Genomic DNA, 53206 nt, shown 5'->3' on the forward strand with positions numbered 1-53206 from the left:
CGGCATTGCCCCGTACGGGGCTTTTTTGTTATTGTCGATCCGAAAATGAAAACTCACTTCCGGATTTTTACTTATTGGCTAAACCTGGATTTCAAAGGGGAACTTCATTCCCCATTCTTTACGCATATTATCCATAATTTTTAATACGGCGATTGTGTCTTTCGGTTTCATTATGTCACTTGCCGTTTTCCCCTGACGAATACAATCGTTGGAATGCCTTAATTGATACTCAAAGCCATCAAAATCAAACGGGAAGTTATACTCTTTTTTATTTTCATTCTGGTAAACAGTAAAACCATTTGCAGCATGCGGCGTATCTATAACAATGTAGCCATTTTTACATTGAATAACCGCTTGCTGGCGTGATAATGCTTCTACTGATGAGCTTAGCAAAGCAACTTGCTCACTTTCATACTGCATATAATAGAAACTTGACAGATCAACTCCACCGTCAGATAACACGGCGTTAGAGACTACTTTTTGAGGTTCATAGCCCAACAACATGCAGGTAATACCAATAACGTAAATCCCCACATCATAAAGTGCACCACCCGCAAGCGCAGGGTTTATTTTACGATCACTCCTGCTACCTGGCGGATTGATACCAAAATCTGCGGCTATATTAACCACATCACCCAGTTGACCGCCGTTTAAAATTTTAAGTATTTCAGTATATGCCGGTAAGAATTTCGTCCAGAACGCTTCCATAATAAACAAGCCATTATCAGATGCTTGTTTAAATAGATGCTCAGCCTGCTTTACATCGATAGTGAAGCTTTTTTCACATAAAACGTGTTTGTTATTTTTTAAGCACAGTAAGCTATTTTCGTAATGTGAATTGTGTGGCGTTGCGATATACACTGCATCTATATCAGCACTCTGCGCCAGTTCCTGATAACTGCCAAATGCCTTCTTCGCACCATATTGCGTAGCAAAATCTTCTGCTTTTTCAATGGAGCGTGATGCCACACCAACAAATTCACACTCATCTGACAAATATCCCAACGTGCCTGCGAATTTTTTAGCGATCGTTCCCGTACCAATGATGCCCCAACGAATTTTTTTCATATTAATTACCATTCACTATTTTAATTTGATAAATAACCCTACATTCCAAACTAACGCTGAAACACCTTAATTTCAATGAGTTATTCTCAAATAGAAACCACCAGGTCCGATCAGAGTTCATATCTACTACACGCTAACGGTTCATATTCTTATTCAGTCATGCGCTTGAAATATCAGTCAATGGGGCCAGATTCGCCAGTCGATTTAAAATTCGTTATTATCCGCTCCCACTCACCCTCCAGGCAGCCTGATGTCTACGATTATCGATACCTTTATTGCTCCGCCCTGCCATGACAAGGTAGAGATACTCTATCAGGATGAGCACCTGGTGCTTATCAACAAACCCTCCGGGCTGCTCAGCCTCTCAGGGAAAAACCCGCAAAATCTCGATTCGGTGCATCATCGATTAGTTAAGACATTTCCCGGCTGCACTTTGGTCCACCGCCTGGATTTCGGTACTTCCGGGCTGATGGTGATTGCCCGTAATAAGGCTATTAATGCAGCCCTTTGCCAGCAATTCAGCCAGCGCGCGGTGACCAAAGTATACAGCGCACTGCTCTGCGGGCACCTGGACAACAACGAAGGGGTGATAGATGCACCGATTGCCAAAGACCCGGCGCTTTTCCCGCTGATGTCGATTTGCGCAATCAACGGCAAACCTGCACGCTCTGGCTATCGTGTTATTGAACGCTTTTATCACGAACTGGAGAACGGGACGTTACTGCCATTAACACGAGTTGAACTAACCCCGGAAACAGGACGTACTCATCAACTGCGCATCCATTGCCAGCAGTTAGGCAACCCTATTTTGGGCTGTGACCTATATGGCGGTTTACTGCTGCCGGGCACCGAACAAACTCCCCGTCTGATGCTGCATGCCAGCGAGCTGCATTTTGTTCATCCGGCTAGTGGGGAGTGGATTAGAGCGCGCAATGAGAGTTTATTTTGAGGAGAGGTTGATGCTACTCAAGTTGGATTAGTGTCTGCTGTGAGCGAGGAGCGGGTACAGTGACATGCGAAGGCTCGCATTGAAATCATTGCCAATAACTCTGTATGGTAATTGAGGGTGAGGTAATTAACATCAGTGTTGTGAATTTGCTTTTTACTAACTATAAAAAAGCAATATAACTAACTTAATGAACTCCTTATTCAGGAAATTGTTTTGCAACTACAATCCTCCAGACTGAATCTTCGTCCCGTAACTGCATCAGACTTAGATGACCTTTTCAGAATTTATGGCGACCCGGCTACGAACACGTTTAATCCCACAGGGCCATACCCTGACATACGGCATGCACAAACTGTTTTAGCTCGCTGGATCAGCCACTGGGAAACTCACCGCTTTGGAAACTGGGCAATCTCTTTGCAGGATAGTCCTGAAAGAATCATTGGTTTTGGGGGGCTGAGCATCAGCAGTTATGCAGATATCTTAATCTATAACTTAGGATATCGTTTCGCCACAGAAGCATGGGGAAAAGGCCTGGCGACAGAGTTTTCGAAGAACTCTGTCAGATATGGATTTGTTGAGTTAAAGCTGACTGAGATATCTGCCGTAGTAAGAGGAAACCACCTGGCATCGCAGAAAGTTCTTCGAAAAGCCGGGTTACAATACTTAAGAGAGATTCATGATGTGAAAGACGCTCCGCCTAGCCTGCTCTTTTCTCTCACACACAGCGAATGGCTTAGAAAGTCAATATGAGCATATATAATCTAACTCACAGATAGCTGAAATGAAGTAAATGAAACGCTTACGGCACTATGGAAAATTAGTTGTTCTGATACAAATCCCAGCGATTTCCGTAGAGATCCTCAAATACAACCACCGTTCCGTACTCTTCCTCACGTGGCTCCTCGCAAAATTTAACGCCTGCGGCCTTCATAGCTTCATAATCGCGCCAAAAATCGTCGGTCTGAAGGAAAAGGAATACCCGCCCGCCACACTGATTACCGATAAAGGTTTTCTGCGTATCGTTTGAGGCGCAAGCCAGAAGAAGATTACAATCACTTTCCGGGTTAGGCGTCAAAACCACCCAGCGCTTGCCAGGTTGAGGCGTGTCTTCAACAAGCGTAAACCCGAGGTTGCTTGTGTAATATTGAATCGCTCGATCATAGTCGTCGACGACAATAGCCACATACCCCATGCATCTTTTCTGCGTTCTCAAAATCAACACCATCCGTTTTGGGAGCTGCAATTCACTCGTATCACCATATCATTCGCTAGTAATGTCCGCTACTGGCACTAACCAACCCACAGGTTGAGCTCTGTCTGAAATGAGCTTTGCCACACTGTTTCGTTATAGTATTCCACTGCCAGCACCACTTTTAACGCTGTTTTCGTTCGTGATCAATAAGCCATTCTTTGCGCGCAATGCCACCGCCGTAGCCAGTCATTGCACCATCTTTACTGATAACTCTGTGGCATGGAATGACAATGGCTATTCGGTTTGCTCCATTTGCTGCGGCCACCGCGCGTGCTGCATTGGTATTTCCAATCTGCTCAGCAAGCGCTTGGTAGTGCGATGTTTGACCATAAGAAACCGCACGTAGCTCTTGCCAGACAGAACGTTGAAAATCACTACCGGGGGCATCGAGGAGTAGATCAAATTGTTGGCGAGTTCCAGAAAAATACTCACTAATCTCTTTTTCTGCCTGACGCGTATGACTATTTTCCCCTGATATTATTCGCGCTTTAAGCAAACGTTGAAGATCGCTAAATTCAGTCTCCAGCATCCGACGGTCAGTAAATTCCAGCAGGCAAACTCCACGTTCAGTGGCACAGACAAACATGGGACCGAGCGGTGTGGTAAAACGGTGGATCATAATAACCTGACCCTGTTGAGTTGGAGCAACACCCGTGACCCGTTTATAGGTATAACCAAAACCGCTCAATGATTCGTAGCCGTTATCCAAAGCAACATCAGTGGCCGTTCGCCCACCTTGTAGCTCCTGAAGCGCGATATTTACTCGTTGCATTCTTTGAAATGCATGGAAGGTAATTCCGTGATTTTGTAGAAACCAGCGCCGTACCCGCTCCGGGCTGATACCATGTTTCCGTAATTCTGCATCATTTATTCTTGTTTTAGGATTAGCGCGCACCAGTTCAAGCGCTTTTTCGATTAACAACGGTGCGCTGTGCGCATTTTCCGTGGGTCGGCACACTTTGCAAGGGCGAAATCCTGCATTCAGAGCAGTTTTAAAATCTTTGTAAAACTCGACATTTTCACGTTTCGGTTTCCGTGCCCGACATACCGATATACAAAATACTCCTGTTGTTTTGACACCAACAAAAAACACCCCTGTATACTCTGAAGCGCGCTCAAGTAATGCCTGATACCAGACATCGCACTGTTCATTATCGAGAACTTTCATCAACAAAAACTCCTGCAAAGGACTGTTGTGAATGGATAATTTGCATTAAATCTTTAAGCTTCGATTGAATGGCTGAGTGAACGAAATTACCCATAGAAATGCGACTTACACCTAGTGTTTCCAGCATCTCGAACGTGGGGAGATTTGGCATACACATTACGTTTAATGGCAGATTGAGCTCTTTGGTAATGGTTTCAATATCTTTTTCTGACGTGAGGCATGGAACAAAAAGCCCGTCTGCACCCGCAGCTTCATAAAGTCGGCCGCGTAACAGCGTTTCTTGCAAAGCCTGCTCATGATTAAGCAGGTATGTATCAGTACGGATATTAAGAAATAATTGATAATGCTCTACATTCAACATCTTGCGAATCTTTTTTAGTTTACTGGCAAATGCTGGGGCATCATCAAGTTGCCTGACACCGTTAACAACTCTGCTGTCCTCAAGGTTTATACCAACCACGCCAAGTTGTACGAGGCGTTTAAGATGAGTCGTAATCTCTTCAGCTGTATAACCAAATCCTGCTTCTACATCAACACTTAATGGCAGGTTACTGACGGATTTGATGCGAGTGACGAAATAGAGCAATTCGTCAAAAGACATGGCTTCTCCGTCTTCGTAACCTAACGTAGCGGCAATCGCTGCACTGGAAGTACCAAGGGCCTGATAACCCGCCTGCTGCGCCGCAATCGCACTTCCAGCATCCCAGACATTCGCGATCAGTAGCGGTTTGTTTTGATTATGAAGCTCAATGAAGTTCATGATTATCTCCTTTTAGAATGAAGATAAATCTAGAACATCCGACGAAACCCTCACAACCGAAAATCGGACGACCATTTTTTGTTGACCATATATGGACGCCCCGGGTGCTGCAAGTCCTGATTCGATACGGTTTGTGACCATATATCCGGCGTCGTTAGTAGGTTCAATGACCTGCGCCATGATGTTATCCGAGCCCTGTTTCCTTATCACTACACCGGTATTTGATTACACAGGTCAACTTCAGGCTGTTACAGGGACGGTAGCCGTTTTCTCATCAGTGCCTGCAAACTCAGAGAGACATATTTTCTTCAACACTCCATTACGTTAACTCACAGCAAAAGCCTTATTCATATTAAAATCAACACTATCGGTCAGTAAGCTCCAGATTATCCTTGTCAGTTTATTCGCCAACGCTACGGTGGTTTTCAGAAACCCACGCCGGGCCTCAAGTTTTTTCTGCAACTGAATAAAGTTTTCAATTTTCTGGCCGTTACTTATTCTATAGGCAGGAGGTTTCAGGAGGAGGGACAATGGCATTTACCGTTGGTGAAAACTATGCATTCAGGGACATACAGAAGCGTTATAAATCGCTGAAACCAGGCGAAAAGGGACTGTCGCAGGGCGGTTTTTTGAATCCCTCGCGTGGCAATTCCTCTACGTCAATTCGCGCCATCTTTGCGCGCAGAGAGGTCAATGGCCCCCTTGATAATCTGTTGTTCATTTCTGGCGATAATGCGTACCGAAACTACTTTAACCGTCTTGGGAAAGTGCAAAAGGAATGGAGTCCATTCCTCTATTTTAAAGAAAAGAATGGCGAGTGGTCTTATATGGGACACAGTAAGGTGGATCGTTTACTGGAGCCCGGATCAGAAGAATTAACCCTCTTGCTTGACGAAATGGGCTGCACGCTGGAAAAGGTTGGCGAGGCGGATGGCAAACCATTGTGGCAGCTTTCCGCATTTGGATGGCAAGGTTTTAACAGGCCACGTAAACTGGAATTTATTGCGGTCTTACAGCAGGATGTGTAGCTAAAAAATAGTTGATGGTCTGTCTTTGTCATCAGATGTGGTTGGGGGACGTTCAGTGCGGACATTCCCGGCATGCGATATCAAGAAGATACATCACCGTTGTTCGTCGCTTGACGCAACGTCGCTATAACGAGAGGGAGCATGTTCAGTCGTAATATCGGTAATCTGATTTCAGGGATATTTGCAACGGATCAACCTAATGGACAATCTTTGGCCTCAAAAAAAGAGGTTCCGATGCAGAAAAAACCTACGGCCCCTAAAATCCACAGACGTGCCGGTAATGTGTCCGACAGCACACCGTTTTCCCAGGACAGGCCTGCGGCAAGCAGCAAACCGTTGCGGCTGAAATCACTCAGCTCCTCGAGGCTACTTGCGCAGGCCTGACCGGTCACCGCACCTGCATCCCGCAGTGTTTCAAAAGCCGCAAGCTCAATAGCACGTAGCATGCCTAAGTGTTCAGGCTGTGCGGGGCCGATAGTGAAATCCATGACTTAATTCTCCATGTTTCTGACGAGACTACCCGCTGCATGTCCGGCAACGATTTTAAGCATTATCAGCGTCCAAAAGAGACGTGCCGTAAGAATTGTCGATGGTGCAAAGCCAGCGACCATCGCGTTCCTGCCGAAATACATAAGTTGCGCGACGTGTGGTTTCAACTGTTCCGCTATGACCATCGGGGAAACGAAGCACCGTTTCCATAATAACGAGAGCGTTGTCGCCACCTTCTATGACCTGCATCTCCCCCTGTTCCACCATTAGCTGCCCCTGAAAATAATCAGAGATGGCAATAAAGGCTTTGCGGATATTATCTTTACCTTTGACGATCATTCCTGGCTTAACCACCAGAGCAGCGTCTTCGGAATAGTTTTCCATCAGAGCGTCATAATCTTTAGCGGTGATAGCTCTATCGCAGGATTCAATGATCTGACGTAGCGGATGTGAGTGCATAAATATTACCTTTATTAAGCGGCCAACCCGTTGTCGCCAACGAATATACGAATCTAGAACAGCACCATTTTTTCATAAGGATGCTTCATACAGGCACTGAGTCGGCTATCCAAATCGCCATCATGAATTTCCAGCTTATGCCCATCAGGATCCAGGAAATAGATAGATTTGCCTTCGCTCTTATTTGTTTTCCACTCTGTCACGCCCGATGATTTCAGGTGAGCAGCAAACGCATCAAAGTCTTCGCTGCGGATGCTGAAGGCGTAGTGAGTGTAATCTTCATGCGAAGCAATAACGTCAGCAGAAAGACACAGCCACAGATTCCCAAGGTAAAGGTAAGCCCCAGTGGCCCATCTGGCCTTAGGTGTAAAGCCAAGCGTGTGGACGTAAAAATCAAAACTTCTTGAAATATCACTGACTGCTATGGTTATGTGATTCAATCCACTTAGCATGCGAAGCCTTTTCTGCAAGATGTGGGCGGTTATGAGCAAAAAGCATACACGTTTAAACAGGAGAAAAGCGATGATTTCAAAGGATAATGCAGAGCATTATATCTGGGGTGACAATTGTGACGGTTGGTATCTGTTAAACCGAACGGACATGTTGATTATTCATGAAAAGATGCCTTCCGGCACTTGCGAAAAACGACATTTTCACTCCGTTTCCAGACAGTTTTTCTTTGTTCTTCAGGGTGTCCTGACGATGGAACTTGAAGGTAATAAACATGAAATCAAGGCCCACCAGGGATTAGAAATTCCGCCGGGGATAAAGCATCAAGCCAGAAACGACGGACAATCTTCCGTAGAATTTATTGTAATCTCTCACCCGACAACACGAGGCGATCGTTCAGATATTCCATCCTCATGACGACAGTTCCGCTTCTGGCACGGAGTCGCCAGCGAACGATCTTAGAGCAGATCTGAGCGAAAGTCAGATATTCCATGACATTTTATTGATAGGAAAATACTTGTTGATTGCACAATCTACTTTTATTATCTGATATATTAAATATTATACCCCCTTCCCTCCTGTATAAGGATGCGCTACTCTCGAAATGAGTTCGCTACTATAACGGTTGTGGCCATATATTTTTTCAATTCATAAAAACTTAGGCTAGCATCTGATATATAATTTATAAACAAAGGTTAAAAATGAAAAAAACAACTCTGGAATATACATCTGTTGACTTATCTCGTTGGGCAAGGAAAGAGCATTTTGAAGTATTTCAGTCTTTTGCTCAATGCACATTTAACCAAACTGTCCTGTTAGATATTACCGCGCTGCTAAAACATATAAAAGAAGTTGGCTGGAAATTTTACCCTACCATTATTTCCCTCCTTTCTAAAGCCGTAAACAATCATGCGGAGTTCCGTATGGCTATAAAGAATAATGAGCTTGTCATATGGAATGAAATTCATCCAAGCTATACCATTTTCCATAATGAAACGGAGACCTTTTCATCATTATGGAGTCACTTCGATGGCAATATTCATCACTTCCAGAGCGTTTATTCAGAAGACGTTGCACGCTATGGTAATAACCTTTCTTATTGGCCTAAGGAGGAGTCTCGGGAAAATGTATTTTTCGTATCGGCTATTCCTTGGGTAAGTTTTACCAGTTTTAATATGAACATTGCTAACATGCAGAATTTTTTTGCCCCCATGTTCACTCTTGGAAAATATTACAAACAAGATGGAAAAGTATTGTTGCCTCTGTCCGTTCTGGTACATCATTCCGTGTGCGATGGTTTCCATGTGGCGAGACTTATCAATGAGTTACAAGATATGAGTGATAGCATCAAGCACCTTTCATAGGAATTCAATGCCTGATGCGCCAGAAGCCCTGAACTCACAGGCAGAAAGAACATTCCCTCTTTAACCGTTTCTGATTTTCCCATCGATATAAGGCTGAGGCTTACCAAACAGATAGCCTTGTATGAAATCACAGCCCAGCACCTGGAGGCTTTCCAGCTGCTCCTGTGTTTCAACACCTTCCGCAATGGACTTCATATTGAGGGATTTCGCCATGCCGGTGATGAGCCTGATGATATTAAGGGCGTCTTCGTGTGTCGATATCGAATGCACAAAGGACTTGTCTATTTTGATTTTATCGAAGGCAAGCCTGCTCAGGCGCGAAAGAGAAGAATAACCGGTACCAAAATCATCGATGGAGATTTTAACCCCCAGAGCCCGCAACCTGTTAAGGGTGTTTATTGGCGTATGGCTCTCACTAAAGAGAGAGGATTCAGTCACTTCCAGTTCAAGACGCTCAGCGGGAAGTCCCGTTTCGTTCAGAATAGACTGCACGATTGTGGCAAAGGCTTTGTTGCTTAGCTGGACAGGAGAGACATTGACTGAAATTTTAGCCGGAATCACCCAGGAAGCGGCCTCCCGGCAGGCCATTTCAAGCACCGATTTCCCCATCTCGTTAATCATTCCTGTTTTTTCAGCCACAGGAATAAAGCTGTCTGGCGACAGGAGGCCCTTCAGAGGATGTATCCAACGAATAAGGGCTTCATAGCTGTAAATTTCCTGGCTGAAAGAATCGACAATAGGCTGATAATAAACCACGAATTCTTTATTCACTATCGCCAGTGCCATATCATGCTCAAGAGTTCGACTTTCTTGCAGTTTTTCTAACATCCATTGCCGGAAGACTTTTATCTTACCCGCGCCTTCTTTCTTAGCTTCATAAAGGGCCAGATCGGCAAATTTATAGAGATAGTCGGAGCGGCGTTCAGTGTCTGAGATGACGATGCCAACACTGGTAGTTATATTGATAATCGTATTATAAATAGTGTAGGGCTGGCTGATAACATCGCATATATTTTGGGCTCGTGAAACGGCACTGCTCTCCGTCATGCCACTCGAGAGAAATGCAAATTCATCACCGCCTAAACGATAAAGCGTATCGGAAGTCAGGCCCATCGAAATCAGACGCTGTGATATCTGGCGTAATAACATATCACCGACATCATGACCATATGTATCATTCACTTCCTTGAATCGATCTAAATCAAACAGCATCACATTCACAGTATTATTGCTTTTTACTGCGTTCTCGATGGTTTCATTTAAATTCCCCCAGAAAAAATGGCGGTTATTCATCTCTGTCAGAGAGTCATGGTAGACGTCATACTCCAGCTTTGCATTCTGAACTTGCAGTTTTTCTTTAGATTCCTGTAGAGCTTCAGCAAGACTCTTTACCTGAAGATGTGCTTTCAGAATATTTCTGTTTTGATAAAATATCAGCAGACCAAGTATCGCACTCATTATTATCAGCAATACAGACGTCGCTGAGTAAATATAGTACAGGATTTTAATTTTGAGGTTGGCGTCATTAATCGAGTTGATATCTTTATCTAAAGCCCCCGACGACAGACGACCCAGTTGCGGGTCAAGTGTCTGCATTTTTTTCAGGTATGCCTGGAGTTCTGAGCGGCTCATTTTCTCAAGATGAGAATCCAGATACTCAAGTGTATTTTCAAGCTGTATAGCCAGTGCATGATGAGTTTTATTACTTTCTATGTAACTCCTCAGGTCACCTTCTTTCATTAAATCACTCTGGCTGAGCATAATGTCGAGACGCATGCGTACATCATCCAGTGTCATCGTCTCATCGATAGTGTAAAGACCAAGCAACGATTCGAACCGGTAATATTCTGAAACCATCTGTGCAGCAGACCACGAAGCGGTGTAGTGAGTCAGTTTCTGTAACTCTTGTTGCCTTTCATGCACAAGGAAAGAGATATATCCGGTAGATATAAAAAGGAAAAAAATGATGCCAGCCAGAATTCTGTTCATGTTGGTCTTCTGACCCCTTACTCAATATTCATTCTGCTGACCTGCCATGCTGACCTTGAATAATAAATCTGATTATTCAACTCAGGCATGCTGTCATAGGGGTAAACAACAAACAACGGGCCTTTATCACGGATACGCATATATTCTCCGTTAATTTTTAAAGCAAGGATAACGTTGTATTTCTTAAAATCACTGAGGGGGATTTCGGTGGTGTAGTCATTGAGTGCTGTGATCTTAACAACAGAACCTTTCGCTCCGACATAATCCATAAGCTTTTGCAGTGGAATACCCGTAAAGGTAGTGCGTCCATCATACCAGGGAGACGTAGTCTGAAAGCTGACCATACCCAGTTTCTCAAGGCTGGCGAGATCAAAAACGGCTTTCCCACCTTCATTTGTATTTTCGATATGACCAGACATCGTTAAAAGGACTTTACCGGCAGGTCTGGAAAATTCACCCGCCCAGACCTGGGTGGAGAGCGCAAAGCTTAACAGCATGACAATTAATCGCATTTTGACCTCGTATATCAACCGGATGTTAAAGAATTATAATTTAGTTATTGTGCTATTTATATATGCTCCCGGACTATTGTTGACGCAATCATTTTACCAACATTTTAACTCTTTAAAATCAAATGGTTAAGAATGATTTTCTTTTTATATTGATTAAGCAAGGTCGATGCCGTTATTTGATATACACAAAATAATGTTGCACCTGCACAAATAAAAGCCACCTGTTTACTCAGCGTAAATAAACACACAGCAATATAAAGGTTTATTTATTTGTAAGGCAGGAGGGGTTTCACGCAAGCAATTTTCCGTTCCTGGCACAATGAAGACATTAAAAAATGATTTCCCCTACAGACACAGGACTGGTGAGCGGATGACGGTCTACATCGTACTAACGTTTCGGCCAAATAGTTTCAGCGGGGATTCCCCTCCCAAATACCCCTACTCTCTGTAAAGTTTTGCATATCATTTTGACCCTCCCCTTACGGGAAGGTTTAGAGTCGGCGTCAATCTCACTCTCTTTTCAGCAAGGAATGATTAATGAAACGAAGCATACTTTTCGCATTACTGGCACTTGGCATCAGCGGTTCAGCATTGGCTCAGAACGATGCCGACTTCCTCGCAGCACACGGTTTAGCGGGTAAAACTACCGAGCAAATGGTTGAGGCGATTGATGGCTCACCGCAGGCGCGACCATTACCGTATAACGCAGGCATCACCAGCACAGAATTGAAGTTGTCTGACGGCACACAGCAGTTCAGCTATCCGCTCGGCGATAAGTTCTATTTGTCTTTCGCACCTTATCTGACGCAAACCCATCCGTGTTTTAACCACAGCCTTTCTGGCTGCCGTGGAGAGCTTGCGAATACGCCGTTTGATGTGAAAGTGACGGACAAAAGTGGCAAAGTGTTGATGCAGAAAAAGATGAGCAGTCACGCGAATGGCTTTGTTGGCATCTGGTTGCCACGTGATATGGAAGGCACAATTGAAGTGAGTTACCAGGGTAAAACGGCCAGCGCGCCGATTGCGACACATAAAGACAGCCAGACCTGTTTAACCACGCTGCCATTGCAGGGTTAACCGTTTAAATATCGAATGAATGTCGGGTGACGCGAACGCTTACCCGACCTATCCCTCTACCGAGTCGACCAAAACGCCTGCTGCATCGCCTTTGTCTCTTCGATGATTTCCGGCACCGGGCCAATCAACTCCACCGGTTTCTGGCAATGCTCAAAGACGTATTTCGACGACACGCTCATGGTCGGGTTTTCTTCGTGGTTGCCGGTCGCTTCCAACAGCTGGCTTTCATACATGCCAAAAACAACTCGCCCGATATTCGCCCAATACGCCGTTCCCGCGCACATGCAGCAGGGTTCAACTGCAGTATATAGCGTGCATTGCCATAAATATTCGGCGGTGTAATTGGTGGCTGCAATTCGCGCAAGTGTTGATTCCGCGTGGTTAACCGTGTCGATATTGCACTGCTCAAGCAATACTGTTTCGTTATCGGGTGCGACTAACAGCGCGCCAAATGGATGATGTCCGAGCGCTATTGCCCTGTGTGCTACCGCATTGGAACGGCGCAAGTGGCGAACAATCTGTTCTTTACTCGGTGCTGGCCCACGTTTTACTGACATATTTTCTCCTTCATTATTTCGCGTCGATGCTCCACGGGAACAGTCGTTTTTGCAGCCAGCTCACCAGCCCATACAACATCAGGCTGCACACCACCAGCAAGAACAAACTGGCAAAAGCCAATGGGATTTTGAACGATGAAGTGCTGAATAAAATCAGATATCCCAGGCCTTGATCTGCTGCGACAAACTCTGCCACCACCGCGCCGATAATCGACAGCGTAATCGCCACCTTTAGCGCACTGAAGATATACGGCACCGCATACGGCATACGAATCTGCCAATATTCGCGGTTGCGTGGTGCACGTAATGTTTTAGACAGCTCAAGCAATTCGGACGGCACTGAATTCATTCCGGTCGCCGTGGAAATCACCAGCGGGAAAAAGGAGATAAGCGTAGTGATCACCACACGCGGCAGCATGCCGGAACCGAGTGTGACGACAATAATCGGCGCAATCGCCACTACCGGCGTGGACTGGATAACAATCAGCCAGGGCAACACCAGGCGGGCAAGCAACTTAGAGCTGACAATAGCAATAGCCAGCGGCAGCGCAATGACAATTGCCAGCAGGAAACCGCTTAACGCCACGCTCAATGTCGCCAGGATATGAGTCGCCCAGCGCCCGGCATCCAACGTAGTCACAGAAGCAAAAATGGCCGTTGGCGACGGCAGGATAAACACCGGAATGGCGAATAATTTACACGCCGCCTCCCAAAGCAAAACTGCCACCACCAGCGCCAGCAGCGCGATGTACTTTTCCAGAAACGCTTTCATGCTGGCTCCTTGCGGCGGCTAAAGACTTTGTGGCGGATATCGGCGGTTAACTCATGGAACAGCGGATGATTAAGGGTTTCCTCATCCCGTGGGCGAGCCAGCGGGACATCAATAATTTCACTTACTCGCCCAGGGCGTGCGCTCATTACCACGATGCGGTCGGAAAGCAGCAACGCTTCCTGAATTGAGTGGGTGACAAACAACACCGTTTTTGGGCGTTCGTTCCAGATACGCATCAACTCAAAACTCATTTCATCGCGTGTCAGTGAATCAAGAGCGGAAAACGGTTCATCCATCAGCAAAATATCCGGGTCATGCAGCAAAGAGCGAGCAATAGAAACACGCTGCTGCATGCCGCCTGACAATTCCGCCGGTCGCTTATTAGCAAACTGCGTCAGCCCTGTCATTTCCAGCAATTCATGCCCACGCGCGGTATCTTTAGCATCCACGCGGCCATACTTGTGTTTCATCGGAAATGTGATGTTATCGAGCACAGTTAGCCACGGCAGCAACGTCGGTTTCTGGAACACAAACCCCATTTCATCACGAGGTTCGGTCACCGGCTTGCCATATACAGAAATCATGCCGCTGCTCGGTTTGAGCAACCCGGCAATCAAACGCAAAATGGTCGATTTTCCGCAGCCTGACGGGCCAATAAATGAGACGAATTCGTGGCGGCGTAGCGTCAGATTCACCTCATCAAGTGCCGTAACCCTGGTACCATCAGCAGATTTAAACGTTTGATTGACATGACGAAGCTCTATAACAGGCTGCATATCATTCCCTTATTGTGCGAGAAAACTACGGTCGACCAGAGTTTCCGGGTTCACTTTATCGCTCGGATATTTCATTGATTTCGCCACCCATTCCCACGTGTGTTTCAGGAGCGTTGAGTCAAATTGCCCCAGGCCATCGCGCTGGCTAATTTCATTGTTAATCAGCGGTTTTGTGACATTGAAATCGGCTTCCAGCATTGCAACATCAGCTTCAGGCACCATCGCTTTTTGGTCAGCGGCGGCTTTATCCGGATGCGCGAGGCTAAATTCGATAGACTTTTTGGAAGCCCGGACGAAACGCGCTACAACATCCGGCTTTTCTTTGATGAGCTTATCGGATGCAAAGAACGACAAGCCGTAACCATCGAGGCCGTAATCGGTCCAGGCCAGTTCAAGCGGTTTTTTACTCACCTGAGCCAGCGTCGCTTCAATATTCGGGCGGTTAGTTGACCACACCACAACACCATCAACACGTCCCTGCGCAAGCATTGGCACCAACGTGCCCGGGTCGGCTTTGATCTGTTTTACGCTATCGGGGTCAACACCATTGTTTTGCAACATGATCGGCAACAAGGCGTTAGACGCAGAGAACGTTGGAATGCCAAGCGTTTTGCCTTTCAGGCTTTTCATATCGGTTACACCGCTGCCCTGCCACGAGTAAATCGCATCCGGCTGTTTTGAATAGATGCTCATGATGGCTTTCACCGGAATACCGCCTTCGGCCTGCGCCATCATTAAAGAAGCAATCCCGCCAGTTCCCACATCAGCCGCACCTGAAGCAATTTTCGTCAGCGTGTCGCTACTGCCACGGCCCGGTAATATGGCGACATCCAGCCCTTCGGCTGCGTAAAAACCTTCCTGGACACCAACAAAAACGAATGCTTTATCACCGCCATTTGGCATCCAGTCGAGTTGCAGTTTTAGTTTATCCAGCGCGCTCGCATGCGCACTTGCCAGTACCAGGGCTACAGCGGTTGTAAGTCGAATGACGCGCATGCTTATCTCCTCAGAAGGTGCTGAAACTGCCCCATGGGCATATGTGAAACTTTTGTCACAACGGTTAGAAACTTTTGTTTCAAACATACGAGTGACAGGGCCAAAAGTTAAAATATGAAAATCTTATAACCTGCTAAAAAGCAGCCATTTACACAGGAATATTGTTGGTATTCTTTATTCTCAGGTGCTTCGGGTATACCGTGTTGGGCATCAGAAACAATTAGGCTGGAATACCCGGCCCAACGAATGAGGAATCACCATGAAAGCAGTCGTACTTGAGCAAGTTGAAGGCAAGACTCTGGCCGAGGTAAAACAAATCTCTGAGCCAGCAATCGAACTGGGAAATGTGCTGGTTGATGTTGAGTGGTCAAGCCTGAACTATAAAGATGCGCTGGCGATCACCGGCACAGGCAAAATCATCCGTAACTTCCCGATGGTTCCGGGGATTGATTTCGCAGGCCGCGTGGCGAGTAGTGATGATGCTAATTTCAGCGCAGGTCAGGAAGTGGTGTTGACCGGCTGGGGTGTGGGCGAAAATCATTGGGGCGGTCTTGCTGAACTAGCGCGTGTGAAATCCGAATGGCTGGTTCCCCTGCCTGCTGGCCTTAGCGCACGTAAAGCGATGATCGTTGGTACCGCTGGATTTACTGCCATGCTGTGCGTGATGGCGCTGGAAGATGCAGGTATTACGCCAGAAAGCGGTGAAGTGGTTGTAACCGGTGCCAGCGGCGGCGTAGGCAGTACTGCAATCGCTCTGCTGCATGCTTTGGGCTACCAGGTTGCCGCTGTTTCTGGCCGGGAATCCACACACGACTATCTGCGCCAGTTAGGTGCCAGCCGCATTCTGCCACGCAGTGAATTCGCTGAAACTCGTCCGCTGGAAAAACAAGTGTGGGCTGGCGCGGTAGATACCGTAGGTGGCAATGTGCTCGCCAAACTGCTGGCACAGATGAACTACTCAGGTTGTGTCGCGGCCTGTGGCCTCGCGGGAGGGTTCTCACTGCCAACAACGGTGATGCCATTCATTCTGCGTAACGTGCGCCTGCAAGGTGTAGATTCGGTGAGTGCCCCGCAAGTTCGCCGCATCGCTGCATGGAAACGCCTTGCTGAGTTATTGCCAGAAAGCTTCTATGAAGCTGCGACAACAGAAATTAGCCTGGAGCAGGCGCCACAAGTTGCAGAAAGCTTTATGAGCAATGAGATTCAGGGCCGCACGTTGGTGAAGGTTAGTTAATTTTTTAAGGATCGAAGGTTTCCGTTCATCCTGGTGTGCAGTTCCTATGAAGAAACGGTGATTTTCCGTTCACCTGAACGTAATTCGATCCCACATCTTTCGGTGAACGGTGAACGTGCCAGGAGGATAACGACATCCCCTGGCAACCCCGGCTCCCGGTGATTAAATTGCCGCTGCGCGGTAAACCCCAGCTTATCCCCAACGTTCAGGGTCGTTCGCTATTCGTTCCTGACGATCGCTCTCTTTCACGGCGGACGGCAGCTCAACCCTGACTTATGGGTAACGCTGGAGCAATTTATACCGGGAACAAGGTCAAAACTGGCTCGGCTTTTGACTTTGACCTTCGAGTCCGGCATAAATCGCCTCCGTTTTGACTGTAAGGCCGGGTCGAGCCGTCGGGAACGGCGAGAGGTAGTGATCGCCGGGAGCGCGTCACAACCGACCCAGGGACTGAAAGGAAAAACGGAGGTTTACTGCGAAGCAGCGATTTAATCGCCGGGAGCCGGGATTGCCAAGGGTGCTGCGGTAGCACCCTTGGCACGTTCACCGTTTCGGTAGCTTCTGGGAACACTGAACGCTCAGTGAACGGAAAAAAGCAATCTCACAAAGCATTCCCACATAATCAGGAACTCACCCCGGCAACACAATATTGCTGTCTGCAAGCGATCCCATATTGTTGTGCATTGCGCATGCCGCATCCACCAGATGCATTGCCAGTGCCGCACCACTGCCTTCACCTAAACGCATACCCATTTGCAAATACGGCTCCAACCCTAATTTATTCATCGCGATAACCGCACCTTTTTCCGCAGATAAATGCGACGGGATTAGGTAATCACGCACACCTGGCGCAATCTGGCAGGCCGCGAGTGCTGAGGCATACGACAAGAAACCGTCGAGAACGACCGGCAGGCCAGCTGCCGCTGCACCCAACATCACCCCTGTCATCCCTACCAGGTCGAAACCACCCACTTTGACCAGCACATCAATACCATCAGCTGCATCAGGTTGATTGGTTTCAATCGCTTTACGTACTACGGAAATTTTGTGATGCATCTGGTCGACTGGGAAGTTAGCGCCCATACCAACAACGTCATCCGGTGAGCTATCGGTGAACACGCTGACCATCGCTGCCGCAGGCGTGGTATTGGCCATACCCAGTTCACCCACACCAAACAGCGTTACACCTTCAGCGGCTTTCTGAATGGTGAGTTGCATGGTTGCCAGCAGCAGATTTTCTGCTTGCTCACGGCTCATCGCCGGACCTTGCGCAATGTTGCCACTGCCGCGCGCCACTTTCATATCCAGTACACCTGGCAGAACATCGCTGTCGATACCAACATCGACCACATGAATATCCGCACCGACAGTCGCGCCCAGGACACACACGCCAGTGTTGTGACGCGTCATGTTCATTGCCTGAATAGCGGTGACAATTTGCGGTGAAATAGCCACACCTTCGGCATACACTCCGTGGTCGGCACACATCACGAAGATTGATTTGCGTTTAGTGTTCAGGCCATTTTTCATACCTGGCATTCCTGCCAGCTGCACCGCTAATGCTTCCAGACGCCCAAGGCTGCCGAACGGTTTAAGCAGGCCGTCGATATGTTGTTGTGCGCGTGACATTGCTTCGCTATCAAGCGGAGAAATCATTGCCAAAAGGGAGTTCAGTGTTTGCATTTTTTTCTCTTTAGAATCGGGATAAATAATGGTGGATGACGCTGCGCTTATCCACCCGACCTCAGCTCATTCGTAGGTCGGATAAGCGCAGCGTCATCCGACAATCAACGCAGTAGTGCCAACAAAAACACCAGCTCGCCTAATTCGATAGCCGCGCCCAACGTGTCACCTGTTTGCCCGCCGAGCGTGCGCTTTAACATCAGGCCAAGGCCATACATCGCCAGTATTGTGATTACCAGCGCCAGCAGCCCGGATGTGGGCAGCAGAACCGTACACAGCACCGCGCCGCCAATCAGCGTCAGCAGCGCTTGTGTGCCCGTCACTTTGCCAATAAACAAATTGCCCAGACCTTGTTCACGCGCATACTTGTGGTTGTACATCAGCAGCACACAAGCACTCCGCCCGGCAATGGACGCGGCGGCCAGCACCATCAGCATATTATTACCACGCAGGGCCAGCTCGCTCACCACCAGCACTTTGGTCACAATCAAAAAGATCAGTGCCAGCCCGCCGTGCGTTCCAAGGCGGCTATCGCGCATGATTTCCAACATGCGGTCACGTGTACGCGCAGAGAAAATGCCATCGCAAGTGTCAGCCAGCCCATCGAGATGGAAACCACCGGTCAATAATGCGAGTGCCAGAACATAACCCATGGCTGCTAAAGGTAAGCCTGCCCACGGTTGCAGCAGCGTAAATACAGCCCCTGCCAAAGCACCCAGTACCAGGCCAACAAACGGAAAGGTCACAATGCCGCGCACATACTGGTGAGTTTCGATACCATCCGCCCAGCGAGCGCGCACCGGGATGCGGCTCATAAACTGCAACGTGGCGAAGAACAAACGGAAGATCATTTAATTTTTACCCCAATCCCTGAAACGACAAGCCATACCTCGTCGGCACGCTGTGCCAGGCGCTGATTTACTCGCCCGGCGATATCGCGGAAATGCCGCGCCAGGCGGTTTTCCGGCACAATGCCCATCCCCACTTCATTGGTCACCAGAATGACTTCCGCCGGGCTTGATTCACAGGCCGCCAGCAAAATGTCGATTTGCTGATTCACCACCTGTTCCATCGAGTCAAAATCCCAGTCGTCTTCCGGTTTATCACCGGCGGCGTCATACATCACGTTAGTAATCAAAGTTGTGATGCACTCCAGTAGCACAGCTTCGTGGGCATCATTGTGCTCATTAATAACGCTATTTAACTCACGATATTGCTCAATGGTTTGCCAGTGCGAGGGGCGGCTGTCGCGGTGGTGCGCAATTCGCTGCTCCATTTCACTGTCGAAAATTTTCGACGTGGCGATATACAGCACTCGTTCAAAATTTGCCGCCAGTTGTTCGGCATGACGGCTTTTACCGCTGCGAGCCCCACCCGTGACTAATTTCATATTGGTTGTTCCTGATGCTCTTCCATAATCTGGTAAATACGTGAGATATCAATATTCTCGCGCATCGCGTCAGCCAGGATATTGAACTGCTGCTCTTTATGATTTTGATAGTCGAATACCTTACCTTCCCAGGCATTCAGCCCTTTGCGCAGACGCAAGCTATTCAACAGACTGCGGGTAAAGTCACCACTATCAAACAGGCCATGCAGGTAAGTGCCCAGCACACGACCATCCTCGCTGATTGCACCATCAACATTATGATAAGGCTGAGTATTACACTCGTTGAAAGTAGCGAAAGGCACGGTATTTTCCCCACGCTGAGTTTCGCCCATATGAATTTCATAACCTTGTAGTGCTGTACCTGAGCTTGCGGCAAAAACTCCTGGCAGCTGTGCCTGAACCTGACCTGCGACACGGGTCGTGGTTTTTTCACTGGCAAAACGGGTGACAACATCAAGCAGGCCAATACCTGGCATTTCGCCAAGCCCGGATTCCACTTCGTCGTAAATATGCTGCCCGAGCATCTGATAGCCGCCACAAATCCCCAGCACCGCGCCGTCATGGCGATGGTGTGTTAGCAGCGCCTGTTCAAGGCCATTTTCGCGCAACCAGCGCAGATCGCCGAGTGTGTTTTTGCTGCCCGGCACAATCACCAGGTCACACTTTTGCAGCTCATCAGGCTTACTGACATAACGCAGGCGCACATCAGGCTGGGCGGCCAGCGCATTAAAATCGGTGAAGTTCGACATATACGGCAGTTTTAACACCGCAATATCCAGCTCTTTCGCTGTAACTTCGTCGTATTTCCCACGTTGCAGAACAACGCTGTCTTCATCCTCGAGATCGACATCCAGCCACGGCATGACGCCTAATACCGGCACTCCCGTTAACGCTTCAATCTGTTCGATACCGGAATAAAGTAGTGCCACATCGCCACGGAACTTGTTAATGATGACGCCTTTTACACGCCATTTTTCATGTTCCAGCAGTAGCGCGATAGTGCCATAAATCGATGCAAACACGCCGCCACGGTCAATATCCGCCACCAGAATCACCGGACACTGCGCCAGTTCTGCCATGCCCATATTGACGATATCGCGGTCGCGTAAGTTGATTTCCGCCGGGCTGCCAGCGCCTTCGAGCACCATCACGTCGTGCTCTGACGCAAGGCTTTGGTAAACCTCGCGGATTTGCGTTTTCAACTGGGGTTTGTAGTTGTGGTAAGTGACGGCATCCATGTTGGTGGCAACTTTGCCCATCAACACCACCTGGGCTTTGCGGTCGCTGGTTGGTTTAAGCAGGACCGGATTCATACGCACATCTGGCGCAATCCCTGCCGCTTCGGCCTGGAAAATTTGCGCCCTGCCCATCTCTTTACCATCTGGGGTAATGCCCGAATTTAACGCCATATTCTGCGATTTAAACGGCGCGGTACGCTGGCCATCCTGGGAAAAAATACGACACAGACCTGCCACCAGCATGCTTTTACCCACATCTGAGGCGGTACCCTGAACCATTATTGCAAGGCTCATCCTGCTTCCTTTGAAACGCGCAAAGCGTTAAACAATTGAGTTTCAGTTTTGCATAGCGGAAAACCGAGTTCGCTGTGCAGTTTGACCAGCCACGGCTGCACCAGCCCAGCATCTTGCAGCATCTGCGCCTGGCTAAAGACTTCACCGGGTTCACCTTCTGCGACGATTTTGCCGCCTTTCATCACGTACACACCGCCGCAAACTTCATAAATCAGATCAATATCGTGGCTGGATATGACAACGTGCTTACCCTGCGCGGCAATCCGGGCGATGATTTCAATCATCTGTTGGCGGCCCGATGGGTCAAGACCGGCGGTCGGTTCATCGAGCAATAAATAGTCGGCTTCCATTACCAGTGCGCCGGCAATGGCCACGCGTTTCTTCTGCCCATGGCTTAAATATTGAATAGGTTTGTGGCGAAAAGATTGCGCGTCTACCAGTTGAATGGCTTGTTCAACCCGGCGGGAAATTTCGGCTTCATCCACACCCAGATTGCGCAAACTAAACGCGATATCGCTGTCGATATCGGTATAAAAGATCTGTTGTTCCGGGTCCTGAAATACGGTGGTGACGCGCTGGCGGTGCTCGATCATCCCAGCCTTACTGTAATTTAACGGTTTACCCTGCCACAACACGGCACCCTGCTGGGGGCGCAACACACCGTTGAGGTTCATAAACAGCGTCGATTTCCCGCAGCCATTTTTACCGACAATTCCCGTCACCGGATACGCGCCAAAATCGAAGGTTAAGTCATGCAGAACCGTATCGTCCTGATAGCGAAAAGATAAATTTTGGGTTGTCAGCATTGGTGCAGTTCTCACAGGTGGAAATCACCCTGGTAAAGTTTGATATCCAGCGTCGTGACCATTTGCTGGTAACGCAGCAGCACGCGTGAAAAAAGCATACTGACTAACATAGCAAGCGATCGGTAGCCGCCGGGCAGCGTACGATAACCGAAACGCAGTGACTGAGCACGGTGAATGGCCTGCGCTTCATCCAGAAGGATGAAAATAAAACGCCAGGTGAGCAGAATTTGCTCAATCAATAAACGCGGCACACGGCATCTTTGCAGCAAAATAATTAACTGCGGAAAAGGCAGATTCAATACCAGCCAATAAGTGGCAGCAAGTGCGGCAAGGCTACGCCAGAAAGTCTGGTTTGCCATCACCATGCCCTGCGCATCAATACCCAGATAAAACGAGCCGAGTGGCACACTCCACAATAAGGATTCGGCGTGATGTGCCGCACTGAATATAATCGTCACCACTCCCACTAGCAAAAAGCCCAATGGCACCATCAGCCAGCGTAAATAGCGCACTGGCCCTACCCGCAGTAGCCAACAGGTAAATGCGCCAATCACCAGCAGCAAAACCGCCTGTCCAACGGGTGGCAGCGCAAACGCCAGCACCATCATCAGCAGATACAGCGCAAATTTACGCAGCGGTGAGACACGGCACCAGCGGCTTTGGTAGCTGAGTTTATCAATCCCCAGCATGGTCTTCGCGGCGGCCCCGGTAATAACCCAGAATGTAGAAAATCACCGCCGTACCGATAGAGCCTTGCAGGGTAAACAGCAGGCTTTCGATTTCGCTACTGGCGGGTTCATAAAGCGGCTGGAACCAAGGTTTATAATGCGGAGCAACAACGAGTATCTGGCCTTCAGCCTGGTCGTCAGAGCCGCCGTATTCGCCACCATGTGAGATAAAGAACGGCACAATCATTAGCCCCACAACCAGGGCGAGTAAAATCAGGGTCTTTTTCATCTTATTGGCTCCGGGCAGGAAGCAGTTGTCGTTTGGTTAGCTGATCGTAAATCATCACGGTGAGCAAGCCTTCGGCGATGGCAATTGGGATTTGCGTCAGGCAGAAAATCCCCATGAATTTCATCGAAGAACCGGTAACGCCAAAGTGCGGATCGGGGAACGCTACACCGAGTTGAATCGAGGTGACAAAGTAAGTGGTTAAATCAGCAATCATCGCACACAGGAATACGGCCACATCGCGGCGAAAGCCTGCTTTACAGGCCAGTTTCCACACCAGATAGCCAACAACCGGTCCAATCACCGCCATCGACATACCGTTTGCGCCAAGCGTGGTCAGGCCGCCATGCGCCAACAGTAATGCCTGGAACAGCAGCACGATGGCGCCTAAAATCGCCACCACGCCAGGGCCAAATAGAATGACTGCAAGGCCAACGCCAGTTGGGTGCGAGCAGCTTCCGGTAACAGACGGAATTTTTAGCGCCGAAAGCACAAAGATAAACGCACCGCACAGCGCCAACAGCACTTTCTGATTGCTGTCGTGCGCCACGATTTGGCGCAAACGCACCAGCCCGACGTACAAGCACGGCAGGAACAGAATCCACCATGCCAGTGCCCACATTGGTGGCAGAAAACCTTCCATAATGTGCATCGCGAAGGCTTCTTGCGGCACGATGAGCAACAACATCCCCATGCCCAGCCCGCTTAGCGAGAGTTTTTTTAGTAACGATTCCATGGTTTTTCCTTTGAGACGTTAATGTCGGATGGCACTTACGCTTATCCGACCTACGAATGCGTATCAGAATTACAACGTCTGGTTACGCCACTGCTTATTCACAAGAATGGTCGAAAAATACGGTAGCTTCTGGTCATCCGGCACCTCGTCCAGGTTTCTCCAGCATTGCTCGCCAGGTAACGTCGCTTCCGCCATTAACACCGCGTGTTGGATAATTTCCAGGTGTTGCAGCAACGCTTTGATTTGCGCAAAACGGCCATAGACTTTCATCAACACGACACAGTCGTGAGCGCGCAATGCTTCAGTAAGAGCCTGATGTGAAGCCGTGCAGGACATCACCGCCAACGACTGTTGTTCCATCGCCAATGGCAGCTGCGCACGTGAAGCGATAGCAGCAAAAGAGGTCACACCCGGAACGATTTCCAGCCACTCAGGGTTGCCAATGCGTGCCAGCAAAAACACCCAGGTGCTAAATAACATCGAATCACCGAGCGTGATAAACCCGACCTGTTTTCCCTGCGCCACATCGTGTTGCAGCGCCGCTGCGGTTTCATCCCACACCACCGCTTTTTCATCGTTATCAGCACTCATCGGGAAGTGACAGGTGCGTACTTCGGTCGTCTCACTGAGATATTCGCGCACAATTGAAAGCGCCAGGCTGTCGCCGCCCTTGCGCCCTGCTGGCGCGTATAGCACATCGAGTTTGCCGATGATGCGTGCCGCACGAACGGTGATCAGATCACTGGCGCCAGGGCCGGTGCCGAGGGCATATAAACGTCCGGTCACGCTGGCACCTCCGCTGATTTCTCCAGAGCACGCTGCAAATGGTTCACGAACATGGCGCGAATTTGTGGGTTTTCACCCAGGCCTTGCAGCCAGGGTTGCGCTTCAATGCCTGCTTCCTGTAGTTGGGTTTTCCAGGAGTCTTCTTCATCAGACGCCATATCGTTAATCGCGTGGTCGCCCGCCACCAGCATTAATGGCATCAGGTGCACTTTGCGTACCTTTTCTTGCAGTAAACCGCGCAAGATGAGGTCGATTTCCGGGTAGCTTTCTACCGCGCCAACGCGTGCCGGGATTTGGCGTGCTGCCATTAAATGGTCGAGACAGGCATAAGCAGAAAACGCATGGTGGCTGGCACCGTGGCCCATAAACACGACACGTTCGTCGGCTTCGAGCGGTGGCATCTGGCTTTGTAGTGCATCAAGCAGCAGCTCGTAATCATTAAAATCGCTGAGCAATGCGGTGCCTAATGCCAGGCGCTGGAACAAATGGCTATACGCGTTAACTTCACGGGAGATTTTTTCGTACTCATCACCGTTAATAACATGCAGTGATTGCACCGCCACATCCTGATAGCCCAGTTCTGCAAGACGCAGCAGCGCTTGCGCAGGGGTATCAATATCCAGGTTATCGCGCTTTTTTAATTTGCGGATAATCATGCCGGAGGTGAAGGCGCGGAACAGGTCACGCCCCGCAAAAGTACGAGCAAGCTCTTCTTCACAGGCAACAATATTTTTGGCACAGGTTTCGTGGTAACTGGTGCCAAAACTGATCACTAACAGGGCTTTTTTCATTATTTTCTCTCTTGCAGCCAGCGCGTTACACGGCGGCTCACATCTTCACGGCTTTCAAGTAATTCAGGGCCAAAAACCTGCGGTTGCGGGCGCGTCACCACTACGCAAGGAATGCCTCGTTCCAGCGCAGGATTGACCTTATCGAGATAGCCACCTTCTGCCCCGGACTCTTTGGTAATCACCACATCAGGCGAACAGAACTCATAGGTTGCGGCGTTGAACTGGGCAGTGAACGGGCCGCGCATGGCAATAATGTTGTCCACCCCCAGGCCCAGCGCTTCACATTCCGCGATCACTTCGCTGGTCGGTAATACCCGCGCCAGCAACGTTTTACCGGGTAAGCCTTGTTGATACGCTGCCAGCTCTTTGCTACCGGTTGTCAGTAATACGCGCGGGCCGAACTGGCTTGCCACCGCGCATGCTTCTTGCAGGCTTGCGACCTTATGCAGCAACGGGTGTTCCAGATCATTGAGTTCACTGCGGCGCTGATACCGGCTGAGTGTTACACCCACAGTTTCGCAGGCGCGGGTGATATTTTGGCTAAGCAATTCGGCATACGGGTGTGAGGCGTCAATCACCCAGTTCACGCCATGGCTCACCAGCCAGTCAGCGATTCCGTCAGTATCAATTCGCCCAACACGAATTTTCCCTCTGATATCACCAGCCAGAGCCTCACCAACCGCCGTCGCCACCGACAAGGTGTACGAAATGCGTTGATCATCGAGGATCTGGCAGATAAACCGGGCATCGCTGGTTCCGCCAAACACCAGCACCGATGACTCTGCAGAGGTCATCATGTCGGATGGTGCTTCGCTTATCCGACCTACGTCACTCACAGCTCATAACCTCGTGGAGTAATCATTAAGCCATTGCGTACAAAGGTCGTTTTGTTGCCGACAATCACCAGGCTCGTCATGTCCACCGGCTCGAAATCCATCTCACCAAAGGTGGTCAGCCATTTTTGTTCTTTCTTCCGACCGGCCGCTTTCACCACGCCCACTGGCGTTTGCGGGCTGGTAAACTCACTCATCAATTCGAACGCACGCGCCAGATGCCCTTCGCGACCACGGCTGCGCGGGTTATAGAAGCAAATAACAAAATCAGCACAAGCCGCTGCAATAATGCGTTTTTCAATAACCGGCCACGGCGTCAGTAAATCGCTCAGGCTGATATGACAGAAATCATGCATTAATGGCGCGCCGAGCAATGATGCCGCGGCAATACTGGCGGTGATGCCTGCCACCAGGCGCACTTCAATGTCCAGGTTCTGTGATGTCACCAGTTCCAGCACCAACCCGGCCATGCCGTAAATCCCGGCATCACCGCTGCTGATTAACGCGACCTTATGCCCAGCTTGCGCCAGTTCGATGGCGGTCTGGCAGCGTTCAATCTCTTTGCACATGCCGGTTTTGATCACCTGTTTGTCGCCAGTCAATGGCTTTACCAGGTGGGTATAGGTTTTATATCCGACAACAATTTCCGCTTCTTGCAAAGCTGCAATAGCTTCCTGCGTCATCATGGCTTCGCTGCCAGGGCCTATGCCGATTACCGTTAACATCTGTCTGAAACTCCTAAAGTTATAGTGACGCCCTGCTGTTTAAGGGTGCGCCCCACTAGTTTGCCGTTGCTCATCAGCCACGCAGCAGGCTGCGAGACGCTGCCAACACCCACGGTCAGGCGTACAAATTCCGATGCCGGAAATCGATGCTCGTGTTCACTCAGTTGGTCAACGCTAAAAATGTCGAAAGGGATTTGATGATTCTTTGCCAGCTCAAGCAGTGCGGGCTCATGTTGTTTGAGCGTCACACTGCCGATTGCGCGAAGCGCCAGCGGGTCAAAATGGTTTTCTGCCAGTTGCTGATTTAACAGCAGGGCCACGGTTTGTGGCTGCGTGTCACGGCGGCAGCCGATACCCGCGACAACACGCTTTGGCACCAGTTTATAAAGCGGGATTTTTTGTGGCGGCAACGCGTCGCGCAGCGTGACGCAAACCAGCGCATCGAGTGCGGGTAGAGAATCGAGATGATCAACGGGGATAAAACCGCGGGTATCGTACTGCTGTGCACTGCCCGCAAAATCATCGTCCCACCACAGGCCAACACGTTGCTGACTTACCAACATCTGGTTGATGGTTTTCACCACCTGACGGAAATCTTGCATCGTTGCGTCAAGTTTTGCCGCAAGCGTATCGAGCGCGGCCATCTGGTTCACATCAGTGGCGGTTGTGATGACCGGATCTGCGTTTAACAGCGTAGCCAGTTGACGAGTTAACTCATTAGCACCGCCCATATGTCCAGACAGCAGGCTTATCACATGCTCTGCGCGCTCATCCATTACCACGATAGCCGGGTCTTGCAGTTTGTCGCACAGCATTGGCGCAATGACGCGCACCACAATTCCGGTGGCAGCAATAAATACCAGCGCCGAATACTGGCTAAATGCCTGCTGTACCGTTTGAGCAAAACTGCCGCCAAACGGGATAAAACCCGGTTGTAACAACTTTTCACTGGTGAAGCAGGTTAGCGGCAAGGCTTCGCGCAGGCGTTGTGCCAGCGCCACGCCGCCGGGTGTCAGACAAAACAAGGCGATAGACTCAGGCCTTACGGTATTCATGGCTGAACCCTGCGTCGTACAGTTTTGAGTAGTGATACTCCTCGCCAAGAAATGCCCCGACCATGATCAAAGCAGTTTTACGAATCCCGGCTTCGCGTACTTTTTCAGCAATATCGGTAAGGGTGCCGCGTAACTCCTGGCAATCAGGCCAGGTGGCTTTATAGACTACGGCGACTGGCGTATCCGCTGGATAACCGCCTTCAATCAGGCGCTCTGCCACACGGTTAATCCGTTGTACCGAGAGGAAAATGGCCATTGAGGTTTGGTGTTTGGCGAAGGATTCAAGCTGCTCAAGCGGCGGCATCGGCGTGCGGCCTTCAATGCGCGTAATGATCAAGCTCTGGGAAACTTCCGGTACGGTGTATTCCACGCCAAGTTGCGCAGCAGCCCCCAAAAACGCGCTGACACCCGGCACAGAAACGTAGCCGATGCCGAGTTTGGTGAGCATTTCGCCCTGTTCGCGAATTGAGCCATACAGCGAGAGATCGCCGGTTTGCAGGCGCACCACCAGCTTGCCTGCTTTCACGCCGTTTTCCATCAGCTCAATAATCTCTTCGAGATTGAGCCCTGCGCTGTCATGGCATTCGGTGCCCGCCTGGCAGTAATCCAGCAGTTCAGGATTGATGAGTGAGCCGGCATAAATCACCACTTCGGCCTTCTGTAAGATGCGATAGCCTTTCAGGGTAATCAGCTCTTTGTCGCCAGGACCTGCGCCAACGAACCAGACTTTGCGGGTATCAAATAACTCAGTCATTGCTTCCTTCCTTGCGACAAGAGATCAGATAAGTGGGATTGTTGGGTTTGAAGTAGTGCCCACTGCCAAGGGTTGCGAGGTTTGCGACTTGCAATTGCAGGCAGTCAAAATCGCTCACCGCACACTGTTTAAGATGGGTTAACGCGCAAGTTAAGTTTTCCAATAGGATAAAGGTCAACACCAGGCGCCCGCCTGGGTGCATATGTGCCAGCGACCAGTCGATCAATTCCGTGAGCTGACCGCCGCTGCCGCCGATAAACACCGCATCGGCCATGACATTCAGCTCTATTGGCGCGTAACCGCTGATGATTTCAACGTTCGGGCAGGCGAAAAGTTCACGGTTTTCCGCCATTAACGCCAGCGCGTCGGGGTTGCGTTCAATTGCCGTCACCTGCAATTGTGGATAACGCATCGCCGCTTCAAGCGATACGCTGCCGGTTCCAGCACCGATATCAATAAAGCGTTCAGCATCCTGAAGTTGTAAACGGTCCAGCGCCTGAGTACGTACCACTTCTTTGGTCATCGGCACGCGTGCACCGCGTAAAAAGAGATCATCTTTCATTGAGGATTATCACCACATTCATCGCGTAAGACTGCGCCACATCGGCAGCACGTAAGCGATGGATTCGTTCATCTGCTGACGAAAGATTCTCGCCAATAATTAGGGTGGGATTGAGGCCACGTTTCAGCAACTCTTGGGCAATGACATGCGGCCCGATGATGGTGTCGGTGACCATTGCCACTTTTTGGTGCGCCGCAATCGCTTTGAAATCTGGCTCGCGCCCATGGCTGCTGGTTATCCATAAGTCGTTCATATCAACGGCCGCTTTGGCGCACAGATATTGAACTGAGCTAATGCCGGGAATAATGCGCAGTTGTTCAGGCGGGAATTTTGCGGCCAGACGTTTACCAATGCCGTAAATCAACGGGTCACCCGAGGCCAGCACTACAATGCGCTTAGCCATGTTCTCGCTAAGCCAGACAACCAAACCATCAAGATCGCTATCCAGCAGTCGCGTTTCGCCCCTAAACTCAGCAAAAAGCGCCAGTTGGCGCTTGCCGCCGACCAAAATCTCAGCGTCATTAATGGCGCGATGTGCCTGGAAAGTCAGATACTCCGCAGCGCCAGGTCCAATACCTACGACGGTCAGCATCGCAACTCCTGAGCTATTTCAGCTACCGGGCGGCTACTGCCTAATACGTTGTTATCAAACGAGAATAAAATGGCATCGCACTTAGGTGGGGATTGGGTGAAACGCAGCATCTCATTAACACGCTCACAGATGCGGACAGCCAAGCGTTCAAACACCCCCATCCAGCCTTGTTCGGCGATGATTTCAAGCGCCGCTTCCGTGGTGTCGCACTGGCTGACAGCTTCAAGTAACGCAAACGGCGCACCCATAAGTGCCAGGTGTGCGACCAGCGTCTCCATGCGCCCATCGGCAATGTGGCTGTGGGTGTGGAAAATACCGGCAGCGACTTTCACCAATTTGCCCGGATGGCCAATTAACACGATGTGGCGGTACTCAAGGCGCACTGCTTCCTGAATCATGTAGCCGACGAAATTACTCATCGTCACCACACATTCACTGTCCAAATCCAGTTGCTCGCGGACAAAACGTTCGCCGTGATTGCCCGGCACCAGAATCACTTTATCCAACCCGGCTGCACGTTTCATTTCCAGCTCAAGTGCCAGCGAACGCTTCCAGCTTTCTTCGGACATTGGCATCACAATACCGGTAGTGCCAATGATGGAAATGCCGCCCAAAATCCCGAGGCGATGGTTGTAAGTTTTCTTTGCCCGTTCCTCACCTTCCGGAGCAAAAATTTCAATCTCTGCACCACGTTCTGCGCCGATAACTTCACGTACCGCGGCTTCTATGGTCTGGCGCGGCGTGCGGTTAATCGCTGATTCACCAATCGGCAAACCGATACCTTTGCGTGTCACCACGCCGACTCCAGTACCACCGCGCAGCGCAATCGTGCCGCTGTCATTTAGCTGCACACGGGCGAAAATCAGCATACCGTGGGTAGCATCAATGTCGTCGCCGCCGTCTTTTCGAATGGCGGCGATTGCCTGCTGCCCTTCGATTATTGGCATTTCAACATTAAGATGCAGCGTGACACCTGATGGCGTGACGATAGAAACCTGTTCGATAATGTGCTGGCGTAAAACCATCAGCGCCGCGACTTTAGCCGCAGCGGTAGCACATGAACCGGTGGTATAACCCTTGCGGTAGGCCTTGCCTTTATGCCAGACGCAATCGGCTTGTTGCTCGCTCACTAAGCCTCCCGCATACGATAGAGCAGCGCATTAACGATAGCGGCGGCGACATTGCTGCCCCCCTTACGCCCACGTGCAGCAATTGCCGGCAAACCACTTTTGACTAATGCTTCTTTGGACTCCTCCGCTCCGACAAACCCAACAGGCACACCGATAACAGCAGAAGGTGTTGCACCTTTTTCCAATAGGCGAAACAGTGCCGTTGGTGCATTACCAAAGACAAAGACCTTCTCGCCCTCTTCTTCCAATGCCAGATCTACCGCCGCCATAGAACGAGTGACGCCCTGCTCTTTGGCATGGGCCACCACGCGCGGGTCGCTAATAAAGCAGCGGCAACTACAGCCAAACTCCGCAAGAAGGGTCTTGTTGATCCCCGAAAGTGCCATGGTGGTGTCGGTGTACAACGTGCAGCCGCGCAACAAACTGGCGGTCAATTTTTCAATAACATCCGGGGAGAACCACAGAATATCCAGCCACTCAAAATCAGCCGTGGTGTGGATAACCCGCTTGATCATCGCTTCCTGGATAGCACCGTTAAAACGATATTCCGGGCGTTCGGCAGCAATAATTTCGCTAATGATTTCAAAACTGTGTTGCTCAATAAGCTGGGGTTTTTGCAGGTAGTTCATCAGGTGTCCTTAAGCTATGCCGGGCGCAAGTGTGCGCAATGCGGCAAACAGCAGCAAAGCAAACAGCGAAGCCAACATCATGAGTTGAATGGTGCGAGTAATGTCGTCGAGAGCAATGCCACGTTGCTCATCCCCCATCCACGGTTTTTCTACTCGCTCGCCAAAATAGGTGTTCGGCCCGCCCAATCGGATACCCAGCGCGCCGGCAACGGTTGCCTCAGGCCAGGCACAATTCGGGCTGCTGTGTTGATAGCGGTCACGCCAGCCGATAAGCAACGCCTGACGAGGATTGGCTCGCAAGAAAAAGGCTGCGAGAGTAAGCAGTAACCAGCTCAACCTGGCGGGAATGAAATTAGCGAGGTCATCAATCCGGGCGCTGACATAACCAATAGCGCGATATTTTTCGGTTTTATAACCGACCATCGAATCGAGGGTGTTGATAGCTTTGTAGGCCAGGGCAAGTGGCGCACCGCCAATCATCAGGAAGAACAGGGGAGCAATCACGCCATCGACACTATTTTCTGCCACGGTTTCAACCACCGCACGAGTGATTTGTGGACGTTCCAGTTGCGAGGTATCGCGGCCAACAATCCACGATAACTTCTCGCGACTCTCTTCTAACGTGCCATCTTTGAGCGCGCGATAAACTTCGAGAGCCGCGTCGCTCAAGCAACGGGCGGCAAGCACGGTGTAAATCATCCAGACCTCAACCAACCAGCCGAGCCACGCAGATACCATGTTTGCGAGGTGTAAGATTCCCCAGCTCACAATCCAGGTTGAACCCACAACAACCAGCCATAACACGCCGCCACCGATTTTCAATGCACGATCATTTTTGCAGCACCGGCGTATCTGGCGCTGCGTAAAGCTGATGAGATTACCAATCCAGCGCACCGGATGTGGCCAGTGATGCGGGTCACCAAGCCAATAATCCAGTAACCACGCAACAACCCATGCAAGTAGTGTCATAGGTGATTCCTCGCAAGTGCTAACCAGCGATTGAGTAACGATGGACGTTGGGCGAAATGAACATGCAGGTAGCTTGCAAAGGTCGCATGATGCTGAAAACCACCCTGCCAACGCGAAATAGCAACGCCATCGCGCCATTTACAGCAATCGAGAGCGGCAGGTAACGGGCCGCTGAAATCAGAATAGTGAAACTCATGGCCACGCAGGGTTTCGCCTTTTTTGGCAAGTAACGTGTCATGCAATGCCGTGGCTTCGCAGTAGCCAAAACGCGTCAGTCGCTTGCCCATCTGGCTGTGACCGGGCAATACACCGCACATGGCATGAGTTTCATCATTGCCGTCAGTCAGCGATTCCCCCAGATACATCAACCCGCCACATTCGGCATACAGCGGCACTCGCTGTTGATGTGCCTTTTGCAGGGATTCACGCATTTTGATATTGGCGGCAAGTTTCGCGCCATGAACTTCGGGGTAACCACCACCCAGCCAGATCATTTGGCAATCGGGAAGTTTAGTGTCATGCAATGGGCTAAAACGTTGGATTTTCACCCCTGCCTGCTCGAGCAATTCGAGGTTATCCGGATAGTAAAAGTTGAAGGCTTCATCCTCAGCAAGCGCAAGCGTAAGCCCATCAGCCAATGCTGCATCAGGAATAGCAGGTGCTTCACCTGGTGGCAGCGAGTTCAGGCGAGATAAATTCAACAGATGATCAATATTGACGGTTTTTTCAAGCTGTTGTGCAAGCTGCTGCCAGCATTCATCTTGCGGCGCATTTTCTTGCGCCGGAACAAGCCCAAGATGCCGTGCAGGCAAAGCCACATCAGCCATGACAGGCACACGGCCAAGCACAGGAATGCCACAATAACGGGTGATGGCATCGGCAAGTAACTGATAATGGCTGTCGCTATTGACTCGATTGAGGATAACGCCCGCGATATTCAACGTTGGGTCAAATCGCTGAAAGCCCATCACCGTTGCAGCAATCGAGGTGGATACGGCTTTGCCATCCACCAGCAAAATCACCGGGCAACCGAGCTGCTTTGCCATTGCGGCGCTGCTGCAATAATTAGGGTCAGTTCCGTAGCCGTCGTACAAACCCATCACGCCTTCGATAACGGCAACATCAGCCTGCTGCATTTGTTTTGCAAACAGACCATTAAGCGTTGGAATGGGCAGCATGAAAGCATCGAGATTACGCGAGGCAATGCCGGTAACAGCACTGTGCCAGCCACTGTCGAGGTAATCAGGGCCGATTTTGAAAGGTTGAACGCGCAGGCCGCGCAGCATGAGGGCACGGAGCAACCCGAGCGTGACGGTAGTTTTGCCACAACCGCTGCTGGTTCCTGCAATGACGAATGCTTGTTTCGCTGCCCCTGCCATAATTGCCTTTTTGATTTATTCGGCAAAATGCGGATGTCAGCACGTGCGCGCACCCTGCGGCTGCACGCATCTGATGACAACTGACTTCCCACCGAAGGAGTTGTTTTAGAGTAATAGTGACAAGTCGGTCTTCTGGCTTAGCTTCATTCTTACCTGCCCTTCCCAATCAACGATCAGTGGTTACGCAGGTTCGTCAGCATCACAGCAGCGGGGGCTGCGGGGGATTGTCACCCCCTTCCCAGCCATGTTTGACACATGGCATAAACGAGTCAGTTGTATCTGTTTTAATTACCGTTTTACTGCATGACGTTTTTAAATCATCACGCAGATAAATATTTAAATGAGGGTCTAGTGTAAAAGCTAATAGATATTGATTGTTGCGCTATAACAATTTTTACTGATTTTTATTAAGGCTTACCCCCTAATCGTTGGCGTGCGCTGCTGTGGTATCATCCTGCGCCTGCGGTGAAAAAACAGAATGAATCCCAACATGAAAAAGAGTGGCCAATACCATGGCTGAAGCACGCTGCCCTGCATCCTGCGGCGAGTTAATTCAGGGCTGGATAGGTGGCGGGGAAAAACTCGTATCCTGCCCGATTGACTGGTTTAGCACCGTTGAGGTGAGTGAAGGTATGAAACTCTCCGGCGAACGCCCCCGAATGCGCCAGATGCTGGAGCGCGTCGTCGCGTACTATGGTTATTCCACTGCATTAGCAAACAGCCTGAATATTACGCTTGAGTCAACGATCCCGGTCGGAAAAGGGCTTGCCAGCAGTACTGCAGATATTGCCGCCACCGCGGTTGCCACGGCTCGCCATTTAGGTGAAATGCTTGATGAATCCACACTTGCTGGTTTATGCGTACAACTAGAACCCACGGACAGCACGATTTTTCGCAAGCCAACCCTTTTTGACCATATCCAGGCACAAGTACAAATTAGTTTCCAGCCCACGCCAATGGTGGAAATTCTACTGCTTGAGAGCAATACCACTCTATTGACGGAGGATTATCATCGTTACCAACGGGAACCCGTGTTAATCCGTAACGCTCGACTACTGGATAACGCCTGGCAGACGCTGCAACACAGTTGCCAGCAACAGGACGCCCGGATGTTAGGTCAAGCCGCGACAATGAGTGCCAAAGCCTGCCAACAACTGTTAGTGAAACCGATGTTTTCACAGCTCTTAGCTCTGATCGAGGAGTTAGATTTATACGGGTTAAATGTGGCACATAGCGGCAGTGTGGTGGGATTGATGCTTGATACCCGTAAGCATGATGTTGAGAAAATCCTCTGGCTAATAAAGGATTTAGAGATTGACAGGCATTACCCGCAGCAGCATCTGGTAAAGATGATAGAGGGCGGAGTGCGCTGAGTTCTTGCGAAAAAAAACCGCCGAATCGGCGGTTTTCAAAATCAACACTATTTACCCTAAATAATTCGAATTGTACGAAGGCGGCAAGTGAACGCAGCCAACCAGCTCGAAGTATGACGAGTATATTACTCGGGTTTGATTTCGCCCATCACTTTCAGCTTTTTGGAAATTTCACGACGCTCTTTAGACAGCTCAGCATTCTTGATGATGTAGTCATCAACACGGTCTTCATAGTCGGTTTTCATGCTGGCAATGATGCCCTGAATAGCTTCAATGCTCATCCCAGGCTTAATGTAGTCGCTCAGGTTATCAAGCAGCAGAACACGTTTTGAGTTATCACGGATCTTTTTCTGAACGTCTTGAATCTCACGTTGCAGCTTGTTTTTACGACGGAACAGACGCACAAACTCAAGCACGTCCTGGAAAGAAGGTTTAGTTTGTTCCATTTTTATACCCCTGCTAATTTCATACTCGGATTCGTTAAGACAACCGCCATAAGATTACCTTAATGGTAGCGGCGGTCGCTGACAATTCTTTTATCCCCGCTCGGTTTCGGGCTCTACAACCCGAACATTACAGGCGATTAGTCTCTTTCGCTATCTTAACCTCAATTGGTGCTGAATCGAAACCAGCAATTCGCTCCGCGCCCCGCAATTATTTGCGTAACGCGCGGCAGATCAACTGCGAGAGTAATTCAAGTTGACGAGCAAGCTCCAGACTCAACCACACATAACCGTGAATTGGGGTTTCCTGAAGTTTCCCATTTTCACCTTCCTGCATTAGCTGGCGCAACTCGCTGACGATTTCGGTCAATTTTTCGTTATTCGCAGAAATCGGTGATGGGTTGCCGTCATGCAATGCCAGGGCAATCGCTGCAAGCGTGCGTTGTGTCATCTGCTGAGTATCACGCAAAGTATGAGCATTGATCATCAGGAAATGGCTCTCTCGGGAGGCCCAGTAAGCATTGATTTGCAGCTCAAGCGTGCACACCATATTGCGGCTGACAGTTTGTATCGCTTCGAAAATCGATTTCTGGATGTGTGTTTCTTTGCTGCTCGGCCCAATCAGCGCGCGCATTTTCACCACATCGGTCAATACCTGATGCAGGTGTTTTTCCAGCCGTGGGCGTTCGAGTAAGTTCGGGGATAAACCTGCGTTATAAACCCGACCAAACGCGGTGACGAAATTTGCCATTTGAATACGCCAGTGAATAAACGCACGCTGCGGATAAATACTGGTAAATAGCATTGCCAGTAATGATCCGAAGATAACATCACCACTGCGCCACATCGCAATTTCCATATCGCCAGCCGGTGCACCCACCACAACTGCAAGGGTAATACCAATCAGCAGAGCCTGGTAAGGGCGTTTCCCCAGAGCCAGGTAACCGCAAATAAACATCGCGAAAGCACACCAAACCAACATCAATGGCAGAGAGAACAATTCTAACCTAAGCGCAATAAGCCCCATGGTTGCGCCACAAATAGTGCCACCGATACGTTCAAAGGCTCGAGGTACCACATTTCCCCAGAAGGAAATTGGGCCCATCACCACCACTAAAGTGATTAATGGCCATGTACCTTCCGGAACTTTCAAAAGATGAACAATGAGAAAGGTAAGAACAAATGCCAGCGCGATACGCACGCCATGCACAATTCGATAGTTGCGATAAACGCGGAGTTCAAACGGGCTTAGTGATTTGTCGGGGCGCACACCCGGCTCTCCTGAAACAAAAGCGTGATTGTACCTATTTTTTTAGGATGAGCATCACAAAGTTAGGGGGCCTCGGCCCCCATCAGCTTCAGACTTGATCTGCTACAGGGATATACATATCAATTTCCCATACCCCACTTTCGGAACCATCATTCAGATAGTGCTCGAAGCACGGTTTGCCGGTTATCTGGTAGCGATTATCGCCTTCTACAGCATCGAAGAAACTTTCCCATTGCTGCTGAAAATCATTGTTATCAACACGTGCGCGTGCGACGGCATATTGCCCTGCTTCGATGCGTGTAGTGATGACACCTTCACTGTTTTCAGGCACGGTAAAATCTTCCGCAACAGAAACAACCGTATCGCAACGGAGCTTTTCCGCAGGTACGACATCTGGGTTATCGTAGTACACCGCCAGCCACTCTTCACCGACAACTTTATGAGATTTCACCCATAGAGAAAGTTGCTCAAATCCTTGTTGAACCGTTTTTTCCCACGGCCCTACCATATGAAAACCCGCTACTTTACGCTCATGAACTTGTTGTACGTTAAATTCCATATGACCTCCTGACCCGATTAAAAGCACTGTATATAAATACACCCCTCTATTGCAGGGAAGCAATCCTTTGGCAAGGTGATGTGGTTGCTTTGCGAGCAAGATCGCTTTTCGCCAATAGATCGTAGTACAGCAGAGAAGCGCAGGTTAGGCTACAGGCGAAAAAAAGGCCGACAAAAAGTCAGCCAATTAAAATGTTTAAGCAACTACAGCTTGTGGCTCAGATAATCGCTAAATCGCGACCACGCACTGCCCTTTTTGACGTCAGTTAGCGTCACCAATGGCCAGTGTGCAATCAGCTTGTCGCGGTCAAAAAGTTCAACTTCACCGACATGCTGGTTTGCCAGGACAGGCGCTTCCATTTCTGGTTTATCGAGAACATATTTGGCTTTAATGTTTGGCACTTCTGATTTTGGCAGCGCCAGATACACATCCTGATTGGTGCCAACTTCTACTTTCTTCTTATCACCGTACCAGATGGTTTCGGTACCAATTTTTTTGCCTTTATGCAGCACCTGCACGGTATCAAAATTATCCTGACCCCAATGCAATAATTTACGCGCCTGCTCTTCACGCCCTTTCGGACTTTCTCCGCCCATTACAACGGCAATCAGGCGGCGATCGCCATCAACGCTGGAAGCAATAATGTTAAAGCCGGCGCTGGCTGTGTGGCCAGTTTTCAGCCCATCAACGTCGAGATTTTTATCCCAAAGCAGGCCGTTGCGATTCTGCTGAGTGATGCCATTCCAGGTGAGGCTGCGCTCGCTGTACATATGATAGAAGTCAGGCTCACCGTGGATGATGGCGCGGGATAACACCGCAAGATCGTAGGCCGAGCTATGCTGACCCGGTGCATCAAGGCCATGAACCGTTTCAAAATGGGTATCGCGCAAGCGGAGTTGCTGCACATATTTGTTCATCATCGCCACAAACTGTGGCTGCCCGCCCGCCACGTAATCGGCCAGGGCTACACATGCATCGTTACCCGAATCAACAATTAAGCCGCGGCTTAAATCACGGACCGTTAATCTGTCTCCTGCTTTGAGGAACATTAACGATGAACCGTCAAACACCGGATTGTCTTTCGCCCAGGCATCTTTGCCAACGGTTACCATATCGTCAGGTGAGATACGCCCGCTATCGATGGCGCGATCGACCACATAACCGGTCATCAGTTTGGTAAGACTCGCTGGGTTGCGTCGTACGTGTTCATTTTGCGCAGTCAGAACTTGCCCGGTGGTGTAATCCATCAATACCCATGAGCCCGCCTGGATTTGTGGCGGTGGTGGTGCATTAACAAAGGTATCGTCGGCAAAAGCGGAGTAAGCAGAAAATGACAACAGTGAACAGACAGCAAACAGACGGATCTTCAACGATATACCCTCAGTAACAATAAATTCAGCCGCATCTTTTACTGGAGTTTTCGACTTTTTTCGCAATTAAATTGCAAAAAGTTATGAACAGAAAGAATGGGATGGATAGCCTGAGTGCTTTTCATGGTGATGCAGCCGGCTTATTAATGGTTTACCATGCACTTATGCAGCACCTGATAATCAAGATGGAAACATGGAGAGAGTTTTAGTGGGATTTCAGTTTAATAACAGTATGTTAAACAACACTCAAGGGCGGAAATAAGCCGTGGAAAAATCAACGCAGCAACCGACCTTTCTCTTTCATGATTATGAAACTTTCGGTAAGAGTCCTTCTCTTGACCGACCGGCGCAATTTGCGGCGATTCGTACCGATGACCAATTCAATGTTATCGGTGAGCCAGAAGTTTTCTATTGCAAACCCGCTGATGACTACCTACCCCAGCCAGAAGCGGTGATGATTACCGGTATTACGCCACAACACGCATTGGCGCATGGCGTGAATGAAGCGGATTTTGCAAAACGTATTCATAGTATTTTTACTGTGCCGAAAACCTGCGTCGTGGGCTACAACAACGTGCGCTTCGATGACGAAGTAACGCGCAATATTTTTTACCGTAACTTTTACGACCCGTACGGCTGGAGCTGGCAGAACGATAATTCACGCTGGGATTTGCTCGATGTCATGCGCGCCTGTTATGCGCTGCGCCCTGAAGGAATTGTCTGGCCTGAAAATGAAGAGGGTTTGCCAAGCTTTCGTCTCGAACACCTGACAAAGGCCAATGGCATTGAACATGCCAATGCGCACGATGCGATGTCTGATGTGTATGCCACAATTGCAATGGCTCAACTGGTCAAAACTCGCCAACCGCGCCTGTTTGAATACCTTTATAGCCATCGTTCGAAGCACAAACTCACCACACTGATTGATATCCCGCAGATGAAACCGCTGGTGCATGTTTCCGGAATGTTCGGCGCATGGCGTGGCAACACCAGCTGGATTGCCCCGCTGGCCTGGCACCCGGATAACAAAAATGCGGTGATTATGGTCGATCTGGCTGGGGATATTTCGCCGTTGCTGGAGCTGGATGCCGATACATTACGCGAACGTTTATACACGCCGAAGGCGTCACTTGGTGATGCCGCAGCCGTGCCAATCAAACTGGTTCATCTGAATAAATGCCCGGTGTTAGCGGTGGCAAATACGTTGCGCCCCGAAGATGCCGAACGTTTAGGAATCGATCGTAAGCATTGCCTGGATAACCTGAAGTTACTGCGCGAGCACCCTGTGGTGCGTGAAAAAGCCGTGGCGATTTTTGCCGAGGCCGAACCTTTTGTGCCATCTGATAACGTTGATGCGCAGCTTTATAACGGTTTTTTCAGCGATGCTGACCGCGCTGCAATGCGGATTGTGCTGCAAACCGATCCGCAAAACCTGCCTGCTCTGGATATTACTTTTGCAGATAAGCGCATTGAAAAACTGTTGTTTAACTATCGCGCTCGTAATTTCCCAGGAACTCTGGATGAAGCAGAACAACAGCGTTGGTTAGAACACCGCCGTGATGTGTTGTCTCAGGAAGCGCTGCAAGCCTACGCGCAAGAACTGGAGGCGCTGTATAACCTGCATGAAGGGGACAAGGAAAAGACGGCGTTGCTTAAGGAGTTGTTTGAATACGCGCAGTTTTTGGTAGGGTAACAGATAGCAAAAAGGCCGCTTTCGCGGCCTTTTTCGTATTGCGCTTTTACGCTAAATCTTCGTTGAATTGCGGAACCGGGTTACGGAAGCGGCGAGTCACGAAGGCCAGATAAGTCAGGCCAATGGCCGCCCAAATCAGACCCAAAATCATCGAGCTTTCTTCCAGGTTAATCCACAACGCACCGACTGTCAGCGCACCACAAATTGGCAGCACCAGATAATTGATGTGATCTTTGATGGACTTATTGCGCCCTTCGCGAATCCAGAACTGGGAAATCACTGACAAGTTAACGAAGGTAAACGCCACCAGCGCACCGAAGTTAATCAGCGCAGTTGCCGTCACCAGGTCAAACTTCACGGCGAACAGAGCAATGATACCAACCAATACAACGTTCAGTGCCGGGGTACGCCATTTCGGATGAATGTAACCGAAGAAACGCTCCGGGAACACACCGTCACGGCCCATCACATACATCAGGCGAGAAACGCCAGCATGTGCCGCCATACCAGATGCCAGAACAGTTACGCAGGAGAAAATCAGGATGCCGAACTGGAAGGCTTTGCCTGCCACGAAGAGCATGATTTCTGGCTGCGATGCGTCCGGATCCTTAAAGCGCGAGATGTCCGGGAAGTACAGTTGCAGGAAGTAAGACACCACAACGAAGATCACGCCGCCAATTAAAGCAGTCAGGAAAATCGCTTTCGGGATAACGCGGCCTGCATCTTTGGTTTCTTCAGATAGAGAACTGATACCGTCAAAACCAAGGAACGAGAAGCACAATATGGTCGCACCCGTAATCATCGGCACCACGTTCGCGTGTTCCGACCAGAACGGACGAGTACTGGTTAATGTGCCCGCACCTTCGCCATTAGCCACACCATAAATAACCAGACCGGTGATAACCACCATGACGACCATTTGCAGCACAACGATAAGGCTGTTGAAGTTAGCCACGGTTTTGATGCCGCGTAGGTTGGAGATAGTCATAAAGCCAACCAGCAGCACCACGAAAATCCACGACGGGATAGACGGCACCAGGGCTTCAAAATAGATTTTTGCCAGCAGGATGTTGATCATCGGCATAAACAGATAATCAAGCAAGGCAGACCAACCCACCATAAAGCCAACCACTGGGTGGATTGCTTTTTGAGCGTAGGTATAGGCGGAACCCGCTGATGGGAAGCGGCGTACTAGCTTTCCATAACTTAACGCGGTGAACAAAATTGCCACAAGGGCAAACGCGTAAGCCGTAGCGACATGTCCGTCGGTAAGGCCAGATACAATCCCAAATGTATCGAACAAGGTCATAGGCTGCATATATGCAAGGCCCATCATAACAACCGGAATGAGCGTCAGGCTCTTACGGAGTTCAACACGAGATTTTGCACCTGCGGTGACGTTAAGCGACATGGTCATTCCCCCAAACGGCGAATACCTGCGCAAAAGCAAAAAGCTGCCCCATCTTAATTTCCTCGGCGACACGACTGTCGTTTTTTAAAAGCTAGTATCTATCCGGTACGAAGCCCGGCCTCTTGGTTTTTTTGGCGGATGCCTGTTTGACTACTTGAACTCAATGCAAAAAAATAACCGACGCGTTTAACGTCGGTTTTTTGTTCTCATTTAGTGAGGCGCGTATTTTGCACCAATTCGAGGCAGGATGACAAGATATTGAGGCCTTCATTAACAATTTCTTTTTCAGCCGTTAACGGGACGAGAAAACGAATGACATTCGCTCTCACTCCACATGACAGCAACACCAAACCTTTTTTGCCGGCTTCTTTCACAAGTTCCTGTGTTAACTCTTTATTTGGGCGGTGGCTATCGCGTTCTTCCACAAGCTCCATTGCAATCATGGCACCATAGCCGCGCACATCACCGATGCAGTTAAATTGCTCGCTCATTTGCTGTAAACGATGAGTGATTAGCTCACCAATTTCCTGCGCCTTTTGATTGAGATTTTCTTGCTCAATGACATCAGTAACCGCCAGTGCCGCAGCAATCGCTACAGGCGAGCCGGCATAGGTGCCACCAAGACCGCCAGGCATCGCTTTATCGAACAGAGATTTTTTGCCAACCAGCGCTGAAAGTGGGAAGCCACCTGCCAGGCTTTTTGCCATGGTGATGAGATCCGGCTCCACATCACTGTGTTCAATCGCGAAGGTTTTACCTGTGCGGCAGAAACCACTTTGTATTTCATCTGCAATCAGAACGATGCCGTGTTTATCGCACAACGCCCGCAGTTGTTTCATGAAGGAAGGCGATGCGGCATAGAAACCGCCCTCACCTTGCACCGGCTCAATAATGATGGCGGCGACTTCATCCGGCGAAACATCAGCAGCAAAAATACCCGCCAGTGACGCCAGCGCCTGAGTATCACTCACACCAAGATAGGCCGCCGGATAAGGTGCGTGATAAATGCCTGCCGGGAACGGGCCATAGCCTTTTTTATACGGCTGCACTTTACCCGTTAAGGCCATGCCGAGTAATGTCCGGCCGTGGAAGGCCCCACGAAATGCGATGATGGCCGAACGCCCCGTCGCAATACGCGCCACTTTAATGGCATTTTCAACCGCCTCAGCGCCTGTTGTGAGAAACAGTGTCTGGCAAGGCTCGCTTATTGGCACCAGTTTATTCAGCCGTTCTGCAAGCTCAATATAATTGCCGTAAGGCGTCACCTGGAAACAAGGATGGGTGAATTTTTCAAGCTGTTGACGCACCGCATCAATGACTGCGGGGTGGTTATGCCCGGTATTAAGCACCGCAATACCAGAGGCAAAATCAATATAGCGTTTGCCTTCAACATCCCACAATTCGGCATTTTTAGCTTTTTCGATGTATACCGGCATTGCATTACCGACTCCATGAGGAACCGCCTGTTCACGCCGTGACTGCCATTGCTGATTGGTTTGCTTCATAAAAACTCCTTGCGTACAAAAAACTCCGCAAAACAACGCAGAGAAGAAAATTTAAACGCGAAGACATATTCAGAAGAAATAACGATCCACTTTAAACAATAGATGTGAGCCAGGCGCTCTGCCACTCACCCAAAAGCATTATTTTTGCGCCGTTCCGTAAACGACGGCAATTTCGGGGCTGGTGACGATTTGCTCTCTCCACCATTCGCTGGCAAGCCCGGCAGTCTGTTCATTCCAGCCAATCCACACCGGAACAAAAGGCACATGGGAGACAACCTGCTTTTCCACCAGCACGCCACTTTCGATAAAACGCTGCGCCATGTAACGGGGGACGTAACCGCAACCAATGCCGCTAATCTGCAGCTCGAGTTTAGTTTTGAAATCAAAAACAGTGATCGCGTCCTGTTCTTCGAGCAAATGCATCGAACGTGATGGTTCAAGACGCGATGTGTCGCCAACTACCACAGCACGGCTGCGTTTGATAATCCGGCGAGTGAGCGGCTCTTCTGCTTCAGCAAGTGGGTGATGAGGTGCAACAACAAAGATACTTTCAAGTTGGCCAAGGAGCGTAAAACCAAAACCACTCAACGATGGTGGGTCGCTCATCGCCCCCACAATAATATCGGCCCGACCTTCAGTCAGCGCTTCCCACGAGCCTCCCAATACACCGTTGATGAATTTCAGTCGCGTCACGCTATAACTTTTGTAGAAAGCTTCAATGAGTGGCGTCAGTAGGGAGAATGGAAAAGAGTCATCAACGCCAATCACCAGTTCGTTTTCCCATCCCTGGTGAAGCTTAATGGCCTGTTGCTCCAGTTCTCGCACGGTATGCAGAACCTCACGCCCTTTTTCCAGTAAAAGTTGCCCCGTTCGCGTGAAACGCGCACGGTGGCCTGAGCGGTCGAGAATCTGAATATTGAGATCGTTTTCGAGTTTTTGAACGGTGTAACTGAGTGCGGAAGGCGTTTTAAAGAGCTTTGTTGCCGCCGCAGCAAAGCTCCCTTCTTTATCGAGGGTATCAAGAATTATCAGCACATCCAGCAGTGGTTTCATACTCGTTCCCGGCAGTCACGAGCAACACCCCACAGCGGTTACTGCATGGGCATTACCAGCGGGTTTGGATACTGATATTCAAACCCAAGTTCGTTGCAAATACGGTTGCCATCCACCAGCTTACCGTGGCCATTTTGCGTTTCAGTTCGAAAAACGGGTGCGTCTAAATTCATCTGTCGTGCCATCAAAGAATAAAACTCGGCACGCGTTGGGTGAGCTGGCGCACATAAATTATAGATGTGCCCGCCCTTCGGAGCCTGTAGCAAGAGTGTAATTGCTGAAATAACATCTTCAAGGTGCACCAGGTTGACCCCATGAGCACCGTTAGCTACATCAGTTTTCCCTGCCAGAAAACGCCCTGGATGGCGCTCCGGCCCAACCAAACCCGCAAGGCGCAGAATATCGACAGAGGTGCCTGGCAAGTCATGCAGCCAGGCTTCCAGATCTTTCAGTACTCGCCCACTAGCGGTAACTGGCTCAAGCGGCGAGGTTTCTTTAACGCTGCCTTCTGCTTCACCATACACAGAGGTTGAGCTGGTAAAAATGATACGCGGAATATTATGCGCCAGTGCGCTATCGACAATTTCCTGTACCGCTTGCAGGTAAAAATCGTCGCCTTCGCCAGTACGGCGAGCTGGCAGTGTTATCACCAAAGCATCCACGTCGAGCAGCGCATCAAGATCATCGCTGTCGCAAACCAGTTCAGGTGTGAGTTGCAGTTGATAACTGTCTATCCCACTCATTCGCGCGGCGTCAACACCATCGAGGGTCGTTTTACTCCCTGTGACTTGCCAGCCTCGCGCTGATAAAGACATCGCCAGTGGCATTCCAAGCCACCCTAACCCGACAATCGCAACCTTTTTCATGCCTTCTCTCCAGGAATGCAGCATATCGCTCTGCTGTGCTTTTTAACCCTTTATTAAGGCTACGCCACGTTACGACAACTGACAATCAATGGTGCTAAACAGAATATTAATTGAGTGGGTAAAAAGCCCTTGCACAACAGACTGAATATGGTTTACGTTAAAAGCACATCATGAATAAACATTCATACGAGAATTTTATGACACGCGTTCAAACTACTACCCACCATCATCACCATCATCCTGACTAGTCTTTCAGGCGATGTGTGCTGGGAGACAGAAAAATCTTCCAGTGGTGCATGAACGAGTCAATAAGCCCCCGGAAGATTTCTTCCGGGGGCTTTTTTTTGGACGTCAGACAAGAATTTATTAGAGGGATTACTCATGTTAGACAACACACGTTTACGCATAGCTATTCAAAAATCAGGCCGTTTAAGCGATGACTCACGCGAGTTGCTCGCTCGCTGTGGCATAAAAATCAACCTGCACACACAGCGCCTGATTGCGCTGGCAGAAAATATGCCAATCGATATTTTGCGTGTACGTGATGACGATATCCCAGGCCTGATTATGGATGGTGTGGTGGATCTGGGCATTATCGGCGAAAACGTGCTGGAAGAAGAGTTGCTGAACCGCCGCGCTCAGGGCGAAGACCCGCGTTACTTCACGCTGCGTCGCCTGGATTTCGGTGGCTGCCGTTTTTCACTGGCGATTAACGTTGATGAACCATGGGATGGCCCGGCAAGTCTAAACAATAAGCGCATTGCGACTTCTTATCCTCACATCCTCAAGCGCTATCTTGATAGTAAAGGCGTGCAGTTTAAATCCTGCTTATTAAACGGCTCTGTTGAAGTAGCTCCGCGTGCGGGCCTGGCTGATGCAATCTGCGACCTGGTTTCCACTGGTGCAACACTTGAAGCTAACGGTCTGCGTGAAGTAGAAGTGATTTATCGCTCCAAAGCCTGCCTGATTCAACGCGACGGTGAAATGCCTGAAGCAAAACAGCAACTCATCGACAAACTGATGACCCGCATCCAGGGTGTGATTCAGGCGCGTGAGTCCAAATACATCATGCTGCATGCACCAAGCGAGCGCCTGGACGAAATTATTTCTCTGCTGCCTGGCGCTGAACGCCCAACCATTCTGCCACTGGCAGGCGATCAACAGCGTGTGGCGATGCACATGGTGAGCAGCGAAACACTGTTCTGGGAAACCATGGAAAAACTAAAAGCGCTGGGTGCCAGTTCGATTCTGGTGTTACCAATTGAGAAGATGATGGAGTAACACCATGGCAAACTTCAATACATTGATTAACTGGAATGATTGCGATGCAGAGGCACAGAAGGCGTTGCTGACCCGCCCTGCCATTTCCGCATCAGAAAGCATTACCCGCACGGTGGCTGACATTCTTAATAATGTAAAAGCTAACGGTGATGCTGCATTGCGTGAATACAGTGCAAAGTTTGATAAAACCAATGTGCAACAGTTGAAAGTCAGTGAGCAGGAAATTAACGATGCCGTTGCTCGTCTGGGTTCGGAGATTAAAGAAGCGATGGCGGTCGCTGTTGCGAATATCGAAAAATTCCACATTGCTCAGCAACTACCCACTGTTGATATCGAAACCATGCCCGGCGTGCGCTGCCAGCAGGTGACTCGCCCGGTTGCCTCCGTCGGCCTTTATATTCCAGGTGGTTCCGCCCCCCTATTTTCAACCGTATTGATGCTTGCCACTCCAGCCCGTATTGCAGGCTGCAAAAAAGTAGTGTTGTGCTCACCACCACCGATTGCCGATGAAATTCTCTATGCTGCGCAACTGTGCGGCGTACAAGAAGTATTCCAGGTCGGTGGCGCACAGGCGATTGCCGCACTCGCACTTGGTACCGAAAGCATCCCGAAAGTGGATAAAATCTTCGGGCCTGGCAACGCGTTTGTCACCGAAGCCAAACGCCAGGTCAGCCAACGCCTCGATGGTGCAGCAATCGATATGCCTGCTGGCCCTTCAGAAGTACTGGTGATTGCCGACAGTGGCGCAACGCCTGACTTTGTGGCATCCGACCTGCTTTCCCAGGCCGAGCACGGCCCTGATTCACAAGTGATTCTGTTAACGCCGGATGCTGGTATGGCGCAAGCCGTTGCCGAAGCCGTTGAACGCCAGTTAGCCGCACTGCCGCGAGCAGAAACCGCTCGCAAAGCGCTGGAAAGCAGCCGCCTGATTGTTGCTCGTGACCTCGAGCAATGCATTGAAATTTCCAACCAGTATGGCCCGGAACACCTGATTATTCAGACGCGTAACGCGCGTGACCTGGTCGATAGTATAACCAGTGCCGGTTCGGTGTTCCTGGGTGACTGGTCACCAGAATCAGCAGGCGACTACGCCTCAGGCACTAATCACGTGCTGCCGACTTACGGGTACACATCGACCTGTTCGAGCCTCGGTCTGGCCGATTTCCAGAAACGTATGACCGTTCAGGAACTGTCGCCACAAGGCTTCGCAAGCCTGGCTAAGACCATTGAAACGCTGGCCGCCGCCGAGCTGCTGGATGCCCACAAAAACGCCGTTACCCTGCGTGTTGCAGCACTGAAGGAGCAAGCATGAGCATTGAAGAGTTAGCCCGCGATAACGTCCGCGCCCTGACCCCTTATCAGTCGGCTCGCCGCCTGGGTGGCAATGGTGATGTGTGGCTGAACGCCAACGAATATCCAACCGCTGTTGAGTATCAACTGACTCAGCAGACATTAAATCGTTACCCCGAATGTCAGCCAAAACTGGTCATCGAACGTTATGCCGAATACGCAGGCGTGAAACCTGAACAAGTGCTGGTCAGCCGTGGTGCAGACGAAGGTATTGAACTGTTAATCCGCGCGTTCTGCGAGCCAGGTAAAGATGCGGTTCTCTACTGCCCACCGACTTACGGTATGTACAGCGTGAGCAGCGAAGCTTTCGGCGTTGAAGGCCGCACAGTGCCGACCCTTGCCGACTGGCAACTTGATCTGCCGGGTATTGCGGAAAATCTTGCTGGGGTAAAAGTGATTTATGTTTGCAGCCCGAACAACCCAACCGGCCAGTTGATTAATCCACAGGACCTTCGCGTGTTGCTGGAAATGGCGCGCGGTAAAGCGTTGGTGGTTGCAGACGAAGCCTATATTGAGTTTTGCCCACAGGCAACGCTGGCAGGCTGGTTGAATGAGTATCCACATCTTGTGGTGCTACGCACGCTTTCCAAAGCCTTTGCGCTGGCTGGATTGCGTTGTGGCTTCACGCTGGCAAATGAAGAAGTGATTAATTTGCTGATGAAAGTTATCGCCCCTTACCCGCTGTCGACCCCGGTTGCGGATATTGCTGCTCAGGCGTTAAGCCCGCAGGGAATCAATGCGATGCGTGAGCGCGTGGCGGAAGTCCTGGTGAATCGTCAGTACCTGGTAACAGCACTTCAGGACGTGGATTGCGTAGAGCAAGTTTTCGATTCTGAAACCAACTATGTTCTGGCCCGGATCACAGCCTCAAGTGCAGTATTTAAATCTTTGTGGGATCAAGGCATTATCCTACGTGACCAAAATAAACAACCATCGTTAAGCGGTTGCCTGCGAATTACCGTCGGTACCCGTTTAGAGTGCGAGCGCACCATTGCAGCGCTGCGTGAACAACCAGGCCTGACGGCCACGGAGGGCGTGTGAGCCAGAAAATTCTTTTTATCGACCGTGACGGCACTTTAATTTCTGAGCCACCTTCAGATTACCAGGTGGATCGCATGGATAAACTGGCCTTTGAGCCAGCGGTGATCCCTGCTCTGCTGCAATTGCAAAAAGCAGGCTACAAACTGGTGATGATCACCAATCAGGACGGTTTAGGTACCGAGAGCTTCCCGCAGGCGGATTTCGACGGCCCGCACAACCTGATGATGCAAGTATTTTCCTCGCAGGGCGTGAACTTTGACGACGTGCTGATTTGCCCACACTTGCCAACTGACAACTGTGAATGCCGTAAGCCAAAAATTGCAATGGTAAATGGTTATCTGGAAGAAGGCGTACTGGATAAGCCAAACAGTTATGTGATTGGCGACCGCGCAACAGATATTGAACTGGCTGAAAATATGGGCATTCAGGGTTTACGCTACCATGGCGAAACGCTGAACTGGCCGATGATCAGCGAAAAGCTGACGAAGCGTGACCGCTACGCTCATGTTGAACGTGCCACCAAAGAGACACAGATCGACGTGCAAGTTTGGCTCGACCGTGAAGGCGGCAGCAAAATTAACACTGGCGTCGGTTTCTTCGACCACATGCTGGACCAGATTGCTACTCATGGCGGTTTCCGTATGGATATCAGCGTGAAAGGCGATCTTTATATCGATGATCACCACACCGTAGAAGACACCGGCCTTGCACTGGGCGAAGCGCTGAAAATCGCATTGGGCGACAAACGTGGGATTACGCGCTTCGGCTTCACGTTACCTATGGACGAATGCCTGGCGCGCTGCGCGCTGGATATTTCGGGTCGCCCACACCTTGAATATAAAGCTGAGTACAACTTCCAACGTGTCGGCGATTTGAGCACTGAAATGGTCGAACACTTCTTCCGCTCACTGTCATACACCATGGGCGTGACCCTGCACCTGAAAACCAAAGGCAAAAACGACCACCACCGTGTCGAAAGCCTGTTTAAAGTCTTTGGCCGCACGCTGCGCCAGGCAATCAAAGTCGAAGGCGACACGCTGCCCTCCTCAAAAGGAGTGTTGTAATGAACGTGGTGATTCTGGATACGGGATGCGCCAACCTGCACTCGGTGAAGTCGGCAATCCAGCGCCACGGCTATGAGCCACTGGTTAGCCGCGATCCTGATGTCGTGCTGCGCGCCGATAAGCTGTTTTTACCCGGCGTGGGAACCGCGCAGGCGGCAATGGATCAGATCCGTGAGCGTGATCTTATCGAGCTGATAAAAGCCTGCACGCAACCGGTACTTGGCATTTGCCTTGGTATGCAACTGCTGGCCACACGTAGCGACGAAAGCAACGGCGTGGAAATGCTCGGCGTTATCGAACATCCCGTGTTGAAAATGGTCGACCATGGCTTGCCTTTGCCGCATATGGGTTGGAACCGTGTCTACCCGAAAGCGGGCGACCGCCTGTTCCGCGGCATCGATGACGGCGATTATTTCTATTTTGTACATAGCTACGCGATGCCAGTTTGTGCGAACACCATAGCGCAGGCCAGTTACGGCGAGGCATTCACCGCTGCGGTGCAAAAAGATAATTTCTTTGGCGTGCAGTTCCACCCGGAGCGCTCGGGTGCAGCTGGCGCAAAATTACTGAAAAACTTCCTGGAGATGTGAGCACCATGATTATTCCTGCTCTCGATTTAATTGACGGCACAGTGGTGCGCCTCCATCAGGGGGATTACGGCCAGCAACGCGATTACGGCAACGACCCATTACCGCGTCTGCAAGAATATGAAGCACAAGGCGCGCAAGTGTTGCACCTGGTGGATTTGACCGGCGCAAAAGATCCCGCCAGACGCCAGATCCCACTGATTAAAAAGCTGGTTGCGTGCGTGAAGATTCCCGTGCAAGTGGGTGGTGGCGTACGTACTGAAGAGGATGTTGCCGCGTTGCTTGAAGCGGGCGTGGCACGGGTGGTGGTCGGCTCTACGGCGGTGAAATCGCCAGAGGTCGTCAAAAGCTGGTTTACCCGTTTCGGCGCAGATGCCCTGGTGCTGGCGCTGGATGTGCGCATCGACGAACAAGGCAATAAACACGTCGCCGTGAGCGGCTGGCAAGAAAACTCTGGCGTAACGCTTGAAGAACTGGTGGAAACTTATCTGCCTGTTGGGCTAAAGCACGTGTTGTGCACCGATATCTCCCGCGATGGCACACTGGCAGGTTCGAACGTGTCGTTGTATGAAGAAGTTTGCGCGCGTTTCCCACAGGTAGCATTCCAGTCCTCCGGTGGTATTGGCGATATAGACGATATCGCAGCTTTACGCGGCACAGGCGTACAAGGCGTGATTGTCGGGCGTGCATTACTGGAAGGGAAATTCAACGTAACGGAGGCGATCTCATGCTGGCAAAACGGATAATCCCTTGCCTGGACGTGCGCGACGGGCAAGTCGTAAAAGGTGTGCAGTTCCGCAACCATGAAATCATCGGCGACATCGTACCGCTGGCACAGCGTTATGCTGCCGAAGGTGCAGATGAGTTGGTGTTTTACGATATCACCGCATCAAGCGATGGGCGCGTGGTAGATAAAAGCTGGGTATCACGCGTTGCGGAAGTTATCGATATTCCGTTCTGCGTGGCAGGCGGTATTAAGTCGATTGAAGATGCCGCACAAATTCTCTCTTTTGGAGCAGATAAGATTTCAATCAACTCCCCTGCTCTTGCCGACCCGGAACTGATTACTCGTCTGGCTGACCGTTTCGGCGTGCAGTGTATTGTTGTCGGCATTGATACCTGGTTTGATAGCGAAACCGGAAAATATCACGTCAATCAATATACCGGCGACGAAAGCCGCACGCGTGTAACAACGTGGGAAACGGCAGATTGGGTGCAGGAAGTGCAAAAGCGCGGAGCCGGGGAAATCGTTCTGAATATGATGAACCAGGATGGCGTGCGCAACGGCTACGATCTTGAGCAATTGAAGAAAGTACGTGAAGTTTGCCACGTTCCGCTGATTGCTTCAGGTGGCGCAGGAACCATGGAGCACTTCCTTGAAGCCTTCCGTGATGCAGATGTTGACGGTGCGCTGGCGGCCTCAGTGTTCCACAAACAAATTATTAATATTGGTGAGCTGAAACTGTACCTGGCTCAGCAGGGTGTGGAGATAAGAGTGTGCTAACGACAGAACAACAAGCTCAACTGGACTGGGAAAAAACCGACGGCCTGATGCCGGTCATCGTTCAACACGCGAAATCAGGTGAAGTGTTGATGCTGGGATACATGAATCCTGAAGCTCTGGCACAAACCATCGATAGTGGGAAAGTCACTTTCTTCTCACGCACTAAACAGCGCTTGTGGACCAAAGGCGAAAGTTCCGGCAACTTCCTGAACGTGGTAAACATTGCGCCAGATTGCGACAATGACACCTTACTGGTGCTGGCAAACCCAATTGGCCCAACCTGCCATTTAGGCACATCAAGTTGCTTCGGTGAAACGCATCACGACTGGCATTTCCTGTATCAACTTGAGCAACTGCTGGCGTCACGGAAAACTGCCGATCCGGAGAGCTCGTATACTGCGAAGTTGTATGCAAGCGGAACCAAGCGTATCGCGCAAAAAGTGGGTGAAGAAGGTGTGGAAACCGCTTTGGCTGCGACGGTTAACGACCGTTTTGAACTGAAGAATGAAGCGTCGGATTTGGTGTATCACTTACTGGTGTTGCTGCAGGATCAGGATTTGGATCTGAGCGCGGTGATAGAGAATCTGCGCGCTCGACATAAGTGATATGGAGTGACTAGTCCTGATATAA

60 protein-coding genes, 1 riboswitch and 1 other annotated feature are annotated in these 53206 nt (G+C 50.0%); of the genes, 18 read left to right on the forward strand and 42 right to left on the reverse strand.

All coding sequences use genetic code 11. The annotated features are described in order from the left end of the window. Nucleotides 1-78: 78 nt before the first annotated feature. The gene (locus tag M979_RS09550) at nucleotides 79-1068 is read right to left on the reverse strand and encodes a Gfo/Idh/MocA family protein (protein ID WP_064554700.1); all 990 of its coding nucleotides are present in this window, start codon (nucleotides 1066-1068) and stop codon (nucleotides 79-81) included. Between the two features lie 250 nt (nucleotides 1069-1318). Here M979_RS09550 and M979_RS09555 point away from each other — a divergent pair, with 250 nt between their 5' ends. Together M979_RS09555 and M979_RS09560 are read left to right on the forward strand one after the other, a co-directional pair. Further along, nucleotides 1319-2017 (forward strand): RluA family pseudouridine synthase, encoded by a 699-nt coding sequence (locus M979_RS09555; RefSeq protein WP_064554702.1) that lies wholly within the window; start codon nucleotides 1319-1321, stop codon nucleotides 2015-2017. Nucleotides 2018-2230: 213 nt separating this feature from the next. Then, a complete protein-coding gene (locus M979_RS09560; RefSeq protein WP_064554704.1) occupies nucleotides 2231-2767 on the forward strand; it encodes a GNAT family N-acetyltransferase in 537 nt (178 codons plus the stop codon). Between the two features lie 67 nt (nucleotides 2768-2834). Here M979_RS09560 and M979_RS09565 read toward each other — a convergent pair whose 3' ends face one another. From M979_RS09565 to M979_RS09575, 3 genes are all read right to left on the reverse strand, one after another. Further along, nucleotides 2835-3230: a VOC family protein gene (locus M979_RS09565; protein WP_064554779.1), complete on the reverse strand. Its 396-nt coding sequence runs from the start codon at nucleotides 3228-3230 to the stop codon at nucleotides 2835-2837. Nucleotides 3231-3390: 160 nt separating this feature from the next. Further along, nucleotides 3391-4437, reverse strand: a complete 1047-nt coding sequence (locus tag M979_RS09570) for a bifunctional transcriptional activator/DNA repair enzyme AdaA (protein ID WP_064554706.1) — start codon at nucleotides 4435-4437, stop codon at nucleotides 3391-3393. Further along, entirely contained in the window at nucleotides 4421-5197 is a 777-nt protein-coding gene (locus tag M979_RS09575; protein ID WP_064554708.1) for an isocitrate lyase/PEP mutase family protein, read from the reverse strand. Before M979_RS09575 ends, M979_RS09570 begins: the two co-directional genes overlap by 17 nt. A 530-nt stretch (nucleotides 5198-5727) precedes the next feature. Here M979_RS09575 and M979_RS09585 point away from each other — a divergent pair. Next, nucleotides 5728-6225, forward strand: coding sequence for a hypothetical protein (locus M979_RS09585; RefSeq protein WP_064554711.1), 498 nt, complete (start codon nucleotides 5728-5730; stop codon nucleotides 6223-6225). A 191-nt stretch (nucleotides 6226-6416) separates the two neighbouring features. Here the strand turns inward: M979_RS09585 and M979_RS23790 are convergent, their stop codons facing one another. The 3 genes from M979_RS23790 to fos are packed head-to-tail and all read right to left on the reverse strand — an operon-like array spanning nucleotide 6417 to nucleotide 7625. Further along, a complete protein-coding gene (locus tag M979_RS23790) occupies nucleotides 6417-6713 on the reverse strand; it encodes a hypothetical protein (protein WP_064554713.1) in 297 nt (98 codons plus the stop codon). A 55-nt stretch (nucleotides 6714-6768) separates the two neighbouring features. Then, on the reverse strand, nucleotides 6769-7173 hold the full coding sequence (locus M979_RS09595; RefSeq protein ID WP_064554714.1) for a YybH family protein: 405 nt from the start codon (nucleotides 7171-7173) through the stop codon (nucleotides 6769-6771). A 53-nt stretch (nucleotides 7174-7226) separates the two neighbouring features. Then, complete coding sequence (gene fos / locus M979_RS09600) at nucleotides 7227-7625, reverse strand: fosfomycin resistance glutathione transferase (RefSeq protein ID WP_064554715.1); 399 nt, start codon at nucleotides 7623-7625, stop codon at nucleotides 7227-7229. Between the two features lie 70 nt (nucleotides 7626-7695). On the opposite strand from fos, the gene M979_RS09605 reads away from it, so the two are divergent. Together M979_RS09605 and catA are read left to right on the forward strand one after the other, a co-directional pair. Further along, nucleotides 7696-8040, forward strand: coding sequence for a cupin domain-containing protein (locus tag M979_RS09605; RefSeq protein ID WP_064554717.1), 345 nt, complete (start codon nucleotides 7696-7698; stop codon nucleotides 8038-8040). A gap of 284 nt (nucleotides 8041-8324) precedes the next feature. Then, nucleotides 8325-8987 (forward strand): type A chloramphenicol O-acetyltransferase, encoded by a 663-nt coding sequence (catA, locus tag M979_RS09610; RefSeq protein WP_083963911.1) that lies wholly within the window; start codon nucleotides 8325-8327, stop codon nucleotides 8985-8987. A gap of 60 nt (nucleotides 8988-9047) precedes the next feature. On the opposite strand, the gene M979_RS09615 is transcribed toward catA, so the two are convergent. Both M979_RS09615 and M979_RS09620 read right to left on the reverse strand, forming a co-directional pair. Further along, nucleotides 9048-10976, reverse strand: coding sequence for a putative bifunctional diguanylate cyclase/phosphodiesterase (locus M979_RS09615; protein WP_064554719.1), 1929 nt, complete (start codon nucleotides 10974-10976; stop codon nucleotides 9048-9050). A 17-nt stretch (nucleotides 10977-10993) separates the two neighbouring features. Then, nucleotides 10994-11488, reverse strand: a complete 495-nt coding sequence (locus tag M979_RS09620; RefSeq protein WP_034458357.1) for a putative pterin-binding protein — start codon at nucleotides 11486-11488, stop codon at nucleotides 10994-10996. A 537-nt stretch (nucleotides 11489-12025) separates the two neighbouring features. Here M979_RS09620 and cueP point away from each other — a divergent pair. Beyond that, nucleotides 12026-12565 carry a copper-binding periplasmic metallochaperone CueP gene (gene cueP, locus M979_RS09625; RefSeq protein WP_034458358.1) on the forward strand — a complete coding sequence of 180 codons (540 nt, stop codon included), beginning with the start codon at nucleotides 12026-12028 and terminating at the stop codon, nucleotides 12563-12565. Between the two features lie 56 nt (nucleotides 12566-12621). Here cueP and M979_RS09630 read toward each other — a convergent pair whose 3' ends face one another. From M979_RS09630 to M979_RS09645, 4 genes are read right to left on the reverse strand one after another with little or no spacing between them, the layout of a single operon-like run. Further along, entirely contained in the window at nucleotides 12622-13122 is a 501-nt protein-coding gene (locus M979_RS09630; RefSeq protein ID WP_064554721.1) for a nucleoside deaminase, read from the reverse strand. Nucleotides 13123-13135: 13 nt separating this feature from the next. After that, nucleotides 13136-13894 carry an ABC transporter permease gene (locus tag M979_RS09635; protein WP_064554723.1) on the reverse strand — a complete coding sequence of 253 codons (759 nt, stop codon included), beginning with the start codon at nucleotides 13892-13894 and terminating at the stop codon, nucleotides 13136-13138. Next, a complete protein-coding gene (locus M979_RS09640) occupies nucleotides 13891-14670 on the reverse strand; it encodes an ABC transporter ATP-binding protein (protein WP_064554725.1) in 780 nt (259 codons plus the stop codon). Before M979_RS09640 ends, M979_RS09635 begins: the two co-directional genes overlap by 4 nt. 9 nt (nucleotides 14671-14679) lie before the next feature. Then, nucleotides 14680-15666, reverse strand: coding sequence for an ABC transporter substrate-binding protein (locus M979_RS09645; protein ID WP_064554727.1), 987 nt, complete (start codon nucleotides 15664-15666; stop codon nucleotides 14680-14682). 259 nt (nucleotides 15667-15925) lie between these two features. On the opposite strand from M979_RS09645, the gene acuI reads away from it, so the two are divergent. Continuing rightward, complete coding sequence (gene acuI, locus M979_RS09650) at nucleotides 15926-16900, forward strand: acrylyl-CoA reductase (NADPH) (RefSeq protein ID WP_064554729.1); 975 nt, start codon at nucleotides 15926-15928, stop codon at nucleotides 16898-16900. A 630-nt stretch (nucleotides 16901-17530) separates the two neighbouring features. On the opposite strand, the gene cobT is transcribed toward acuI, so the two are convergent. The 20 genes from cobT to M979_RS09750 all read right to left on the reverse strand — a co-directional run bounded on the left by cobT (nucleotide 17531) and on the right by M979_RS09750 (nucleotide 34206). Continuing rightward, nucleotides 17531-18583 carry a nicotinate-nucleotide--dimethylbenzimidazole phosphoribosyltransferase gene (gene cobT / locus M979_RS09655; RefSeq protein ID WP_064554730.1) on the reverse strand — a complete coding sequence of 351 codons (1053 nt, stop codon included), beginning with the start codon at nucleotides 18581-18583 and terminating at the stop codon, nucleotides 17531-17533. 104 nt (nucleotides 18584-18687) lie between these two features. Then, entirely contained in the window at nucleotides 18688-19431 is a 744-nt protein-coding gene (cobS, locus tag M979_RS09660; protein ID WP_064554783.1) for an adenosylcobinamide-GDP ribazoletransferase, read from the reverse strand. Continuing rightward, nucleotides 19431-19973 carry a bifunctional adenosylcobinamide kinase/adenosylcobinamide-phosphate guanylyltransferase gene (gene cobU / locus M979_RS09665; protein ID WP_064554732.1) on the reverse strand — a complete coding sequence of 181 codons (543 nt, stop codon included), beginning with the start codon at nucleotides 19971-19973 and terminating at the stop codon, nucleotides 19431-19433. Before cobU ends, cobS begins: the two co-directional genes overlap by 1 nt. Next, nucleotides 19970-21505, reverse strand: coding sequence for a cobyric acid synthase (locus M979_RS09670; protein WP_064554734.1), 1536 nt, complete (start codon nucleotides 21503-21505; stop codon nucleotides 19970-19972). Before M979_RS09670 ends, cobU begins: the two co-directional genes overlap by 4 nt. Next, nucleotides 21502-22311 carry an ATP-binding cassette domain-containing protein gene (locus M979_RS09675; RefSeq protein WP_064554736.1) on the reverse strand — a complete coding sequence of 270 codons (810 nt, stop codon included), beginning with the start codon at nucleotides 22309-22311 and terminating at the stop codon, nucleotides 21502-21504. The genes M979_RS09670 and M979_RS09675 overlap by 4 nt, the downstream gene beginning before the upstream one ends. 11 nt (nucleotides 22312-22322) lie before the next feature. Beyond that, a complete protein-coding gene (locus M979_RS09680) occupies nucleotides 22323-23000 on the reverse strand; it encodes an energy-coupling factor ABC transporter transmembrane protein (protein ID WP_064554739.1) in 678 nt (225 codons plus the stop codon). Next, nucleotides 22987-23268: an energy-coupling factor ABC transporter substrate-binding protein gene (locus M979_RS09685; protein ID WP_034458380.1), complete on the reverse strand. Its 282-nt coding sequence runs from the start codon at nucleotides 23266-23268 to the stop codon at nucleotides 22987-22989. Before M979_RS09685 ends, M979_RS09680 begins: the two co-directional genes overlap by 14 nt. 1 nt (nucleotide 23269) lies before the next feature. Continuing rightward, on the reverse strand, nucleotides 23270-24001 hold the full coding sequence (gene cbiM, locus M979_RS09690) for a cobalt ECF transporter S component CbiM (protein WP_064554741.1): 732 nt from the start codon (nucleotides 23999-24001) through the stop codon (nucleotides 23270-23272). Between the two features lie 69 nt (nucleotides 24002-24070). Then, nucleotides 24071-24787, reverse strand: a complete 717-nt coding sequence (locus tag M979_RS09695; RefSeq protein ID WP_034458383.1) for a cobalt-factor II C(20)-methyltransferase — start codon at nucleotides 24785-24787, stop codon at nucleotides 24071-24073. Next, nucleotides 24784-25578 (reverse strand): sirohydrochlorin cobaltochelatase, encoded by a 795-nt coding sequence (cbiK, locus tag M979_RS09700; RefSeq protein ID WP_034458385.1) that lies wholly within the window; start codon nucleotides 25576-25578, stop codon nucleotides 24784-24786. Before cbiK ends, M979_RS09695 begins: the two co-directional genes overlap by 4 nt. Beyond that, complete coding sequence (locus M979_RS09705; RefSeq protein ID WP_064554785.1) at nucleotides 25578-26372, reverse strand: cobalt-precorrin-6A reductase; 795 nt, start codon at nucleotides 26370-26372, stop codon at nucleotides 25578-25580. Before M979_RS09705 ends, cbiK begins: the two co-directional genes overlap by 1 nt. Nucleotides 26373-26410: 38 nt before the next feature. Further along, a complete protein-coding gene (locus M979_RS09710; protein WP_034458387.1) occupies nucleotides 26411-27136 on the reverse strand; it encodes a precorrin-3B C(17)-methyltransferase in 726 nt (241 codons plus the stop codon). Continuing rightward, nucleotides 27130-28191 carry a cobalt-precorrin 5A hydrolase gene (gene cbiG / locus M979_RS09715; protein ID WP_034458389.1) on the reverse strand — a complete coding sequence of 354 codons (1062 nt, stop codon included), beginning with the start codon at nucleotides 28189-28191 and terminating at the stop codon, nucleotides 27130-27132. The genes M979_RS09710 and cbiG overlap by 7 nt, the downstream gene beginning before the upstream one ends. Further along, the gene (locus M979_RS09720; protein ID WP_034458391.1) at nucleotides 28172-28945 is read right to left on the reverse strand and encodes a cobalt-precorrin-4 methyltransferase; all 774 of its coding nucleotides are present in this window, start codon (nucleotides 28943-28945) and stop codon (nucleotides 28172-28174) included. The genes cbiG and M979_RS09720 overlap by 20 nt, the downstream gene beginning before the upstream one ends. Next, nucleotides 28938-29507, reverse strand: coding sequence for a decarboxylating cobalt-precorrin-6B (C(15))-methyltransferase (locus M979_RS09725; RefSeq protein ID WP_064554743.1), 570 nt, complete (start codon nucleotides 29505-29507; stop codon nucleotides 28938-28940). Before M979_RS09725 ends, M979_RS09720 begins: the two co-directional genes overlap by 8 nt. After that, entirely contained in the window at nucleotides 29497-30099 is a 603-nt protein-coding gene (locus tag M979_RS09730; protein ID WP_064554745.1) for a cobalt-precorrin-7 (C(5))-methyltransferase, read from the reverse strand. The genes M979_RS09725 and M979_RS09730 overlap by 11 nt, the downstream gene beginning before the upstream one ends. Next, nucleotides 30093-31229 (reverse strand): cobalt-precorrin-5B (C(1))-methyltransferase CbiD, encoded by a 1137-nt coding sequence (gene cbiD, locus M979_RS09735; protein ID WP_064554748.1) that lies wholly within the window; start codon nucleotides 31227-31229, stop codon nucleotides 30093-30095. The genes M979_RS09730 and cbiD overlap by 7 nt, the downstream gene beginning before the upstream one ends. Continuing rightward, nucleotides 31229-31858 carry a cobalt-precorrin-8 methylmutase gene (locus M979_RS09740; RefSeq protein ID WP_034458399.1) on the reverse strand — a complete coding sequence of 210 codons (630 nt, stop codon included), beginning with the start codon at nucleotides 31856-31858 and terminating at the stop codon, nucleotides 31229-31231. Before M979_RS09740 ends, cbiD begins: the two co-directional genes overlap by 1 nt. Nucleotides 31859-31867: 9 nt before the next feature. Then, on the reverse strand, nucleotides 31868-32827 hold the full coding sequence (gene cbiB, locus M979_RS09745) for an adenosylcobinamide-phosphate synthase CbiB (protein WP_064554749.1): 960 nt from the start codon (nucleotides 32825-32827) through the stop codon (nucleotides 31868-31870). After that, entirely contained in the window at nucleotides 32824-34206 is a 1383-nt protein-coding gene (locus M979_RS09750; RefSeq protein ID WP_064554751.1) for a cobyrinic acid a,c-diamide synthase CobB, read from the reverse strand. Before M979_RS09750 ends, cbiB begins: the two co-directional genes overlap by 4 nt. A gap of 105 nt (nucleotides 34207-34311) precedes the next feature. Continuing rightward, nucleotides 34312-34491, reverse strand: a riboswitch (cobalamin riboswitch). 227 nt (nucleotides 34492-34718) lie between these two features. Here M979_RS09750 and M979_RS09755 point away from each other — a divergent pair. Further along, a complete protein-coding gene (locus M979_RS09755; protein WP_064554752.1) occupies nucleotides 34719-35579 on the forward strand; it encodes a GHMP family kinase ATP-binding protein in 861 nt (286 codons plus the stop codon). A gap of 125 nt (nucleotides 35580-35704) precedes the next feature. On the opposite strand, the gene M979_RS09760 is transcribed toward M979_RS09755, so the two are convergent. The 4 genes from M979_RS09760 to dacD form a co-directional block, all read right to left on the reverse strand. Continuing rightward, complete coding sequence (locus tag M979_RS09760; protein ID WP_034458405.1) at nucleotides 35705-36025, reverse strand: DUF496 family protein; 321 nt, start codon at nucleotides 36023-36025, stop codon at nucleotides 35705-35707. A gap of 208 nt (nucleotides 36026-36233) precedes the next feature. After that, nucleotides 36234-37292 (reverse strand): FUSC family protein, encoded by a 1059-nt coding sequence (locus tag M979_RS09765; protein ID WP_064554754.1) that lies wholly within the window; start codon nucleotides 37290-37292, stop codon nucleotides 36234-36236. A gap of 88 nt (nucleotides 37293-37380) precedes the next feature. Then, a complete protein-coding gene (gene sbmC / locus M979_RS09770) occupies nucleotides 37381-37851 on the reverse strand; it encodes a DNA gyrase inhibitor SbmC (protein WP_034458408.1) in 471 nt (156 codons plus the stop codon). Between the two features lie 203 nt (nucleotides 37852-38054). Beyond that, a complete protein-coding gene (dacD, locus tag M979_RS09775) occupies nucleotides 38055-39221 on the reverse strand; it encodes a serine-type D-Ala-D-Ala carboxypeptidase DacD (RefSeq protein ID WP_064554756.1) in 1167 nt (388 codons plus the stop codon). A gap of 265 nt (nucleotides 39222-39486) precedes the next feature. Between dacD and sbcB the strand changes: the two genes are divergently transcribed. After that, complete coding sequence (sbcB, locus tag M979_RS09780) at nucleotides 39487-40914, forward strand: exodeoxyribonuclease I (protein ID WP_064554758.1); 1428 nt, start codon at nucleotides 39487-39489, stop codon at nucleotides 40912-40914. A gap of 46 nt (nucleotides 40915-40960) precedes the next feature. On the opposite strand, the gene M979_RS09785 is transcribed toward sbcB, so the two are convergent. The 5 genes from M979_RS09785 to M979_RS09800 form a co-directional block, all read right to left on the reverse strand. Next, entirely contained in the window at nucleotides 40961-42325 is a 1365-nt protein-coding gene (locus M979_RS09785; protein WP_034460039.1) for an APC family permease, read from the reverse strand. Continuing rightward, entirely contained in the window at nucleotides 42315-42377 is a 63-nt protein-coding gene (gene yoeI / locus M979_RS24030) for a membrane protein YoeI (RefSeq protein ID WP_115631794.1), read from the reverse strand. The genes M979_RS09785 and yoeI overlap by 11 nt, the downstream gene beginning before the upstream one ends. 154 nt (nucleotides 42378-42531) lie before the next feature. Further along, entirely contained in the window at nucleotides 42532-43830 is a 1299-nt protein-coding gene (gene gabT, locus M979_RS09790) for a 4-aminobutyrate--2-oxoglutarate transaminase (protein WP_064554760.1), read from the reverse strand. Nucleotides 43831-43968: 138 nt separating this feature from the next. After that, a complete protein-coding gene (locus M979_RS09795; RefSeq protein WP_034458413.1) occupies nucleotides 43969-44883 on the reverse strand; it encodes a LysR substrate-binding domain-containing protein in 915 nt (304 codons plus the stop codon). Nucleotides 44884-44921: 38 nt separating this feature from the next. Continuing rightward, entirely contained in the window at nucleotides 44922-45749 is an 828-nt protein-coding gene (locus tag M979_RS09800) for an SDR family oxidoreductase (RefSeq protein WP_064554762.1), read from the reverse strand. Nucleotides 45750-45946: 197 nt separating this feature from the next. Here M979_RS09800 and hisL point away from each other — a divergent pair, with 197 nt between their 5' ends. The 9 genes from hisL (at nucleotide 45947) to hisIE (ending at nucleotide 53181) form a co-directional block, all read left to right on the forward strand. Then, nucleotides 45947-45997, forward strand: a complete 51-nt coding sequence (gene hisL / locus M979_RS23305) for a his operon leader peptide (RefSeq protein ID WP_193216250.1) — start codon at nucleotides 45947-45949, stop codon at nucleotides 45995-45997. Then, nucleotides 45973-46095 (forward strand) — a sequence feature (His leader region). (Overlaps the previous gene by 25 nt.) Nucleotides 46096-46130: 35 nt before the next feature. Next, nucleotides 46131-47030, forward strand: a complete 900-nt coding sequence (gene hisG / locus M979_RS09805; RefSeq protein WP_034458416.1) for an ATP phosphoribosyltransferase — start codon at nucleotides 46131-46133, stop codon at nucleotides 47028-47030. 4 nt (nucleotides 47031-47034) lie between these two features. Further along, nucleotides 47035-48342: a histidinol dehydrogenase gene (gene hisD, locus M979_RS09810; RefSeq protein ID WP_064554765.1), complete on the forward strand. Its 1308-nt coding sequence runs from the start codon at nucleotides 47035-47037 to the stop codon at nucleotides 48340-48342. After that, the gene (hisC, locus tag M979_RS09815) at nucleotides 48339-49421 is read left to right on the forward strand and encodes a histidinol-phosphate transaminase (protein WP_064554768.1); all 1083 of its coding nucleotides are present in this window, start codon (nucleotides 48339-48341) and stop codon (nucleotides 49419-49421) included. The genes hisD and hisC overlap by 4 nt, the downstream gene beginning before the upstream one ends. Beyond that, nucleotides 49418-50485, forward strand: coding sequence for a bifunctional histidinol-phosphatase/imidazoleglycerol-phosphate dehydratase HisB (hisB, locus tag M979_RS09820; protein WP_064554769.1), 1068 nt, complete (start codon nucleotides 49418-49420; stop codon nucleotides 50483-50485). The genes hisC and hisB overlap by 4 nt, the downstream gene beginning before the upstream one ends. Next, a complete protein-coding gene (hisH, locus tag M979_RS09825) occupies nucleotides 50485-51075 on the forward strand; it encodes an imidazole glycerol phosphate synthase subunit HisH (RefSeq protein WP_064554771.1) in 591 nt (196 codons plus the stop codon). The genes hisB and hisH overlap by 1 nt, the downstream gene beginning before the upstream one ends. A 5-nt stretch (nucleotides 51076-51080) precedes the next feature. After that, nucleotides 51081-51818, forward strand: a complete 738-nt coding sequence (gene hisA / locus M979_RS09830) for a 1-(5-phosphoribosyl)-5-[(5-phosphoribosylamino)methylideneamino]imidazole-4-carboxamide isomerase (RefSeq protein ID WP_064554773.1) — start codon at nucleotides 51081-51083, stop codon at nucleotides 51816-51818. Beyond that, complete coding sequence (hisF, locus tag M979_RS09835; protein WP_064554775.1) at nucleotides 51800-52576, forward strand: imidazole glycerol phosphate synthase subunit HisF; 777 nt, start codon at nucleotides 51800-51802, stop codon at nucleotides 52574-52576. Before hisA ends, hisF begins: the two co-directional genes overlap by 19 nt. Continuing rightward, on the forward strand, nucleotides 52570-53181 hold the full coding sequence (hisIE, locus tag M979_RS09840) for a bifunctional phosphoribosyl-AMP cyclohydrolase/phosphoribosyl-ATP diphosphatase HisIE (protein ID WP_064554777.1): 612 nt from the start codon (nucleotides 52570-52572) through the stop codon (nucleotides 53179-53181). The genes hisF and hisIE overlap by 7 nt, the downstream gene beginning before the upstream one ends. The last annotated feature ends 25 nt before the right edge of the window (nucleotides 53182-53206 follow it).

Source organism: Buttiauxella noackiae ATCC 51607 (assembly GCF_001654865.1).
GTDB lineage: Bacteria > Pseudomonadota > Gammaproteobacteria > Enterobacterales > Enterobacteriaceae > Buttiauxella > Buttiauxella noackiae.

Excerpts from the sequence above, each read along its gene's own strand:
- hisA (WP_064554773.1), top strand. The coding sequence starts at position 51,081 with ATGATTATTCCTGCTCTCGATTTAATTGACGGCACAGTGGTGCGCCTC.
- M979_RS09630 (WP_064554721.1), bottom strand. The coding sequence starts at position 13,122 with ATGTCAGTAAAACGTGGGCCAGCACCGAGTAAAGAACAGATTGTTCGC.
- M979_RS09635 (WP_064554723.1), bottom strand. The coding sequence starts at position 13,894 with ATGAAAGCGTTTCTGGAAAAGTACATCGCGCTGCTGGCGCTGGTGGTG.
- acuI (WP_064554729.1), top strand. The coding sequence starts at position 15,926 with ATGAAAGCAGTCGTACTTGAGCAAGTTGAAGGCAAGACTCTGGCCGAG.
- cueP (WP_034458358.1), top strand. The coding sequence starts at position 12,026 with ATGAAACGAAGCATACTTTTCGCATTACTGGCACTTGGCATCAGCGGT.
- M979_RS09550 (WP_064554700.1), bottom strand. The coding sequence starts at position 1,068 with ATGAAAAAAATTCGTTGGGGCATCATTGGTACGGGAACGATCGCTAAA.
- hisC (WP_064554768.1), top strand. The coding sequence starts at position 48,339 with ATGAGCATTGAAGAGTTAGCCCGCGATAACGTCCGCGCCCTGACCCCT.
- M979_RS09785 (WP_034460039.1), bottom strand. The coding sequence starts at position 42,325 with ATGTCGCTTAACGTCACCGCAGGTGCAAAATCTCGTGTTGAACTCCGT.
- M979_RS09750 (WP_064554751.1), bottom strand. The coding sequence starts at position 34,206 with ATGGCAGGGGCAGCGAAACAAGCATTCGTCATTGCAGGAACCAGCAGC.
- M979_RS09710 (WP_034458387.1), bottom strand. The coding sequence starts at position 27,136 with ATGTTAACGGTAATCGGCATAGGCCCTGGCAGCGAAGCCATGATGACG.
- cbiG (WP_034458389.1), bottom strand. The coding sequence starts at position 28,191 with ATGAATACCGTAAGGCCTGAGTCTATCGCCTTGTTTTGTCTGACACCC.
- cobT (WP_064554730.1), bottom strand. The coding sequence starts at position 18,583 with ATGCAAACACTGAACTCCCTTTTGGCAATGATTTCTCCGCTTGATAGC.
- cbiM (WP_064554741.1), bottom strand. The coding sequence starts at position 24,001 with ATGGAATCGTTACTAAAAAAACTCTCGCTAAGCGGGCTGGGCATGGGG.
- M979_RS09720 (WP_034458391.1), bottom strand. The coding sequence starts at position 28,945 with ATGACTGAGTTATTTGATACCCGCAAAGTCTGGTTCGTTGGCGCAGGT.
- M979_RS23790 (WP_064554713.1), bottom strand. The coding sequence starts at position 6,713 with ATGGATTTCACTATCGGCCCCGCACAGCCTGAACACTTAGGCATGCTA.
- M979_RS09570 (WP_064554706.1), bottom strand. The coding sequence starts at position 4,437 with ATGAAAGTTCTCGATAATGAACAGTGCGATGTCTGGTATCAGGCATTA.
- M979_RS09760 (WP_034458405.1), bottom strand. The coding sequence starts at position 36,025 with ATGGAACAAACTAAACCTTCTTTCCAGGACGTGCTTGAGTTTGTGCGT.
- cobU (WP_064554732.1), bottom strand. The coding sequence starts at position 19,973 with ATGAAATTAGTCACGGGTGGGGCTCGCAGCGGTAAAAGCCGTCATGCC.
- M979_RS09730 (WP_064554745.1), bottom strand. The coding sequence starts at position 30,099 with ATGCTGACCGTCGTAGGTATTGGACCTGGCGCTGCGGAGTATCTGACT.
- gabT (WP_064554760.1), bottom strand. The coding sequence starts at position 43,830 with ATGAAGCAAACCAATCAGCAATGGCAGTCACGGCGTGAACAGGCGGTT.
- hisD (WP_064554765.1), top strand. The coding sequence starts at position 47,035 with ATGGCAAACTTCAATACATTGATTAACTGGAATGATTGCGATGCAGAG.
- M979_RS09675 (WP_064554736.1), bottom strand. The coding sequence starts at position 22,311 with ATGCTGACAACCCAAAATTTATCTTTTCGCTATCAGGACGATACGGTT.
- M979_RS09670 (WP_064554734.1), bottom strand. The coding sequence starts at position 21,505 with ATGAGCCTTGCAATAATGGTTCAGGGTACCGCCTCAGATGTGGGTAAA.
- M979_RS09755 (WP_064554752.1), top strand. The coding sequence starts at position 34,719 with ATGGCTGAAGCACGCTGCCCTGCATCCTGCGGCGAGTTAATTCAGGGC.
- M979_RS09575 (WP_064554708.1), bottom strand. The coding sequence starts at position 5,197 with ATGAACTTCATTGAGCTTCATAATCAAAACAAACCGCTACTGATCGCG.
- catA (WP_083963911.1), top strand. The coding sequence starts at position 8,325 with ATGAAAAAAACAACTCTGGAATATACATCTGTTGACTTATCTCGTTGG.
- hisH (WP_064554771.1), top strand. The coding sequence starts at position 50,485 with ATGAACGTGGTGATTCTGGATACGGGATGCGCCAACCTGCACTCGGTG.
- M979_RS09595 (WP_064554714.1), bottom strand. The coding sequence starts at position 7,173 with ATGCACTCACATCCGCTACGTCAGATCATTGAATCCTGCGATAGAGCT.
- M979_RS09685 (WP_034458380.1), bottom strand. The coding sequence starts at position 23,268 with ATGAAAAAGACCCTGATTTTACTCGCCCTGGTTGTGGGGCTAATGATT.
- cbiB (WP_064554749.1), bottom strand. The coding sequence starts at position 32,827 with ATGACACTACTTGCATGGGTTGTTGCGTGGTTACTGGATTATTGGCTT.
- sbmC (WP_034458408.1), bottom strand. The coding sequence starts at position 37,851 with ATGGAATTTAACGTACAACAAGTTCATGAGCGTAAAGTAGCGGGTTTT.
- M979_RS09555 (WP_064554702.1), top strand. The coding sequence starts at position 1,319 with ATGTCTACGATTATCGATACCTTTATTGCTCCGCCCTGCCATGACAAG.
- M979_RS09680 (WP_064554739.1), bottom strand. The coding sequence starts at position 23,000 with ATGCTGGGGATTGATAAACTCAGCTACCAAAGCCGCTGGTGCCGTGTC.
- cbiK (WP_034458385.1), bottom strand. The coding sequence starts at position 25,578 with ATGAAAAAAGCCCTGTTAGTGATCAGTTTTGGCACCAGTTACCACGAA.
- hisG (WP_034458416.1), top strand. The coding sequence starts at position 46,131 with ATGTTAGACAACACACGTTTACGCATAGCTATTCAAAAATCAGGCCGT.
- fos (WP_064554715.1), bottom strand. The coding sequence starts at position 7,625 with ATGCTAAGTGGATTGAATCACATAACCATAGCAGTCAGTGATATTTCA.
- M979_RS09615 (WP_064554719.1), bottom strand. The coding sequence starts at position 10,976 with ATGAACAGAATTCTGGCTGGCATCATTTTTTTCCTTTTTATATCTACC.
- M979_RS09795 (WP_034458413.1), bottom strand. The coding sequence starts at position 44,883 with ATGAAACCACTGCTGGATGTGCTGATAATTCTTGATACCCTCGATAAA.
- M979_RS09585 (WP_064554711.1), top strand. The coding sequence starts at position 5,728 with ATGGCATTTACCGTTGGTGAAAACTATGCATTCAGGGACATACAGAAG.
- M979_RS09705 (WP_064554785.1), bottom strand. The coding sequence starts at position 26,372 with ATGACCTCTGCAGAGTCATCGGTGCTGGTGTTTGGCGGAACCAGCGAT.
- M979_RS09740 (WP_034458399.1), bottom strand. The coding sequence starts at position 31,858 with ATGAACTACCTGCAAAAACCCCAGCTTATTGAGCAACACAGTTTTGAA.
- hisF (WP_064554775.1), top strand. The coding sequence starts at position 51,800 with ATGCTGGCAAAACGGATAATCCCTTGCCTGGACGTGCGCGACGGGCAA.
- M979_RS09800 (WP_064554762.1), bottom strand. The coding sequence starts at position 45,749 with ATGAAAAAGGTTGCGATTGTCGGGTTAGGGTGGCTTGGAATGCCACTG.
- M979_RS09605 (WP_064554717.1), top strand. The coding sequence starts at position 7,696 with ATGATTTCAAAGGATAATGCAGAGCATTATATCTGGGGTGACAATTGT.
- M979_RS09725 (WP_064554743.1), bottom strand. The coding sequence starts at position 29,507 with ATGAAAGATGATCTCTTTTTACGCGGTGCACGCGTGCCGATGACCAAA.
- M979_RS09645 (WP_064554727.1), bottom strand. The coding sequence starts at position 15,666 with ATGCGCGTCATTCGACTTACAACCGCTGTAGCCCTGGTACTGGCAAGT.
- M979_RS09640 (WP_064554725.1), bottom strand. The coding sequence starts at position 14,670 with ATGCAGCCTGTTATAGAGCTTCGTCATGTCAATCAAACGTTTAAATCT.
- M979_RS09620 (WP_034458357.1), bottom strand. The coding sequence starts at position 11,488 with ATGCGATTAATTGTCATGCTGTTAAGCTTTGCGCTCTCCACCCAGGTC.